This window comes from Sphingomonas sp. (assembly GCF_964263785.1).
In the GTDB taxonomy this organism is placed as follows: Bacteria; Pseudomonadota; Alphaproteobacteria; order Sphingomonadales; family Sphingomonadaceae; genus Sphingomonas.
Genome location: NZ_CAXVWL010000026.1, coordinates 57,672 through 99,960, shown reverse-complemented (window position 1 = coordinate 99,960; position 42,289 = coordinate 57,672). Strand labels below are relative to the sequence as shown.

Annotated in this window: 42 protein-coding genes and 2 tRNA genes (1 of these 44 running past the window's edge); 13 read left to right on the top strand and 31 right to left on the bottom strand. The window is 69.0% G+C overall.

What is annotated here, in order from left to right:
* From ACE5C1_RS04350 to ACE5C1_RS04335, 4 genes are all read left to right on the top strand, one after another.
* Window positions 1–936 (top strand): type III PLP-dependent enzyme (locus tag ACE5C1_RS04350; protein ID WP_374942831.1); only part of this gene is annotated, 936 nt, incomplete at its 5' end.
* Window positions 937–1,060: 124 nt separating this feature from the next.
* Window positions 1,061–2,116, top strand: a complete 1,056-nt coding sequence (locus ACE5C1_RS04345) for a deoxyhypusine synthase (RefSeq protein ID WP_374942830.1) — start codon at window positions 1,061–1,063, stop codon at window positions 2,114–2,116.
* A 60-nt stretch (window positions 2,117–2,176) separates the two neighbouring features.
* Window positions 2,177–2,602 (top strand): MAPEG family protein, encoded by a 426-nt coding sequence (locus tag ACE5C1_RS04340; RefSeq protein WP_374942829.1) that lies wholly within the window; start codon window positions 2,177–2,179, stop codon window positions 2,600–2,602.
* Window positions 2,602–2,784, top strand: coding sequence for a hypothetical protein (locus ACE5C1_RS04335; protein ID WP_374942828.1), 183 nt, complete (start codon window positions 2,602–2,604; stop codon window positions 2,782–2,784). The genes ACE5C1_RS04340 and ACE5C1_RS04335 overlap by 1 nt, the downstream gene beginning before the upstream one ends.
* Here ACE5C1_RS04335 and xrtA read toward each other — a convergent pair.
* The 11 genes from xrtA to ACE5C1_RS04280 all read right to left on the bottom strand — a co-directional run bounded on the left by xrtA (window position 2,781) and on the right by ACE5C1_RS04280 (window position 16,157).
* Window positions 2,781–4,283, bottom strand: a complete 1,503-nt coding sequence (xrtA, locus tag ACE5C1_RS04330) for an exosortase A (protein ID WP_374942827.1) — start codon at window positions 4,281–4,283, stop codon at window positions 2,781–2,783. The genes ACE5C1_RS04335 and xrtA overlap by 4 nt on opposite strands.
* Window positions 4,280–5,434 (bottom strand): TIGR03087 family PEP-CTERM/XrtA system glycosyltransferase, encoded by a 1,155-nt coding sequence (locus tag ACE5C1_RS04325; protein WP_374942840.1) that lies wholly within the window; start codon window positions 5,432–5,434, stop codon window positions 4,280–4,282. The genes xrtA and ACE5C1_RS04325 overlap by 4 nt, the downstream gene beginning before the upstream one ends.
* The gene (locus tag ACE5C1_RS04320) at window positions 5,434–6,483 is read right to left on the bottom strand and encodes a FemAB family XrtA/PEP-CTERM system-associated protein (protein ID WP_374942826.1); all 1,050 of its coding nucleotides are present in this window, start codon (window positions 6,481–6,483) and stop codon (window positions 5,434–5,436) included. Before ACE5C1_RS04320 ends, ACE5C1_RS04325 begins: the two co-directional genes overlap by 1 nt.
* On the bottom strand, window positions 6,480–7,334 hold the full coding sequence (locus ACE5C1_RS04315) for an XrtA system polysaccharide deacetylase (protein ID WP_374942825.1): 855 nt from the start codon (window positions 7,332–7,334) through the stop codon (window positions 6,480–6,482). Before ACE5C1_RS04315 ends, ACE5C1_RS04320 begins: the two co-directional genes overlap by 4 nt.
* Window positions 7,334–8,380, bottom strand: a complete 1,047-nt coding sequence (locus ACE5C1_RS04310) for an ExeA family protein (protein WP_374942824.1) — start codon at window positions 8,378–8,380, stop codon at window positions 7,334–7,336. The genes ACE5C1_RS04315 and ACE5C1_RS04310 overlap by 1 nt, the downstream gene beginning before the upstream one ends.
* Before the next feature lie 13 nt (window positions 8,381–8,393).
* Window positions 8,394–10,010: a hypothetical protein gene (locus ACE5C1_RS04305; RefSeq protein ID WP_374942823.1), complete on the bottom strand. Its 1,617-nt coding sequence runs from the start codon at window positions 10,008–10,010 to the stop codon at window positions 8,394–8,396.
* Window positions 10,007–11,062: an AAA family ATPase gene (locus ACE5C1_RS04300; protein WP_374942822.1), complete on the bottom strand. Its 1,056-nt coding sequence runs from the start codon at window positions 11,060–11,062 to the stop codon at window positions 10,007–10,009. The genes ACE5C1_RS04305 and ACE5C1_RS04300 overlap by 4 nt, the downstream gene beginning before the upstream one ends.
* Before the next feature lie 8 nt (window positions 11,063–11,070).
* On the bottom strand, window positions 11,071–12,591 hold the full coding sequence (locus tag ACE5C1_RS04295; protein WP_374942821.1) for an XrtA system polysaccharide chain length determinant: 1,521 nt from the start codon (window positions 12,589–12,591) through the stop codon (window positions 11,071–11,073).
* Between the two features lie 140 nt (window positions 12,592–12,731).
* Entirely contained in the window at window positions 12,732–13,370 is a 639-nt protein-coding gene (locus ACE5C1_RS04290; protein WP_374942820.1) for an XrtA/PEP-CTERM system exopolysaccharide export protein, read from the bottom strand.
* A gap of 73 nt (window positions 13,371–13,443) precedes the next feature.
* The gene (locus tag ACE5C1_RS04285) at window positions 13,444–14,667 is read right to left on the bottom strand and encodes a pyridoxal-dependent decarboxylase, exosortase A system-associated (RefSeq protein WP_374942819.1); all 1,224 of its coding nucleotides are present in this window, start codon (window positions 14,665–14,667) and stop codon (window positions 13,444–13,446) included.
* Window positions 14,664–16,157, bottom strand: coding sequence for an acyl-CoA ligase (AMP-forming), exosortase A system-associated (locus tag ACE5C1_RS04280; protein ID WP_374942818.1), 1,494 nt, complete (start codon window positions 16,155–16,157; stop codon window positions 14,664–14,666). The genes ACE5C1_RS04285 and ACE5C1_RS04280 overlap by 4 nt, the downstream gene beginning before the upstream one ends.
* 84 nt (window positions 16,158–16,241) lie before the next feature.
* Between ACE5C1_RS04280 and ACE5C1_RS04275 the strand changes: the two genes are divergently transcribed.
* Genes ACE5C1_RS04275 through ACE5C1_RS04265 form a run of 3 tightly spaced genes read left to right on the top strand, consistent with a single transcriptional unit; the run spans window position 16,242 to window position 17,943 of the window.
* Window positions 16,242–16,514 carry an acyl carrier protein gene (locus tag ACE5C1_RS04275; RefSeq protein ID WP_374942817.1) on the top strand — a complete coding sequence of 91 codons (273 nt, stop codon included), beginning with the start codon at window positions 16,242–16,244 and terminating at the stop codon, window positions 16,512–16,514.
* A complete protein-coding gene (locus ACE5C1_RS04270; protein ID WP_374942816.1) occupies window positions 16,511–17,221 on the top strand; it encodes a hypothetical protein in 711 nt (236 codons plus the stop codon). The genes ACE5C1_RS04275 and ACE5C1_RS04270 overlap by 4 nt, the downstream gene beginning before the upstream one ends.
* Complete coding sequence (locus ACE5C1_RS04265) at window positions 17,197–17,943, top strand: hydrolase 1, exosortase A system-associated (RefSeq protein ID WP_374942815.1); 747 nt, start codon at window positions 17,197–17,199, stop codon at window positions 17,941–17,943. The genes ACE5C1_RS04270 and ACE5C1_RS04265 overlap by 25 nt, the downstream gene beginning before the upstream one ends.
* On the opposite strand, the gene trxB is transcribed toward ACE5C1_RS04265, so the two are convergent.
* On the bottom strand, window positions 17,944–18,912 hold the full coding sequence (trxB, locus tag ACE5C1_RS04260) for a thioredoxin-disulfide reductase (protein ID WP_374942814.1): 969 nt from the start codon (window positions 18,910–18,912) through the stop codon (window positions 17,944–17,946).
* A 105-nt stretch (window positions 18,913–19,017) separates the two neighbouring features.
* Between trxB and ACE5C1_RS04255 the strand changes: the two genes are divergently transcribed.
* From ACE5C1_RS04255 to fdhD, 3 genes are read left to right on the top strand one after another with little or no spacing between them, the layout of a single operon-like run.
* Complete coding sequence (locus tag ACE5C1_RS04255) at window positions 19,018–21,303, top strand: FdhF/YdeP family oxidoreductase (protein ID WP_374942813.1); 2,286 nt, start codon at window positions 19,018–19,020, stop codon at window positions 21,301–21,303.
* Window positions 21,303–21,806: a molybdenum cofactor guanylyltransferase gene (locus tag ACE5C1_RS04250; RefSeq protein WP_374942812.1), complete on the top strand. Its 504-nt coding sequence runs from the start codon at window positions 21,303–21,305 to the stop codon at window positions 21,804–21,806. The genes ACE5C1_RS04255 and ACE5C1_RS04250 overlap by 1 nt, the downstream gene beginning before the upstream one ends.
* Window positions 21,803–22,627, top strand: coding sequence for a formate dehydrogenase accessory sulfurtransferase FdhD (gene fdhD / locus ACE5C1_RS04245; RefSeq protein ID WP_374942839.1), 825 nt, complete (start codon window positions 21,803–21,805; stop codon window positions 22,625–22,627). Before ACE5C1_RS04250 ends, fdhD begins: the two co-directional genes overlap by 4 nt.
* Here the strand turns inward: fdhD and ACE5C1_RS04240 are convergent.
* The 3 genes from ACE5C1_RS04240 to ACE5C1_RS04230 all read right to left on the bottom strand — a co-directional run bounded on the left by ACE5C1_RS04240 (window position 22,587) and on the right by ACE5C1_RS04230 (window position 25,204).
* Window positions 22,587–22,660: transfer RNA gene (locus ACE5C1_RS04240), tRNA-Met, on the bottom strand. The genes fdhD and ACE5C1_RS04240 overlap by 41 nt on opposite strands.
* A 46-nt stretch (window positions 22,661–22,706) precedes the next feature.
* Entirely contained in the window at window positions 22,707–23,225 is a 519-nt protein-coding gene (locus ACE5C1_RS04235; protein WP_374942811.1) for a 2'-5' RNA ligase family protein, read from the bottom strand.
* Entirely contained in the window at window positions 23,222–25,204 is a 1,983-nt protein-coding gene (locus tag ACE5C1_RS04230; protein ID WP_374942810.1) for a potassium transporter Kup, read from the bottom strand. Before ACE5C1_RS04230 ends, ACE5C1_RS04235 begins: the two co-directional genes overlap by 4 nt.
* Window positions 25,205–25,277: 73 nt before the next feature.
* Between ACE5C1_RS04230 and ald the strand changes: the two genes are divergently transcribed.
* Both ald and ACE5C1_RS04220 read left to right on the top strand, forming a co-directional pair.
* Window positions 25,278–26,384 carry an alanine dehydrogenase gene (gene ald, locus ACE5C1_RS04225; protein ID WP_374942809.1) on the top strand — a complete coding sequence of 369 codons (1,107 nt, stop codon included), beginning with the start codon at window positions 25,278–25,280 and terminating at the stop codon, window positions 26,382–26,384.
* A 37-nt stretch (window positions 26,385–26,421) separates the two neighbouring features.
* Window positions 26,422–26,634: a DUF3072 domain-containing protein gene (locus tag ACE5C1_RS04220; RefSeq protein WP_374942808.1), complete on the top strand. Its 213-nt coding sequence runs from the start codon at window positions 26,422–26,424 to the stop codon at window positions 26,632–26,634.
* Here the strand turns inward: ACE5C1_RS04220 and ACE5C1_RS04215 are convergent, their stop codons facing one another.
* The 15 genes from ACE5C1_RS04215 to ACE5C1_RS04145 all read right to left on the bottom strand — a co-directional run bounded on the left by ACE5C1_RS04215 (window position 26,635) and on the right by ACE5C1_RS04145 (window position 39,714).
* The gene (locus ACE5C1_RS04215) at window positions 26,635–27,276 is read right to left on the bottom strand and encodes a hypothetical protein (RefSeq protein WP_374942807.1); all 642 of its coding nucleotides are present in this window, start codon (window positions 27,274–27,276) and stop codon (window positions 26,635–26,637) included.
* Between the two features lie 53 nt (window positions 27,277–27,329).
* A complete protein-coding gene (locus tag ACE5C1_RS04210; protein ID WP_374942838.1) occupies window positions 27,330–28,379 on the bottom strand; it encodes a Glu/Leu/Phe/Val dehydrogenase in 1,050 nt (349 codons plus the stop codon).
* A gap of 21 nt (window positions 28,380–28,400) precedes the next feature.
* Window positions 28,401–28,477, bottom strand: a tRNA-His gene (locus tag ACE5C1_RS04205).
* A 48-nt stretch (window positions 28,478–28,525) separates the two neighbouring features.
* Entirely contained in the window at window positions 28,526–29,251 is a 726-nt protein-coding gene (gene gspN, locus ACE5C1_RS04200; protein WP_374942806.1) for a type II secretion system protein N, read from the bottom strand.
* Window positions 29,248–29,718, bottom strand: coding sequence for a type II secretion system protein GspM (gene gspM / locus ACE5C1_RS04195; protein WP_374942805.1), 471 nt, complete (start codon window positions 29,716–29,718; stop codon window positions 29,248–29,250). Before gspM ends, gspN begins: the two co-directional genes overlap by 4 nt.
* Complete coding sequence (gene gspL / locus ACE5C1_RS04190; protein WP_374942804.1) at window positions 29,715–30,848, bottom strand: type II secretion system protein GspL; 1,134 nt, start codon at window positions 30,846–30,848, stop codon at window positions 29,715–29,717. Before gspL ends, gspM begins: the two co-directional genes overlap by 4 nt.
* A complete protein-coding gene (gene gspK / locus ACE5C1_RS04185; RefSeq protein WP_374942803.1) occupies window positions 30,845–31,828 on the bottom strand; it encodes a type II secretion system minor pseudopilin GspK in 984 nt (327 codons plus the stop codon). The genes gspL and gspK overlap by 4 nt, the downstream gene beginning before the upstream one ends.
* Window positions 31,821–32,426 (bottom strand): type II secretion system minor pseudopilin GspJ, encoded by a 606-nt coding sequence (gene gspJ, locus ACE5C1_RS04180; protein WP_374942802.1) that lies wholly within the window; start codon window positions 32,424–32,426, stop codon window positions 31,821–31,823. Before gspJ ends, gspK begins: the two co-directional genes overlap by 8 nt.
* Window positions 32,423–32,791, bottom strand: coding sequence for a type II secretion system minor pseudopilin GspI (gene gspI, locus ACE5C1_RS04175; protein WP_374942801.1), 369 nt, complete (start codon window positions 32,789–32,791; stop codon window positions 32,423–32,425). The genes gspJ and gspI overlap by 4 nt, the downstream gene beginning before the upstream one ends.
* On the bottom strand, window positions 32,784–33,230 hold the full coding sequence (locus ACE5C1_RS04170) for a type IV pilin protein (protein WP_374942800.1): 447 nt from the start codon (window positions 33,228–33,230) through the stop codon (window positions 32,784–32,786). Before ACE5C1_RS04170 ends, gspI begins: the two co-directional genes overlap by 8 nt.
* A 19-nt stretch (window positions 33,231–33,249) precedes the next feature.
* Window positions 33,250–33,690 carry a type II secretion system major pseudopilin GspG gene (gene gspG, locus ACE5C1_RS04165; RefSeq protein WP_374942799.1) on the bottom strand — a complete coding sequence of 147 codons (441 nt, stop codon included), beginning with the start codon at window positions 33,688–33,690 and terminating at the stop codon, window positions 33,250–33,252.
* 9 nt (window positions 33,691–33,699) lie between these two features.
* Window positions 33,700–34,923, bottom strand: a complete 1,224-nt coding sequence (gene gspF / locus ACE5C1_RS04160; protein WP_374942798.1) for a type II secretion system inner membrane protein GspF — start codon at window positions 34,921–34,923, stop codon at window positions 33,700–33,702.
* Between the two features lie 146 nt (window positions 34,924–35,069).
* A complete protein-coding gene (locus ACE5C1_RS04155; protein WP_374942837.1) occupies window positions 35,070–36,518 on the bottom strand; it encodes a GspE/PulE family protein in 1,449 nt (482 codons plus the stop codon).
* Window positions 36,519–36,679: 161 nt separating this feature from the next.
* Window positions 36,680–38,881, bottom strand: coding sequence for a type II secretion system secretin GspD (gene gspD, locus ACE5C1_RS04150; protein ID WP_374942836.1), 2,202 nt, complete (start codon window positions 38,879–38,881; stop codon window positions 36,680–36,682).
* Between the two features lie 20 nt (window positions 38,882–38,901).
* The gene (locus ACE5C1_RS04145) at window positions 38,902–39,714 is read right to left on the bottom strand and encodes a type II secretion system protein N (RefSeq protein WP_374942797.1); all 813 of its coding nucleotides are present in this window, start codon (window positions 39,712–39,714) and stop codon (window positions 38,902–38,904) included.
* Window positions 39,715–39,820: 106 nt separating this feature from the next.
* Between ACE5C1_RS04145 and ACE5C1_RS04140 the strand changes: the two genes are divergently transcribed.
* On the top strand, window positions 39,821–40,474 hold the full coding sequence (locus ACE5C1_RS04140) for a prolyl hydroxylase family protein (RefSeq protein ID WP_374942796.1): 654 nt from the start codon (window positions 39,821–39,823) through the stop codon (window positions 40,472–40,474).
* A 133-nt stretch (window positions 40,475–40,607) separates the two neighbouring features.
* Here the strand turns inward: ACE5C1_RS04140 and ACE5C1_RS04135 are convergent, their stop codons facing one another.
* Window positions 40,608–42,289: the 3' portion of a TonB-dependent receptor domain-containing protein gene (locus ACE5C1_RS04135; protein WP_374942795.1), read on the bottom strand. 1,138 nt of this gene lie beyond the right edge of the window; only the last 1,682 of its 2,820 coding nucleotides appear in the window; its start codon lies off the right edge, out of view — the gene reads right to left on this strand; the stop codon is at window positions 40,608–40,610.

The following is a 42,289-nucleotide window of genomic DNA, read 5'->3' as shown; positions in this document are numbered from 1 at the left end:
GGGGCGACCCTGTGCTTCATGCACCCGGTCAAGGCCGAGGAAGCGATCCGCGAGGCGTACGCCACCCACGGCGTCCGCGTGTTCAGCCTCGACAGCCTGGAAGAGCTGGCGAAGATCACGCGTGCCACCGGCCACGCCGAGGATTTGACGCTATGCGTTCGGCTTCGTGTGTCATCCGAGCATAGCAAGCTGAGCCTCGCGTCAAAGTTCGGCGCGGCGCCTGGCGAGACGAAGGACCTGCTGTTCGCGGCGCGTCAGGCTGCCGATGCGCTCGGCATCTGCTTCCACGTCGGGTCGCAGGCGATGACCCCGGAGGCCTACGCCCAGGCGATGGAGCGCGTCCGCGCGGCGATCGTCGAGGCGGCGGTGACGGTCGACGTGATCGACGTCGGCGGCGGCTTTCCGTCGAGCTATCCGGGCATGGAGCCGCCGCCGCTCGAGCGGTTCTTCGAGACGATCCACCGGTCGTTCGAGAGCCTGCCGGTCAGCTATTCGTCCGAATTGTGGTGCGAGCCGGGGCGTGCGCTGTGCGCGGAATACAGCTCGCTCGTCGTGCGCGTCGAGAAGCGCCGCGGGGACGAGCTGTTCATCAACGACGGCGCGTACGGCGCGCTGTTCGATGCCGCGCATATCGGCTGGCGCTTCCCGGTGCGGCTGCTCCGCGAGCCGGACAGCCGCGCGCGGCCACTCGCGTTCAGCTTCTACGGCCCGACGTGCGACGACATGGACCATATGGCGGGCCCGTTCCTGCTCCCCGCCGACACCCAGGCCGGCGATTACATCGAGATCGGCATGCTCGGCGCCTACGGCTGCGCGATGCGGACCGCGTTCAACGGCTTCGGTGCCAACGAAGCGGTTATCGTTGCGGATGAGCCGATGACGTCGCTGTACGTGCCTGTGGAACGCGAACGCACGACGAACGTCGTCACGCTGTAAGAAACAACGTCCACCTTCCCCGTCACCCCGGCCTTGAGCCGGGGTCCCGCTTCTTCTGGCGTTCGAAGGGAGAAGCGGGACCCCGGGTCGAGCCCGGGGTGACGATGTGCTTTGGAATTGACCAATGACCGACACGAAGATCAACGACACCCGCAAGGCGGAGCTGCTATCGACAAAGGTCGCGCATATCGACATCCGCACCTTCGACGCGCGCCCGATCGTCGATGCGATGAAGAAGATGTCGTTCACCAGCCGCGACCTCGGCCGCGCGACCGACATCTACAACCAGATGCTCGGCGACAAGGATTGCACCGTCGTCCTCGTCATCGCGGGCTCGACCAGCGCGGGCGGGTGCATGGACCTCTATGCGGAGCTGGTCCGCTCGAACATGGTCGACTGCATCGTCGCCACCGGCGCAACCATCGTCGACATGGATTTCTTCGAGGGCCTCGGCCACCAGCATTATCAGGCGCTGGAGGTGCCCGACGACGACACGCTGCGCTCGCTCTATATCGACCGCATCTACGACACCTATATCGACGAGGAGCAGCTCCAGCACGTCGACCACACGATCTTCGAGATCGCGGAGTCGCTGGAGCCGAAGGCGTACAGCAGCCGCGCGTTCATCCGCGAGATGGGCAAGTACCTCGTCGAGCACGGCAAGAAGGACAACAGCCTCGTCAAGCTCGCCTATGAGCACGACGTGCCGATCTTCTGCCCGGCCTTCGTCGACTCGTCGGCCGGGTTCGGGCTGGTCAAGCACCAGGTCGACCGCGCCAAGGCGGGCAAGCCCTATCTGCTGCTCGACGCGATCGCCGACTTCCGCGAACTGACCCAGATCAAGATCGAGGCGGGCACGACGGGCCTGCTGATGATCGGCGGCGGGGTGCCGAAGAACTTCGTCCAGGACACCGTCGTCTGCGCCGAGATCCTCGGCCACGAGGACGTCGCGGTGCACAAATATGCGGTCCAGATCACCGTGGCCGACGTCCGCGACGGCGCCTGCTCGTCTTCGACCCTGCAGGAAGCGGCGAGCTGGGGCAAGGTCAACACCGCGATCGAGCAGATGGTGTTCGCCGAGGCCGGCTCGGTGATGCCGCTGCTGGCGTCCGACGCCTGGCACCGCGGGCTGTGGAAGGACCGGGCCAAGCGCAAATGGGCGACGATCTTCGCCGACTGACGTTGCAGGCCTTCGCGAACTGATGCAGGCCTCTCCCGCAAAATCGGGGGAGGCCAATCCATGCACGCAGACCTACTCAGACCCGTCGTTGCGCTGATCGCGTGGACGCTGGTCATGCTCGCCTGGGCGCTCGCGACCCGGCTGCCCGCGATGCGCGCGGCGGGTATCGATCTGGGCACGCTGGTCGGCACGAAGCCGGCCGATGGCGACCGGGCTCTGCCCGCCGAAGCCCAGTGGAAGGTGCACAATTACAACCATCTGGCCGAGCAGCCCACGCTGTTCTACGCGGTGTGCCTGGTGCTCGCGCTGATCGGGCCGGTGCATCCGTTCAACGTGGCGCTCGCCTGGGCCTATGTCGGCTTGCGGGTCGCGCACAGCCTGGTGCAGGCGACGATCAACCGGGTCGCGTTCCGGTTCGTGCTGTTCCTCCTCTCCAGCCTGGTCCTCGTCGCGTTGACGCTCCACGCTGCGATGGCGGTGTTCTGATGGCCAAGGAAGGGTTCGAGCGGCACCGCCAGCCGTGGACGCAGGACGAGATCCAGAAGCTGCACACGCTGGCCAAGAAGGGCATGGCCCTGAAGGCGATATCCAAGGCGATGACGCGGTCGGAGGAGTCGATCAAGGACCGCGCCAAGGCCGATGGGCTGGCAATCGCGAAGCTGCGTTAGCGGAGGCCCGCAAGCCGCTCGACCGGCCCCGCCGTGTCCAGGAAACGGCGGATCGTCGCTTCGGCGTCGATCCCCGGCGCGAGCACGACCGACAGGTGGATCGCGGCCGCAGTCTGGTCGAGCCCGAGCAGACGCGCGCGCGCCGTCTCGATCTTGACGCGGCGCTCGTCGGCGGTGGTGATCCCGCCGATCCGGTACCAGGTGACAACGACCCGCTCGACCGGACCCGGCACGGTGATCCGCATCGCCGAGCCGCCGGCGAGCGGAGCCAGGTCGGCGACGCGGACCCAGCGGTCCTCCTCGCGCAGCACCCCGGTGCCGAAGGCCGCGAGTTCCCGCGCCTCGCCCTGATGGCCGTAGACCGCTACGGCGAGATCGACGGCACCTTGGCCATCGGCGTAGCGCGCGATACCGACGTGATCGGCACCGGGATGATAGGGTTGCCATGCGGCACGCCTATCGAGCGACACGCGTCGCCAGCCGGGCACCTCGCGAAGGACGATGTGCGCGGGCACGGTAGTCGCGCGCGCATCGACGGCAGCGCTCCACGCGGGGAACAGTCCGGCAATCGCGACCACCAGCATGGTGGCGAGTGGCAAGCCGGTCGCGCGAAACCGCATGCCCAGCGCCGCCGGATCGAACGCGGGTGCATCCGGCGCGCGGTCGAACCAGCGCCAGGCGAGCGCGAGCACCGCGGCGATGACGGCGGCGAAGAATACCCAGCCATAGACGATATGGTCGAACCCGGTCGCCGCCTCGACCGAGGTCAGGTCCGCCGCCCAGATTGTCGCGAACGCGCGCACGCCGTTGGCGAGGACCGGCACGACCAGCGCCATGGCCATGAACGCCGTACGCCTGCGCCACGACGTAAAGCCGACGTTCGCAACCAGCGTCCCGAACGCGAGCATCGCGATGACGAACTTCGCCCCCGAACACGCTTCGGCAACCTCGAAATAATAGCGGCCCGCGTGGATCAGCACGCCGTTCGACGCCGCAGGCATGCCGACCAGGTGAAGTAGCGGCATAACGATCGCGACGGTGACCGCTTGGAGCGGCACCTCGAGCCATTCGCCGAATGGGACTAGGAACAGCGTATAAGCGAGCGGAAACAGCAGCCCACGCGCGACATTGGGCCCCAGCAACGTCACGACCGCGCCTTGCAGCATGAGGACGAGGCCGAACTGGCGCGCGAAGGTGACCGAGCCTGCTTCCCCGAGCAGCCAGCCGAACCCTCCCGCTGCGACCAACGCCAGGCCGGAAGCCCAGGCAGCGGGGGTAAGGCGCGCAAGCTCGGCGCGGCGCTGCCAGACGAGCCAGGCGACGACCGGGCCGACGAAGAGGCAGTGCCCGAAGGTGGTGCTGGTCCACCACGTCCCGGTGAGCCGAGTGACGTCACCGTAAAAGAGCAGGAGGATGGCTGCCGACGCAAGCGCCAGCGCGCCGAGGTGCTTCCGCCAGACGCCCGAGCCGAAGGCAGATACGGGGACGGCGATCGTCATGCGGCGCGCGCCTGGTCGAGGTCGAGCAGGGCGTCGAGCGGCGCCAGGCGTGCGTCCCAGGCGTAGCGATGCATGACCTGCGCGCGGGCCCCCTTCCCCAGCGCCGTGGCCGCCAGCGGATCGGCGAGCACCGCGCAGACCGCGTCGGCGGCATCGTCGGCGACATGGATCGAAGCGCCGTGATCGATGCCCTCCGCGGCCGCGGCGGAGGCGACGACCGGGCGCGCCATCGCCATCGCCTCCAGCACCTTGTTCTGGACGCCGCGTGCGAGGAGCAATGGCGCGACGCAGACGTCGGCGGCGGCGAGCCACGGGCGCACGTCGTCGACTCCGCCGGTGACGAGGACGCCATCCTCGCGAGCGAGCGCGCTGACCGTCGCTGTGGGCGCGCGACCGACGATCGCGAAGCGCGCGGCCGGGTAACGGCGGCGAATCGCGGGAAGCGCCTGCGTCGCGAAGGCGGCGACCGCGTCGATGTTGGGGCGATAGTCCATCTGGCCGGTGAAGACGATCAGCGGCGAGTCGTCGGCGGGAAAGCGCACGAACGAAGCCTGTGGATCGAAGTACGCGGTGTCGATGCCGTTCTCGATCGCCACGGTGCGCGGGCCGCCGAACAGCGCGGCTTCGGCGGCGCTGACAAAGGCGGTTGCACTCGCACGAGCGGCGACGTCGCGCTCGAACGTGGACAACAGCCGCGCCTCGCGACGCATCAGCCAGCGCATCGGGCCGCGCGCCGCATCGGCGAAAGCGGCGAACTTGGCCGAATCGACGTCGACGAAGTCCATGATGTGCGGCGCCGCGATATATTGCGCCATCTGCCCGGAGAAGACGTAGGTCGCGGCGTGCGGGTGCTCGGCAACCGCCGCGGCGATCGCCGGGTGCGCGAAGGCGGTCAACGACACCGGACGTCCGCTCGCCATCGCTTCGGCAAGCGCCCGGGCGCGCGACTTGGTGCGCGGCACGATCGTGCAGCTCGCCAGCAGGCGGCGGAACGCGGGCGGCGGGTCGCGGTCGGCCGCCTCGTCGGCGAACGCTACGAGGTGGACGCGGGCGCGCGCCGCGAGGTGTTTCAGGATGTGGAAGCTCCTGATCTTGTCTCCGCGATCGGGCGGGAATGGCACCCGGTGCGCCAGGAACAGGATGTCGCGCATCACCCCAGCCCGCGCGACAGCCATGGGCCTACCAGATTGGCGATGGGCAGCGGCAGCCGCTTCCACGTCGCGATCACAGCCGCATATTTCGGGTTCAGCGGGTTTACGGTGCGCCCCGGTCCCTCGCTGCGCTTGGCATAGCGGCGAACCTCGGGCGTGAAACCCCAGTTCTTCTTGAACGCCGCCGCGCCGGTGCCCGCCTTCGACCGCCCGAAGTCGAACCGCGTGCAGCCGCGCGCGCGCGCGTGGCGCATCAGCTCGAAATACATCCGGTCGTTGGCGCGCAACGCCCGCCCCGCCGCCGTGCCGCCGCCCCAATAGGGGTAGGCCGTGCCTGCGAAATACAGGCTGAGGACGCTGGCGACCGCCCTGCCCGCGTGCCGGATCGTCAGCACATCGGCATCCATCGTCTCGACGACAGCGCGGAACAGCGCCGCGGGGAAGACCGGCGTGCCGAGATTGCGGACCGACTCGGCATAGACGCGGTAATGCTCCGCCAGCATCGCGGGCGACGTGCCGACCGACACGTCGAGATCGAAGCCGAGCGAGCGGCGCACCTCGGCGCGCTGCTTGCGGGGAATCGCGAGCAGTTCGGCTTCGTCGTCGACCGCCAGTGCGCGTGCGAAGCCCAGGTAGCTGGTGTCGTCGACCGTCCAGCCATCGGGCGCAACGCCGCCGCGCAGTTCGACGCTGGGGCAACCGAGCCGCTGCGCCAGGTCCCACGCGCCCGACGCGAGTGGTTCGACCGCGTCGCCCAAAATGCCGCCGTCCACCGCAAAGCCGGCAGAAGCCAGCGCGCGACCGAACAGCGCCGAGCGCATCTCGGTCAACGGCAGCACCCCCGCGAGTCCCCCATCCGCGCGCTCGGCGACGAGGTAACGCGCGCGCTGGCCGCAGCCGCGAGCGACCGCACGGCTCCATGCCGGAAGGTGGAACGGGGTCGCGCCGGACGTCGCCGCAACGAAGGCGTCGATCGCCGCGACCTCGCGCGGGTCGGTCAGGTCGGCCTCGCGGATGCCGACGGGCGCGATGACGAGCGGCATCGTCATGCGGCGGCGATCACCGCGTCGATGCGGCCCCATGCGTGGCGGGCGAGCAAGCCGTTCATCTTGCCTCTCATCGCGCCGAGACGCGAATAATGGCGCAACCGGGAGCGCAGCGGCGCACCCATCACGCGGGGCTGGCCAGGGTCGACTTCCCAGGGGTGAAAGTAGAAGATGGCGGGCTGCCCCTGCCCGTTGACCTGTCGCACCGCGAAGTCGGTGATCGCGGCGGGGAGCAGGCGGAAGAAGCCGCCCCCGGTCGCGAGCCTGCGCCCGGCGAACTCGGCGACGGTGACGGGCAGCTCGATCAGCGGCGCATCGGCGAGCGGCCGGAAGGCGTAGCGGCGCGCCTCGCGCCAACCGTAATGGTCGTGGCGGACGGGGGCGACGCTGGAGGAATAGCGATAGCCCTCTTCGGCGAGCACCGCGTGTGCCCACGGCGTGCGCGCGTCGATCGAGAAGCTGGGCGCGCGGTAACCGGTAACCGCGACACCGGCGGCATCCTCGAGTGCCGCGCGGGTGCGGGCGAGGTCGGCGCGAAACGCTGCGGGGTCCATTGTGAAGACGCGTTGGTGGTCCCAGCCGTGGCTGGCGATCTCATGCCCCTCGCCGACGATGCGGCGGATCAGCGCAGGGTGGCGCTCCGCGACCCATCCCAGCGTGAAGAAGGTCGCGTGGGTGCCGGTCTCGGCGAACAGGTCGAGGACGGTCGCGGTGTTGTCGGCAACCCGCGAGTCGAGGCCGTTCCAGTCGCGCTTGTCGATGACGCGCTCAAAGGCGCCGACCTGAAACCATTCCTCGATATCGACCGACATGCCGTTGAGTATACGGCTCTTCTGGACGGGCGCCTGAAACATCAGGCGGCGGCTTCCCAGGCGGCGGGCTCGGCGGCGAGGGCGGCACGCGACTGGTCGGCATCCACCCAGTCGACGAGCAGGGTCAGCACCCGGCGCAAGGCCGCATCCTGTTGCTCGATCCGCGATTCGAGCGCGGCGACGCGCGCGGCAAGCGCGGCGTCCGCAGGCGCCGGTCCGGCGTCCGGCACGACGGTTTCCACCGGCTCCACGACCGTCGGTGCATTCGGCATCGGCAGATCAGCCTGAAGGTCGCCGAGCACCGAGCGGACGAGATCGGCGTCGATCAATTCATAGCCCTCGACCGCCGCAGCCAGCATCGTCCGGCCCGCGAGATGGTTCAGCCGACGGGGCACGCCGCCCGACCCCTGGTGCAGCGCGGCAAAGGCATCGTCGGCGAAGTCGGGGCGGCCCTGCCACCCGGCGACGCTCAGCCGGTGCGCGATATAGTCGGCGACCTCGTCCTCGCCCATCGGATCGAGATGGTGGATCGCGATCACCCGCTGGCGCAATTGCTCCAGCGCGTCGGAGCCGTGCAGCCGGTCGCGGAACTCGGGCTGGCCGAGCAGCAGGATCTGCAGCAGCGCATGCCCGCTCCCCTGGAAGTTGGAGAGCATCCGCAGCTCTTCGAGGCTGTCGACGGGCAGCGCCTGCACCTCGTCGACGACGAGCAGCGTTCGCCGCCCGGTGCGCGCGACCGCGTGCAAGCTCCGTTCGATCGCGGTCAGCAGCTGCGCCTTGGCGAGCCCGTGCGGATCGACCCCGAGCGCGGTCGCGACGGTGCGCAGCAGGTCGTCGGCGTGAATCGCGGTCGACACCAGCCGGACGACGCTCAACCGCTGCGGATCGACCGTTTCGACCAGATGCCCCGCCAGCGTCGTCTTGCCCGCGCCGATCTCGCCGGTGATGACGATGAAGCCCTCACCTTGTGCCAGGCCGTAGCCGAGATAGGCCATCGCCTTGCGGTGGGTGGCGGTGCTGAACCAGAAGCGCGGGTCCGGGGTCAGCTGGAACGGGCGCGTGGTCAGCCCGAAATGTTCGTCGTACATGACTGCCCCCGTGTCAGAAGGTGTAGCGCGCGGAGATCAGCGCCTGCGCCGACAGCGCGCTCCCCAGCGCACCGCCGGTATCGAAATGGTAGAGCCCCAGCGTTCCCGTCGTCTGCAACCGCCCGAAACTGCGGTAATAGCTGCCCGTCGCGCCGATCGACAGGATGTCGTCGGAACCGGCGAAGTCGCTGTCGTAGTAATTGACGAAGGCGTTGGCATCGAGACCCGAGTCCGACGTCAGGTTGCGCGAATAGAAGAGCTGTCCGTACCAGCTCTGGTCATTGAGGCCGTAGGTGACGATGCCCGATCCGCGATTGGGCGCGAACAGCTTGCGGTTCGAATAGCCTGCGCCCGCGCCGAAGGTGTTGCGCCCGCGCGCCGCCGACAGCACGCCGTCGAGCCCGCGCGTGCGGTAGCTCGCGGTCGAGATCGACTGGAACACGTCGTTCAGGCACCCGCCCGGCGCGTCGCCGCTGGTGCCGAAGACGCAACCGTTGAACTGCTGGCTGTACGCATCGCGCGCGTTGACGAAGCCGGTCGGCAAGGTCGCCAGCCCCTGGCGCAGCTGCCGCCCGAAGGTCTGGACCGCGTCGTAGACCTGCACCTGCAAGCCGACGCTCCTGGACGCCTGATAGCTCAGTGCGCCGGTGTAGCTTTCGGTGCCGTAGCGTTTGCCCGCATGCGCCTCCACCGAGGTGCGGCGGTTGGGGCGCCAGACGACGCCGGCGTCGTAGTACACCCCGTCGGTGCGATAGGCGACGCGGCGTGGCGAGGCGGGGTCGGTGACGAAGCGGCCGTTGCCGTCGGTCGCCGGTACGCCGGCCGCGGTGAGCAAGGGGTCGCGCTGCGTGCTGGTGATCCGCTCGTAGCCGACGCCCGCGGTCAGCGCGACGGTGGCTGAGACCGGTGCGAGCACGTCCCCGCGCGCGTACCAGCCGGTGTAGCGCTGGTCGAGCTGGCCCGCATCCTCGCGCTCCCACGCGCCGCTTGCGGTCAGGCCGACCGGCAGCACGGTGTTGGGCGCGAGCGAGGCGCGCGCGGTCGCCAGCTGACTGAGCGAATCGTCATAGTAATCGAGCCGGGGCGTCCCCACCGCAAGCGTGCCGAAAGTGGGCGTCTCGACCTTGGTATAGCCGATGCGGTAATCCGCGCCGACGGTCAGCGCACCCTTCTGCCGGACGATGCTGGGTCCGGCGTAGAGCGAATAGAGCTGGCTGATGTTGCCCGAATCGCCGGTCAGCAATCCCGGCGCCGCGCCGCGGATGTCCGAGCGGGTGCGCGTGGCGAGCCCGCCCGCCTCGACGCTGATTCCTGGCGCGAGCCGCACCGTCGCGCGCGCGAGCCCGCTGTGGATGTCGTCGTCGCCGATGTCGTCGTTCCAAGCGATCCGGCGCTCGTAGCGATAGCTGATCTGCGCCTCGGCGCGCGGGCCCGCGATCGACGCGTCGACGCCCGCGGCGAGCGAAGTGTAGGTCAGCGTGTTGTCGTTGGTCAGATCGGCATCGAGCACCTGCCCGATCTCGATGTAAGGCGCGACGACGACGCGCCTGCCGTCCTGCGCCTGCACGGGTGAGACCGCGATAACGATGGAAACGAACGCGGCGCTCGCCAGAAGTGCGTAGCGGTTCACGACCTGTCCTCCTGACCGTAATAGCTGCCGAAGCGCGCGCCGCCGGGGACGAACGACACGGCGTTGAGGACGAGCGCGATATGTTCGCACCCGTCGAGCAACGACACCGCCTCGCGCACTTCGTTCTCGGGCGTCCGGTCGGCGCGGACGACCAGCATGACCTGCCCGACCAGCATCGCCAGCACCGCGGCGGGCGAGGCGGCGAGCGCGGGGGGCGAATCGAAGATCAGCAGGCGGCGCGGATTGGCGGCGAGCAGCCGCGCGATCACCGCACGGGTGCGGGCGCTGGCGAGCAGCTCGGTGTCGATCGCCATCCGCGATCCGGCGGGCAGGATCGACAGGTGCGGCACGTCGGTCCCGACCACCAGCGCCTCGGGGTCGAGCGACGGATCGGCGAGCGCGTCGAGCAGGCCGGGCGAGTCGGCCAATCCGAGCTGTGCCATCACGTCGGGCTTGGCGAAATCGGCGTCGATCAGCAGCACTTCGGTGTCGCGCTCGGCGGCGACCGAGAGCGCGAGGTTGAGCGAGCAGAAGGTCTTGCCCTCGCCCGGCTTGGCCGAGCAGACGAGGACGCTACGCGCCTTGTCGGGCGTATCGCTGTCCGCAATTCGCCCGGCGGTGATGAGCAGCTGGCGCTTGACCAGCCGGAACTCCTCGGCGAGCGGGCCGACCGGCGCGCCGGGAACGATCATCCCGCGCTCGGCGAGCATCAACCGGTCGATCGCGACGGGGCCGTCGAGGGGGGGCAGATACGGTTCGTCCTCGCTCGCGCCTTCGCGGAGTTCGGGCGGGATGTGGGAGAGATCGAACTCGTCCGGGGAATTAGGAGAGAGCGCAGCCTCAACCCCTCCGTCACCCCGGCCTTGAGCCGGGGTCCCGCTACCTTCCGGCGGCAAGAAGAAGCGGGACCCCGGGTCAAGCCCCGGGTGACGAGAGGTTGTATCGTTGACTGGAACGCGATTTGCGAGCTCCACGGGCACCGGCGCGCGCGCAGGTGCGCCGAAGTCGTACTTCGCCGCCGCACGTTCCAGCAAAGAGAGCGTCTTGGTCATGGGTTCCCTCACGCCGCCAGGCCGCGCTGAAGCATTTCGACACCGAGCAGCAGCACGTACGCCGCGATCAGCCCCGCGCCGCCGCCCGCGAACAGCTTCAGGCGGCGCATGCGCTCCTCGGACTGGATGCGGGTGACGACCTCACCGATTGCGCCGATCACCGGCATGCCCGCGGCCTTTTCGAGCCGGCCCGAGGTCGCAAAGGTCGAGCGCAGCTGCCCGAGCGCGAACGCCGCGCCGATGCCGCCTGCGACGCCTGCGATCAGCACGCCGGTGAGCAGCAGGAAGCGGTTGGGCGCGGTCGGCGCGCGCGCCAGCGTCGGCGGGTCGATCACCTTGAACTGGCTGCCGTCGGTCTGGGTCTGCGCCTGGCCGCGGATCGCGATCTGTTCGCGTTGCGCCAGCAGCTGGTCGTAGGCGGTCTTTAGCACCGCATAGTCGCGGTCGATCTGCCCCTGCTGCGCGGCGACCTGCGGGTCGCCCGCCAGCTTGCTGTCGAGCTGGTCGAGGTCGCCCTGCAGCTGGTTCCTGCGCATGCGAAGCGATGCGACCTGCGCCTGCTTGTCGGCCTGCATCGCCTGGAGCGACAGATACAGCGGGTTGGGCGATCCCCCCGCCCCTGCGCCCGTGGTCGGCTCGCCGCGCGCGGCCGCCGTCGCCGCCGCCAGCTGACCCTTGAGCGCGACCACGTCGGGATGTGCCTCGGTATAGCCGCGGGCACGCGCGTCGGCGAGCTGTCCCTGGATCGCCATCAGCCGCGCGCGTGCAGGGCCTGCGCCGGGGATGCCGCCTGCGCCCGCCACCGACTGCGCGGTGCCCGCCATCTGGCCGGATACCGCCGCCAGGCTCGACTGCGCCGCGGCGAGGTCGCCGTCGACCTGCGCCATCTGGGTGCGCGCGGCGGAGATGCGATCGCTGACCGTGCCGGTGCCCGGCAGGCTGCCGAGGTAGCGGTTCTGGAAGTCGGCGCGCTTCGCCTCGGCATCCTGCAACTGACGCTGGCGTGCGCTGAGCTGCGTGTCGAGGAAGCGCAGCGACTGGGTGCTCTGGGTACGGTCGCCCGCCAGATTCTGCTCGACGAAGATGTCGATCAATTTCTGGGTGATGTCGCGCGCCAGCTTGGGGCTGCCCGCGCTGGTCGTGATCTGGAAGAGGTTGTCCTGCTGGCTCTCGACCTTGATCGCCTGCGCCAGCCCCGAAACCCGGTCGGCGACGTCGCGGTCGCTCGATACGGTGTTGGCGAGGTCGGTGCCGCGCACGACCTTCTCCAGATTGACCGCGGAGACGAGCGTCTGGCGGATCGTGTCGACGCTCTTCTGGTCCTGTGCCTGCCCCGGTGTGCCGAGCGCATCGGGGAGGATCGAGCGGAGCTGGACGAACACGCGCGCCCGCGATTCGTAGCGGCTGGGCATCTGCGACACGACCAGCCAGCCGAGCACGCACACGCCCCAGGCGACGCCGAGCGCCAGCCAGCGCCGCGTCCAGATGGCGTGAAGCGCCAGCCGCACTTCGTCGTAAAGTCCGTTCACGACTTTTGCTCCAGCGATGCTGGAGGGCCGGCACCAGCCCGCTCCCCCACCCGGCCACCCAACGAGGATACCGTGTGGGAGGCCGGGTGGGGGAGCGGGCTGGTGCCGCCCTGAGGCGAGAGCCGAATTAACATCACTCCTCAGAACATCGATTCGGGGATGATGATGACGTCGCCCGGCTCCAACCGGACGTTGGCGCGCGAATCGCCCTTCTTGAGCAGGCTGGAGATCTGGAGCGCGAACTCCTTCTGCTTGCCGGTTTCGCGGTCGTAGCGGACGAGCCGTGCCTTGTTGCCCGCGGCATATTGGTTGAGCCCGCCGACCGCGATCATCGCGTCGAGCAGCGTCATGTTGGCCCGGTACGGGATCGACGCGGGCTTCTCGGTCGCGCCGACGACGCGGACCTGCTGGCTGTAGGTGCCCGAAAAGTTCTCGACGATGACCGAGACGATCGGGTCCTTGATATATTGGGCGAGCGCCTTCTTCATGTCGTCGGCGAGCATCGCGGGGGTCTTGCCGACCGCGGGCATGTCGCTGACCAGCGGCGTGGTGATACGGCCGTCGGGGCGGACCTGGACCTTTGCCGATAGCTCCTGGTTGCGCCACACGAAGATGTTGAGCTGGTCGAGCGGGCCGATGACATACTCCTCGCCCGGCAGCTCGCGATTGGCGACGTAGGATGCGGGCGGCAGCTCGGGGCGGCCGCCGGTGCCGCCGGCGCACGCCGACAGCGTGGTCGCGGCGAGCGCGATGCCGAGGATTGGGCGGGCGGAACGCATGACTTCGGTCTCCTCGCGCTGCCGAAGCAGCCTTCTCGGAACCGGCGATACGTGGGGAGTGGTGAAGATAGGGTTAGGAAGGCCCTAACGGTGCCACCCGCTCGGCGGCGGGAGGGTGGCCGAGGAAAGCGGTAGGGCTGGCGGTCGCGCCGTAGGCGCCGGCGAGGAAGACCGCGATCAGGTCGCCGGGTTCGACATGCGGAAGCCCGACGCGGTCGCCGAGCCGGTCGAGCGGGGTGCACAATGGGCCGACGACCGAGGCGGTCATGGCGGCGGGCACACCCATCGCATGCGCGACCGCGAGGGGGTAATTGCGGCGGACCACCGTACCGAAATTGCCCGACGCGGCGAGCTGATGGTTGAGCCCGCCGTCGACCACGACGAAGGTCTCGCCCATGCTCTGCTTCACGTCGATGACGCGGGTCAGGTAGACGCCTGCTTCGGCGACGAGCCAGCGGCCGAGCTCGATCGCGAAGCGGCTGTTCGCGAGGATCGCCGGCCGGGGCGCTTCGGCGAGCGCGCCGCCGACCGCCTCGACGTCTAGCGGGGTATCGCCCGCGAAATAGGGCACGCCGAAGCCACCACCCAGGTTGACCAGAGGCGGCGCGGCACCCGCCTCGTCCGACAGGCGGGCGGCAAGCGCGATCGTCGCCGCCTGCGTGTCGACGATCGCCTGCGCATCGAGCGCTTGGCTGCCCGCATAGACATGCCAGCCGCGCCAGTCCGCCCCCGCATCGATCACTTCGCGCGCCAGCGCCCCGGCACGCGCCGCATCCACCCCGAACGGCGAGGGCCTTCCGCCCATCCGCAGCCCCGATCCGCGCAGCTCCACGTCCGGGTTCACCCGCACCGCCAGCCGCGGCGTCATCCCTAAGTGCTCGGCGATCCTCAGCGCGCGCCTGGCTTCCCCTTGCGACTCCAGATTGATCGTCGCGCCTGCGCCGATCGCCGCCTGCAATTCCTCGTCCCGCTTGCCCGGTCCGGCGAAGCTGATCGCCGCAGCCGGCTTGTTCTCCAGCGCGCGGACCAACTCTCCGCGCGAGGCGACATCCAGTCCGTCGACCAGCGGAGCGACCGCGGTCAGCAGCGACCAGAGGGGATTGGCCTTGATCGCATAATGCAGGTCGACGCCCACGAACGCCGCACGGAACCGCGCCACCCGCGTGGCGACGATGGCGGCATCGTACACGAACACGGGTGTGCTCGCCGCGCTCCAGTCTTCCGCGGAGCGCCCGGCGATGGTCAGCATGCCCGATTGCGAGGCGAACTCGGGCGGCAGTGGCCCCATCGGCTTCATGACGCCAATTCCGCGCGGAGCCGCGCGCGGTCTAGCTTGCCGTTGGCGTTGCGCGGCAGCGCATTGCGCCAGACGTAGCGCAAAGGCTGCATGAACGCGGGCAACTCGGTGCGCAACCGCGCCCGCAGGTCTGCCTCGCGCGCCGGGTCGCCAGCGACCACCGCGACGATCGCTTGCCCCAGCCGGTCGTCGGGCACGCCGATCGCGACCGCCTCGCGCGCTTCGCCCCCGCCCGCGATCGCCTCCTCGACCTCGCCCGGGCTGACGCGGTTGCCCGACGTCTTGATCATCTCGTCGTCGCGCGCGACGAAGCGGAACAGCCCGTCCTCGCCCTCCACGACCGTGTCGCCCGACCACACCGCCATGCCGCCATGCTCGGCGAAGGATGGCGCAGGTCGGAAGCGCTTCGCGGTACGTTCGGGGTCGCGCCAATAGCCTTGCGCGACCAGCGGCCCGGCATGGACCATCTCGCCCGGCTCCCCGCGCTCGGCCCGCGTGCCGTCGGCGCGCACCGCCATCACGTCGGCGAACGGAATCGCGCGTCCGATCGCGTCCGGGTGGGCGTCGATCAGCGTCGGGTCGAGATAGGTCGACCGGAACGCCTCGGTCAGCCCGTACATCGCGAACACGTCGGCCGCCGCGAACCGCTCGCGCAACCCGCGCACCAGCCGCGGCGTGAGCGCCCCGCCCGAATTGGTCAGCCGCGCCAGCTTCGCCGCGGTCTCCGCCGGCCACTCGGCTTCGAGCAATTGCACCCACAGCGGCGGCACCCCGGCGAGCGTCGTCGCACCGACCCGTTCGACCGCCTTCACCACGTCGCGTGGGCTCAGGTAATCGAGCGGCGCCACGCACGCACCCGCGAGCCAGGTCGAGAACAATTGGTTCTGCCCATAATCGAACGCCAGCGGCAGCACCGCCAGCACCCGGTCGGCGGGCGTGAGCTTCAGATAGGAAGCGACCGACACCGCGCCGAGCCAGAGGTTGGCGTGGCTGAGCATCACCCCCTTCGCGCGGCCCGTCGACCCGGAGGTGTAGAGGATCGCCGCCAGCACGTCGGGCTCGGCTGTTGATGGACCGAGCGCCGCGCCTTCGCCCACCCCCGCCTCCAACGACGTCACGACCCGGCAATGCGCGCCGACATCGCCGATATCCAGCGTCGCCGCCCGCGCCTCCTGCGTCACCAGCAACGCCGCGCCGCTGTCGGCAAGGATGTGCGCCACCTGCGCGCGGCGCAGCGCCGGGTTGACCGGTACGTGCACCAGCCCCGCGCGCGGCGCGGCGAGCGGCATCAGGCACGCGACCCGGGTCTTGGGCAGCCACGTCGCCACCCGAGCGCCCGGCTCCAGCCGCTGCTCCGCCAGCCACCCCGCCAGCCGCGCGACCGCCGCCTCGGCCTGCGCGAAGGTCATGACGCCCTCGCGATCCACCAGCGCGGGCGCGTCGGGCTTGCCTCGCAGGACGTGGTCGATCGGGCGCGGAACTGGCGTCATGGCGCCCGCATAGCGCGGAGCCGTTGCCGAATGCACCCCCGCGCTCTAACGCAGGCGCCAACGACTACCTGCGAAAGGGCGCGCGTGATCCCCGAAGGCACTTCCGAAGTCGAACACACCGTCCGCGCCGTGCTGGTCGACGTGCTGGGCGTCTCACCCGAGCGCGCCGCCGCCTTCCGCGCCGAGACGCCGCTGTTCGGCACGCTGCCCGAGCTCGATTCGATGGCGGTCGCCGGCGTGCTGACCGAGATCGAGGACCGGCTCGGCATCCTGATCGAGGACGACGAGGTCGACGGCGAGATGCTGGAGACCTTCGGCGCGCTGGTCACCTTCGCGGCGGGGAAAGTGCTGGGGTGATCGACCACTACGATTGGGCCGGCGGGCGCGAGGCGATGCTGCGCTTCGGCCCGGATACCGGCCCGGTCGTGGTCGCGGCAATGCCGCTGCTGGAGGAATGGAACCGCACGCGGACCTTCGCCGTCACGCTGCTGCGCGCGCTCGCAGAGTGCGGCGTGGCGAGCGTGCTCCCCGATGTGCCGGGACACGGCGAAAGCCTGCTTGCCATCGCGGACCAGACGGTTCCCCGGCTTGCCGAGGCGCTGGGCGACGCGAGCGATAGTCTGAACGCGCAAGGTCGCCCGACCTATGCACTGGGCATCCGGAGCGGCGCGTTGCTGGATCGCTGCGGGCCTTATCGCGGGCGGTGGCATTTCAGTCCGGTCGCTGGCGTCGACATGTTGCGTGATCTCCATCGCGTGTGGCTGACGAGCGAGCGCTTCGCCGCAGACCGTTCGCTCGACGCGATGATGTCGGGCGACAAGCGGGTCGCGATAGCGGGCACCGACCTCTCGGCCGACTTCCTGTCCTCGCTCACTGTTGCCGAGCCGTTCGACGAGCCTGGTGTCGCACGCCGCATCGTTCGGCTGACAAGCGACCCGCGGCCTGCCGATCGGCGAGTGGAGGGCGTACCCCTCTGGCGGCGCGCCGAACCGGGCAACGATCCGGCGCTGGCGGCGGTGCTGGCGGACGATATTGCCGCATGGATAAAGACTTGCGCCGGATAGTTTTGTTTGACTGCGAGGGCCATCGCCTCGTCGGCACGCTCAACGAGGCGCCGGGGACGACCGGCGTGCTGATCGTATCGGGGGGTAACGAGATCCGCTGCGGCGCGCATCGCGGCATGGCGTTGCTGGCGCAAAGGCTGGCGATGGCGGACGTACCGGTGTTCCGATTCGACCGCCGCGGCATCGGTGATTCGGAAGGAACGAATGGCGGCTATGCGACGTCGGCGCCGGACATCGCGTCGGCGTTGGCGGCATTCCGGCGTGAGCAGCCGCACATTGCGCGGGCGATCGGCTTCGGCAATTGCGATGCGGCCACCGCATTGGCGCTGGGGGGGGATGAACTCGACTCGCTGGTGCTCGCCAACCCGTGGCTCGGCGACGAGGACGCGACCCCACCACCTGTCGCTATGCGGGCCTATTATGCCAGACGCCTGCTCGATCCCTCCGCTTGGAGAACGATTTTCAGCCGCGGCCTATCGTTCAAGGTCAGCGACTTGCGCAACATGCTTGGACGGCCGCGAGAACAACCGCTGGCGCGGCAGATTACCGATGCACTCCGCCAGCGGCCCGTCACGATCGTGCTTGCCAGCGGCGACCGCACCGCGCAGGTCTTTGCCGCCGCGGTTCCGGTGCCCGGCGCCATCCGGATCGACACCGCGTCCCACAGCTTCGCCGGGCATCTCGGCGATCTGGAGCGTGTGCTGCTCGCGGCGACGCGGTGACTATTCCGCCGCTTGCGCCAGTTCGGCAAACTCCGCTTCCGCAAGGAAGCGCTCCGCGTCGAGCGCAGCCATGCAGCCCGTCCCCGCCGCGGTCACCGCCTGGCGATAGACCTTGTCCGCAACATCGCCGCACGCGAACACGCCGGACACGCTGGTCAGCGTCGATCCGGTCTCGACCGCGATATAACCGTCGGCATCGAGCGCGAGATGGCCGCGGAAGAGTTCGGTCGCGGGATGATGGCCGATCGCGACAAAGCCGCCGTCGACGTCGAGCCGCGAGCGTTCGCCGGTGACGGTATCCTCCAGCGTCAGCGCGACGAGGCCCGCGTTGCCGCCACCGTCGACGAACTCTCGGACTTCCTTGTTCCAGAGCACCGTAATGCCGGGATGCGCGTGCAGCCGCTCCTGGAGAATGCGTTCGGCGCGCAGGCTGTCGCGGCGATGGATCAGCGTGACGTCGGGCGAATGGTTGGTGAGGTACAAGGCCTCTTCCACCGCGGTGTTGCCGCCGCCGATCACCGCCACCTTCTTGCCGCGATAGAAGAATCCGTCGCAAGTGGCGCAGGCGCTGACACCTTTTCCCTTCATCGCCTCCTCGCTGTCGAGCCCCAGCCACTTCGCCTGGGCACCGGTGGCGATCACCAGCACCTCGCCCTCGTACACGTCGCCGCTGTCGCCGGTCAGCCGGAAGGGGCGGCGCGACAGGTCGACCTGGGTGATCGTGTCCCACATCATCGTCGTGCCGACATGCTCGGCCTGTTTCTGCATCTGTTCCATCAGCCAAGGGCCCTGGATCACGTCGACGAAGCCCGGATAATTCTCGACGTCGGTGGTGGTGGTCAGCTGCCCGCCGGGCTGGATGCCTTGAACGACGATCGGTGCCATGCCCGCGCGCGCGCCATAGATTGCGGCGGACAGTCCCGCGGGTCCCGAGCCCAGGATCAGCATGCGGGTCTTGTGGATGGTCATGGTTCGGGAAATCCTTGTATCGCGGCTATCTAGTCATCTGGATTGCGAAATTGAACCGCATCCATTGGCGACCGGATACGTTGGGCGTGTGCGGAGGGCGATGGCATGAGCGACGAGCTGAAGATCGAGGATTACCGGAACGCGGCGGGCGGCTGGGGATCGATGGCGGGCATGGCCAAGGTCGTGCCCAAGGAGGGCGTCAGCCCCGACCTGCTCGACGCGCTGCGCCGCCAGAACAAGCCCGAGGGCGTGATGTGCGTCAGCTGCTCGTGGGGCAAGCCTGCCAAGCCGCACCTGGCCGAATTCTGCGAGAACGGCGCCAAGGCGACCGCGTGGGAACTGACCCGCGAGCGCGTGACGCCCGCATTCTTCCAACGGCACAGTGTGCGCGAGCTCGACGGCTGGCAGGATTACGACCTGGAACAGGCCGGACGTCTGACCCATCCGATGCGCTACGACCGCGCGACCGATCGCTATGTCGCGGCGTCGTGGGACGAGGCGTTCGCGGTGATCGGAGCGAAGCTGAAGACGCTCGATCCGACCAAGGTGGTGCTGTATTCCTCCGGGCGTGCGAGCCTGGAAACCTCGTTCATGTTTTCGTTGTTCGCGCGGATGTGGGGGCAGCAGAATTTGCCCGACAGCTCCAACATGTGCCACGAGACGACCTCGGTCGGTCTCAAGAACGCGATCGGATCGCCGGTCGCGACGATCCAGCTCGAGGATTACGATCACTGCGACGCGATCTTCGTGTTCGGGCAGAACGTCGGCACCAATTCGCCGCGGATGCTCCACACGCTCAAGGATTGCGCGAAACGCGGGGTGGAGATCGTCACCTTCAATCCGCTTCGCGAGCGCGGCTGGGAGAAGTTCGTCGATCCTCAGAACCCGATCGAGATGACGGTGGGCGCGCCCACGCGCATCTCGACCCAATACCATCAGGTGCGCGCCGGCGGCGACATCTCGGCAATCCTGGGCATCTGCAAGATCGCGATCGAGGCGGACGACAAGGCTGTGGCCGAGGGTGGCGAGCGGGTGCTCGATCACCATTTCATCGCGCAGCATACCGTCCGCTTCGAGGAATTCGCCGCATTCGCGCGGGCGGCGAATTGGGACGAGATCGTCCGTGAAAGCGGCCTCACCCGCACCGCGATCGAGGATGCCGCGCGCGTCTATATGCGCGCCAAGCGGGTGATTGCGGTATACGGCATGGGCATCACCCAGCACCGCTACGGCATCGACAGCCTCTACATGCTCGTCGACATGCTGCTGCTGCGCGGCAACGTCGGGCGCGAGGGTGCGGGGCCGGGGCCGGTGCGCGGCCACTCCAACGTCCAGGGGCAGCGCACCGTCGGCATCACCGAGAAGACCGAACTGGCGCCCGTGGAGCGGCTGAAGGCACTGTTCCAGTTCGATCCGCCCACCGAGGATGGCTGGGACACGGTGGAGAGCTGCCGCCAGATCATCGCCGGCACCGCGCAGGGCTTCGTCCAGCTCGGCGGCAATTTCCTGCGCGCGACGCCCGAGCATGCGAAGATGAAGGAAGGCTGGGCGAAGCTGCCGATCGCGGTCCACATCGCGACCAAGCTCAACAAATCGCACCTGACGCCTGCGCAGGACGAGACATGGTTGCTGCCCTGCCTCGGCCGGATGGAGCACGACATGCAGGCGACCGGGCGCCAGGCGGTGTCGATGGAGGACACGTTCAGCCACATCCATGGATCGGTCGGCAAGGCGAAACCGGCGAGCGATACGTTGCTGTCCGAGCCCGCGATCGTGGCCGGCATCGCCAAGGCGGTGCTCGATGCGAACCCCAACGTCCCCTGGGATGCCTGGGTCGGCGATTACGGGCAGGTCCGCACCGCCATCGAGAACACCTATCCCGACAAATTCGGCAACTTCAACGACCGGCTGTTCACGCCAGGTGGGTTCTGGAAGGGCAATCCGGCCGCGCACCGCAAATGGGAGACCAAGAGCGGCAAGGCCGAGTTCAACGTGCCACGCGCGATGAACGCCAGCGGCTTTGCGGAAGCGGAGGGGCGGTTCAGGCTGGTCACATTGCGCTCGAACGACCAGTTCAACACCACGATCTACGGTTACGACGACCGCTTCCGCGGGATTTCGGGCACCCGGATGATCGTGATGATGAACCGCAGCGACATGCTGGCGCATGGCTTGTCGGAGCGCGACACGATCGCGCTGGAGAGCGACGCGGAAGACGGGGTCGAGCGGGTGGTCGATGGGCTGCAGGTGGTCGAATACAACATCCCGGCGGGCTGCATCGGCGGCTATTATCCCGAGCTCAATTGCCTGATACCGGTCGAGCATCACGCACTCGAAAGCCACGTGCCCGCGGGCAAATCGGTGCCGGTGCGCATTCGCAAGGGTCGCTGATGCGCGTGCTCGGTGCGGTGCTGGCCGGCGGACGATCGTCGCGGTTCGGGTCGGACAAGGCGGCGGCGGACTGGGGCGGGCGGACGCTTGCCGATCATGCCGCGGCGGCGATTGCGGCGCGGGTCGACACGACGGTCCTGGTCGGTCCGGGCGGCATCGACGACCTGCCGCGTGCTGGGCTCGGGCCGCTCGGCGGGATCGCTGCCGCACTCGATCATGCGGCGCGCAACGACTATGATTCGGTGCTGACGATCGCGTGCGACATGCCACGTCTGCCCGACGGGCTGATCGACGCGCTGCTGCGTCGCGTCCCGGCCTATTGCGTCGAAGCGCCGGTCCTGGGGCATTGGTCCGCAGCGCTCTGCGCACCGTTGCTGGCGCACCTCGACGACGCTGCGGATCGCTCGGTGCTGCGCTGGGCAAGGGCGGTGGGCGCGTTGCCGATCGTCGCCGGGGTGCGGATCGCCAACGTCAACACGCGCGAAGACCTGATGGCATTGTGACCGCGCGGGTCGAGCCGACGCGTGTTCTCACTCCCGTTGGCGTGCGTCGCGGCGAGCGCGCGGTTGCGGTCGAGGCGGCGGTGGCGATCGAGGTCGACGGCATCGGCTATGCGGTGATGATGATGACGCCGGCCGATCTGGAGGCGTTTGCCATCGGCTTCATGCTCACCGAACGTCTGGCAGACACCGCGGCCGACGTGATCGCGGTCGAGCCGTTCGAAGCGGATGTCGGGTGGATCGTCCGCGTCGCCCTGGCAGAGCGGTGCCGCGGACGCATTCAAGACCGGGTCCGCCATCGTACCAGCGACACCGGCTGCGGGCTGTGCGGGATCGCGAGCCTGGAGCAACTCCGGCGCCCGGTCGCCGGCCGGCCGGTCCGGCCTGTCGCGGATACGGCGGCACTGTTTCGTGCGGTGGCATCGCTGCGCGATCACCAGCCGCTGAACGCCGCGACCGGCGCTGCCCATGCCGCCGCGGCGTGCACTGCCGAGGGCACGATCGCCGCCGCTTACGAGGATGTCGGGCGCCACAATGCGCTCGACAAGCTGATCGGCGCGACCGCCGCTACCGGCATCTCCGGGTTCATCCTCGTCACCTCGCGGATCAGCTTCGAGATGGTCGACAAGGCGCTCGTCGCGGCGGTGCCGATGCTGGTTGGGATATCCGCGCCGACGACACTGGCGATCGACCATGCCCGCGAACACGGGCTGACCTTCGTCGCACTGGCGCGGGCCGATGCGATGCTGGTGCTGAACGATCCGTGGAAATGCTTCGACGCGGTAGCGGGAGAGGGACTTGAACCCCCGACCCCAGGATTATGATTCCCGTGCTCTAACCAGCTGAGCTACCCCGCCCAACCGCATCGAAGAGCGGCGCCTATAGGAAGGGGCCGGTGAGCGGTCAAGCGAACATGTGGCGCGACAGCGCTTCCCACGGGCCGCCGCGATACCACCAGGTCGCCAGCCCTACGACCTCGATGTCGCGCGGGCGGAAATCGCGTTCGAGCGCAGTCAGCAACAGCTTGGCGGTCGTGGGCTGGACCTTGTTCTGGATGGTGACATGCGGGCGCCAGCCGCCTGCGTCTTGCGGCGTCAGCAGGCCGGAGAAGGCCTCGGCCAACCGGGCGCGTACGCCAAGCAATTCGGGCGCGACGATGCGGTAGGCGACGCCGCGACCTAGCGACATCAGCCCCGCGACCTTGGCTTGCGGCGCGCGGATGCCGCGGGTCTCCTCGGCCAGCCGGTGCTTCAGCTCGGCCTCGATCGACGGCGGCAGATGGTGGAACATCGTGCAATGCGCCGCCAACTGGTTGCGTTCGGGCGGGAAATGCGCCTGCCGCATCGCCTCCAGCCACGCCTGGTCCGCACGCCCGAACAGCGCGGTGACGATGATCGGGGCTGGGCTCGGCGCTGGGATCAAATCTCGACTTGGCTGCCGAGCTCCACGACCCGGTTGGTCGGCAGGCGGAAGAATTCCATTGCGGACTCCGCGTTGCGCAGCATCCATGCGAACAGTTTCTCGCGCCAGATCATCATCCCCGGACGGTCGGACGCCAGCAGCGTCTGGCGCGAGAGGAAGAAGCTGGTGTCCATCATCTTGAAGTTGGTGCCGCATTCATGAACCATCTTGAGCGCCGCGGGCACGTCGGCCTCCTCCATGAAGCCGTAGCGCAGGACGAGGCGGTGGAACCCCTCTCCCAGCGTCTCGCGGTGCGCGCGGTCGTCCTCGGGCCAATATGGCTGGCCGACGATCTTGACCGTCAGCAGGATGATGCGCTCGTGCAGCACCTTGTTGTGCTTGAGGTTGTGGAGCAGCGCGTGGGGCACGCCCTCGGCGGTCGAAGTCATGAACACCGCGGTGCCGGGCACGCGCGACGCCGAGCTTGCGGCCGAGTCGATAAAGATCTTCATCGGCATCGCCGCCTCGCGCAGCCGGTCGATCATCAACTGACGCCCTTTCGACCAGGTCGTCAGGAGCGTGAAGATGATGAGCCCGACGAGTAACGGAAACCAGCCCCCCGCAACAACCTTCGTCAGATTGGCGGCGAAATAGGCGCCGTCGACGACGAAGAACAATGCGAGGAGCGGCGCGGCGGCATAGATCGGCCAGTTCCAAAGCCGCGTCAGTGCAACCCCAAGCAGGCAGGTATCGATCAGCATCGCCCCCGTCACCGCGATCCCGTAGGCGCTGGTCAGGTTGGACGAGGTGCGGAAGAACAGGACCAGGATGATGACCATCACCATCAGCGCCCAGTTCACGAGCGGGATGTAGATTTGCCCCTCGGTCGTGGCGCTGGTGTGCTCGATGCGCAGCCGCGGCATGAAGCCGAGCTGGATCGCCTGCTGCGTGACGGAGAAGGCCCCGGTGATCACCGCCTGGCTGGCGATCACCGCGGCGGCGGTCGCCAGCAGGACGAGCGGCAGCTGCAGGTTCTCGGGCGCCAGCATGTAGAACGGGCTCTTCAGCGCCGCTGCGCCCTCTCGGAACAGCAGCGCACCCTGCCCCATGTAGTTCAGGATCAGCGCAGGCAACACGAACACCAGCCACGACACGCCGATCGGCCGACGTCCGAAATGCCCCATGTCGGCGTACAATGCCTCGGCGCCGGTGACCGCCAGCACGACCGATCCGAGCGCGAGGAAAGCGCGCAGCGGATCGATCAGGAAGAACTCGACCGCGTAGTGCGGCGACAAGGCCCAGAGGACTTCGGGGGTCTGGATGAAGCTCAGCGTGCCGAGCACCGCGATCACCGAGAAATACACCAGCATGACGGGTGCGAAGAAGAAGCCGACCTTCTCGGTGCCCGATCGCTGGATGGAGAACAGGCCGATCAGGATCGCGATCGCGATCGGCAGCACCCACGCGCCGAACGCGGGCGCGGCGACCGCGAGCCCCTCGACCGCGGACAGCACCGTGACGGCGGGGGTGATCATGCTGTCGCCGTAGAACAAGGCCGTGGCGAAAACGCCGAGCAGGATGATGCCGGTCGTCCACCGCTTGGTCTTGGTCTTGCCGGACACCAAGGCCAGCAGCGCCAGGCTGCCCCCCTCCCCCTTGTTGTCGGCGCGCATGATGATCGCGACATATTTGATCGAGACGACGATCATCATCGACCAGAAGATGAGGCTGATGACCCCCATGATGTGCGCAGGGTCGAGCGCCAGCGGATGATGCCCCGCGAAGGTCTCGCGAAAGGCGTAGAGCGGGCTGGTGCCGATGTCGCCGAAGACGACGCCGATCGCGCCGACCGCCAGCTTGACGCCGCCGTTCTTGCCGTGACCACCGGCATGGCCCCCGGCGGACGCCTCGGTAGCAGGCACGGCATTGGTGATGGAGATAACGGCCTCGCACGGAACGGCCGGTCGGCAGAATTCCGCCCGGGGCCGTGCGTTTAGCATGCGGGGGAAGGGCCGTGCAACGGCGCGTGGGCACCGCTATAGGCTGCGCCATAACCACGACAGCGAGGATGCCATGAAGGTCGGAGTTCCCCGGGAAATCAAGAATCACGAATACCGCGTCGGGCTGACACCGCCGTCGGTCGCCGAACTGGTTGCGGCGGGGCACGCGGTCGTCGTCGAGACCGGCGCGGGGCTCGGCATCGATTTCGAGGATGCCGCCTATGCCGAAGCTGGCGCGACCATCCTGCCCGATGCCAGATCGGTGTTCGCCGCGGCCGAGATGATCGTGAAGGTCAAGGAGCCGCAGGCGTCCGAGGTCGCGATGCTGGAGCCACGTCACCTGCTGTTCACGTATCTCCATCTCGCCGCCGACAAGCCGCAGGCGGAAGGGCTGATGAAGTCGGGCGCGACCTGCATTGCTTACGAGACCGTCACCGCGCCGCGTGGCGGCTTGCCGCTGCTCAAGCCGATGAGCGAGGTCGCGGGACGGATGTCGGTGCAGGTCGGCGCGCATTATCTGGAGAAGGAACAGGGCGGTCGCGGGGTGCTGCTCGGCGGCGTGCCCGGCGTCGCGCCTGCCAAGGTGGCGATCCTGGGCGGCGGCGTCAGCGGCATCAACGCCGCGCAGATGGCGGTCGGCATGCGCGCGGACGTGACGATCTACGACATCAACAACGATCGGCTGGCCGAGCTCGACATGGTCGTCTCCAGCCAGATCAAGACCGCTGATGCGTCCAAGGCGGCGATCGCGGCCGCGGTGAAGAACGCCCACCTGGTCATCGGCGCGGTGCTGGTGCCAGGGGCGGCGGCGCCCAAGCTGGTAACGCGCGACATGCTCAAGACGATGAAGCGCGGGAGCGTAATGGTCGACATCGCGATCGACCAGGGCGGCTGTTTCGAGACGTCGCACGCGACGACGCACGAGGACCCGGTGTTCGAGGTCGACGGGGTGATCCATTATTGCGTGGCCAACATGCCCGGAGCGGTTGCGCGCACATCGGCGTTCGCGCTCAACAATGCGACGCTGACCTTTGCGCTGAAGCTGGCCGATCTGGGGGCCGAAGCGGCGATGAAGGCCGATCCGCATCTCGCGAACGGCCTCAACGTCTCGGGCGGCAAGATCCGCCATGCGGCGGTCGCCGAAGCGCTCGATCTGCCCTATAAGGCGTGGAACGGATAAGGAACACCGGCGTTGGTCACAGCGAAGGAGACTTGCCGTGACCAACAACCCCAAGACCGAACCGTTCTCGAATGCCGAGAAGGACCCCGACGACTGGACGACCGGCGACGAAAAGATGACCGGCGCGCAGGCGAGCTACCTCAAGACGCTGTCCGAGGAAGCGCACGAGGCGTTCGACGACACGCTGACCAAGGCCGACGCGTCGAAGGCGATCGACGCGCTGCAGGAGAAGACCGGGCGCGGGAAATGATCAGCGGGCGTCCGCGCCCGCTTGCTGCGTCGCGATCAGCCGATCGAGGATAGCCAGACGAATAGCTATTTCGCGGCGATAGGAGATGCGTGGCGGCGCGATGGCCAGCGCGCGCGCCCACCAGGGGCGCGCCGCTGCGTAATCGCCCGCCCGCACATAGGCCAGCCCCAGGAAGAATGGCGGCGCGACGGAGTCAGGGGCAAGCCGGTGGGCGTGTTCGAAAGCGAAACGCGCCGCGGGCGAGACCTGACCGCCGTCGTGACGCGCATAGGCTGTTCCGAGCGCGGTCCACAGCGCATAGCTGGCGGGGATCTTGCCGATTCCGCCCAGCAGCACCTGCACCCCCGCCCGATCGTCGCCGCGCGCGATCATCGCGTCCGATGCTATCAGATAGGCGCCGTCGAGGGTGAAGCGGCCGAGCATGTCGTCGCGCAACGCGGTGATCGTCTGGTCGTCCGGGGGTGTGGAGTCGCGGGCAATCGCGGGCGTGCCGGGAAGCGTCGGGCTACCCTGCCACGCATAGCCGGCCGCGCCGAGCATCAACGCCGCACCCGCGAACGACCACAATGCGCGGTTCACACCGAGCAGCGCCAGCAGCGCCATGGCGCTCGCCCCAAACACCGCGAGCCAAAGCCAACCCATCAGCCGCGGCTTGCTAGACGCGCATTACAAGCGGGCCGCGCTGCCATCCGCCGCTATCGCCCGATCAACCGCTTGGCGATCCGGTCGGCGACGTCGGACGCAGGGTCACCGGTACGCTCGCTCTCGTCCCAGACCTCGTCGAGCCGCGCCGGGATGCGGTCGATCCGCGCATTCACCTCGGCCTCGTCGCCAAGCCCAAGATATTCGAGCCCGACATTGATGATGCCGCCTGCGTTGATGACGTAATCGGGGGCATAGACAATGCCGCGCTCGTGGATGCGGCGGCCGTCCTCGCGGGTGGCCAGCTGGTTGTTGGCGCCGCCTGCAACCACCGGCGTGCGGAGAGCAGCGATCGATTCCGCGGTCAGGATCGCGCCGAGCGCATTGGGGCTGACGACGTCGGCCTCGACCCCGAGGATCATGTCCGCCGCCACCGCCGTACCGCCCAGCTCCGCGGCGAGCGCCTCGGCACGGCGTGCGTCGACGTCGGCGAGCGTCAGCACCGCGCCATCGGCCGCGAGCAGCCGCGCGAGCCCACCGCCGACCGAGCCGACTCCCTGGATCGCGACTCGCACGCCGCGCATCTCGTCGACGCCGAGCGCACGCTTCGCGGCTGCCTTGACGCCGAGGTACACGCCGCGCGCGGTGTACGGCCCCGGATCCCCACCGGCGCTGCCCGCCGCCACCGGCAAGCCGGAGACGTGCCGGGTCTGGCCGGCGATCACCTTCATGCTCGCCTCCGACATGCCGACGTCCTCGGCGGTGACGTAGCGACCGCCAAGCGATTCGACCGCGCGGCCGAACGCCTCGAGCTGAAGCGGAGTGATCGCATCACCGGGGCGCGCCGCCAGCACGACGCCCTTGCCGCCGCCCATCGGCAGCCCGGCCATCGCGTTCTTGAAGCTCATGCCGCGCGACAGCCTGAGCGCGTCGGTGATCGCGCCGTCGCTGCCGGCATAATGCCAGAAGCGCACGCCGCCCGCCGCCGGGCCCAGATGCGTCGAATGGATGGCGATCACCGCCTGCAAGCCCGATGCCGGGTCGGTGAACAAATGGACGCCCTCATGGTCGTCGAAGTCGGGGAAACCCCATCCGATCGTCATCATCGCTCTCGGGAAAAGAAGTGGGGCGACCGACGGGACTTGAACCCGCAACATCCGGCATCACAAGCCGACGCTCTAACCAATTGAACTACGATCGCCGCGAGACCCGCGCCCCTAGCGGTCGGGGTCGGGCGGCGTCAAGGCCATCAGAAGCGTCCCTCGACCGAAAGCGTGTAGCCGCCTGCCCCCTCGACGAAGCCGAGAGCCGCCAATCGCGAGAGCGCGGCGGGATCGGCGGGCTGGAGGGTGACGGTCGCGCGGTAGTTACTGTCACCCTCGATACGCAGGTCGACGTGCTCGGCGCCCGCCTGGCTGGCGAGCGGGATGAGCAGCGCTTTGCCCTCGCACCGGATCGCGCCGCTCAGCGACTGCGGCAGCGCAACGCCCGCAAAGTCGCCGGCCAGAGTCGCGCGGATGCGACCCTCGGCAGCAGTGCACGTGCCGTCGTCGAAACGGACGCTGACCGCATCGAGCGCGAGCGCGGTCACCGGCAGTGGCGCAAACAGCCGTCCCGGGGCAATCGTCGCGGTGAGGTCGTCGGCGCGTACCCCGCTGCGGCTGACCCCGACCGCGCCGTGGAGCGCGAGGGCCGGCGTATCGGCATGCGAATCGAGTTCGATGCGGGCACGGCCCAGCACCAGCGGCCACGGAGATAGATGCGCATCGAGATCGCCGAGCGCCACGTCGCCGAAGCGTGCGTCGCGCAGTTGCCCCGCCCAGACGCTGCCCACCGCCGCGCGCGCGGTCAACCCTGCGTCGCCGACCCCTGCGAGGCCCAGTATCAGGCGGAGCGGCACGAACAGGAGCAGCGCCAGGGCGAGCATGGCACCGAACAACGCAGGCCGCGCGGTCGCGAGCCGGATACGCCTCATGCGCCACGCGCCTTGAGCAGCAGCACGGCGCCGACGGTACGGTCGCCGTGATCGGTCAGCGTCGCCGCATCGACCAGCACCCCGCGTGATTCGAGCCGCGCCAGCCAGCCTGCGAGCGCGCCCGGCCGGGCCGACTGGATCGTCGCGCGGACCCGCCCGGCGCCATCGGCATCGGCGGTCGCCAGCGCAAAGCCTGCGTCGGCGGCTTCGGCACGGACGATCTCGGTCAGGTCGCCGGTTACCGGCGGACGACGCCGGACCGCGTTCAGGCGATCGACCCGCGCGATCGTCGCGCCCAGGCGGTCGACCGCATCGGCATGGCGTTCGCGCGCACTCGACAGCGCATCACGCACGGGAAGGACGATGCCGCCCCAGAGCAGGGTCAACGCGGCGAGCGCCGCCGCGACCAGCAGCAGGCGCCGTTCGCGGAGCGACCGCGTGGCGAACCAGGCACGCACCCCGCTCATGACGCGCTCACCGTCAGCTCGCCGGTGACACGACCGCCCGCCGCCTGGAACACGCCAGCCCGCGCCACCAGCCCGCGCGCCTCGATCGCGCGCTTGAGGTCGGTCGCCAGCGCCTCGCGCTCGCATGCGATGCCGAGACGCAGGTCGCCATTGGCCTGGAAGTCGAGCGCGGTCAGTTCGGTGCCCGGCGTCGCGCGGATCGCGTCGTATACCGCAGCGACGGTCGCGCTATAGCCCAGCCCCGGCCCACGCACCCGCGACAGTCGTTCATCGAGCTGGCGATCGGCATCGGTCACGGTCTCGCCGCGCGGCAGGCCGGTACGCGCGAGAACTTCGGCACGCGCTTCGAGTGCGTCCGCTGCAAAGGCGTAGCGCGCGATGCGGATGAGGTCGATCGCCAGCGTCACTGCGAGGATCGCGAGTCCCAGCAGCGCAAGGCGTCGCACCAACGCCCAGTCGACCGCGCGGCGGCGGCGCCGCGCGAACGGCCCTTGGCGCAGGTCGAGCGCGGGTGCGGCGATCGCGGCGATCACTGCCGTCTCGAGTGCCGCGCGGTCGAGCATCACGGGCGCCTCTCCCGCAGTCACCAACTCGGTCAGCCGCGCCTCGTCGGCAAAGCCGGTCGCGCGACCGCGCAGGAGCGCGGCCCCCGCGATCTCGCCACGGACGAAGCCGTGATCGGGGCGCGGCAGGAGCATCGGCGCGGGGACGATCGCGACCGGGTCGACGCCGGCCGCCGCCATGTCGGCGAGCCACGCGCGCATCGTGTCCGCGCCGACGACCGCGATCGGGCGCTCGTCCCCAATGCTCCCGCCGCCTTCATCGCCGATAGCAACGTGGAGGTCGGCGGCGGGCGCGGCGCTCGCTTCCGCGGCGAGGATGCGCGCGGCAGCAACGGCCTGGGCCGGCGAGCGCGACGGCAACTCCGCCCAGTGGAGCGTAACCGACTCCGCAGGCGCCACTGCAACCGTCGGTTCGTCGCCATCAGGCACACCATCGCCCTCCCCAGCGACACGCGCATCCGCGATCCGCCACCAGCGATAGCCGGCGTCGCCGGGAAGGCGGTATCCGGCGTCGCCGAGAGGGCGGTATCCGGCGTCGCCGGCGGGAAGGAACAGGACGGTGGTCACGATCGCTCGCCCCATTGCCGCGTTGCGAGCCTTGGCGGAAGCCTCGTCGCGTCGATCAGCGCGTGTTCCTCCAGCGAACCCGTTCCCACCCGAACGTCGATCGCCAGCGCGAACCACCCGCTCTTGACCGCGGTCTGCCCGGCAGCCTCTCCGGTCGACAGCGACGAGAGCGCGGACTGGGTCCAGAAAGCGGCGGTGCTGGCATAGCCCTGTGCCGGTCGCGACAGCAGCGCGCGACGTGCGGTCTCGACAGGAAGCGTGTCGGGCAGGAGCATCGCAAGCAGCGGCGCTTGTTCGGGGAGCAGGGTGTTGACGTTGATCTTGGCTGGCTGCGCGACCGGCAACGCACACACCCACGGACGTAGCGCGGCATAGACTTCGGGCGTCATGCCGTTGAGCGCGCGCAGCTCGCTGGGGTCGGCCATCAGCGTGCCCGCGGTGCGATAGGACGGGTCGCGGCCCTGATATGTGAAATCCTCCGCCCCGCCCGCCTGCACCTCGCCATCGGTGTCGATCCAGTCGGCAGCGGCGCCCGCGACCTGATCGGCGACCTGCGGCGGCGTGCCGGTCAGCCGCATGAGGCGTGCGAAGACCTGGCGCTGCACAGGTGCACTTTGGTAAACTCCAGGCCCGATCTGCACGACCAGGCCGTTGAGGTTGAAACAGTCGCCGCCGTCGCTTACCCGAGCGGTCGCGACGCCGCCACCGGGCAGTGGCAGCGTGAAGGGCTTGCCGCTCCAGCCGCCCACGAGCGTCGTGCGATTGCCCTCTATGAGCGGTCCGATCCGCGCCAGTGCGAGCGCCTCGGCCGCTTGGGCGTAGCTGCGCAGCTGCTCGGTCGTGCCGGCATTCCCGGCGATGCGAGTCGACAGCCGCAGCTTTTCCAGCGCGGTCGCCGCGATCACCGCGACGATCGCAACGAGCAGCAGGACGGTGAGCAGCGCGGCCCCGCGTTCTCCGGGGGTATTGGGCTCAGCCACCGGCGAGTGCCGGGGGTGCATAGCCGGTGCCGACGAGGAACATCTGCCGCCACGTCGTGCCGTCTGTGCGGACGATCGTCAGTTCGGTGGCATCGGGAAGCGGCGCGCCCTGAGCGCCATCCCACCGGTCGCTCCATGCGCCCCGGAAGCGGTAGCGCAGGCGCGCCTGGCGCACGCGGGTCAGCATCGCCGCGGCGGGCAGCGGCTGTGCGCCGTCGACCATGGGATAGGCGACGCGCTCCAGCGTGCCCGACTCTACGCGGTATGCGACCTTTTGCGCGGTCGAGCGCGGCGCGGCGTCGACATTGCTCCAGCCGAGCCGGACAAGCGCCAGCGTTGCGGCGTCCCCCGTGAAGGCGGGGCGGAGCGTGCCGCCCTCGTCGCGGGCCGGACGATTGGTCGCCTGCGCCAGGTCGGCGGACAGGATCGACACCGTCCGCCCCAGCGCCGCCGCATCGTCCAGCTTCGCGCCCGTGGCGGCTTGCGAGCGGACGCTGAACGACAGGATCGCCACACCCGCTGCGGCGATCATGCCGAAGATCATGAGCGAGACCATCACCTCCACGAGGGTGAAACCGTGTTCGCGGGATGGCGTCACGACGTCACGCTCGCCGGGCGCACCATCGTCGTGCGCGCCAGCACCTGGCCAGTGCGATCGGCGACCGAGACGTCGATGCGGACGATGCGCGGGTCGCCGGTGCCCGAGACGACGCGCGTCCAGGCCCAATCGCGTCCGGCGTTCGCGCTTCGTCCGTCGGAGCGGCCGATAATGGGCGCCTGCGCTTCGGTCACGGCCTCGACCGCAACGGTGCGCGCGACCATCTGCGCGGCGATCGTCGTGTCGAGCGTCGCCGCGCCGCGGATCGTCGCGCCCTCCAGCCGCATCAGCGCCATCGCCGCGAGGCTGAACACGACCAGCGCGACCATGACTTCTATGAGCGTGAACCCACGGGGCTTAGCCATCGACGCGCACGCTGCCATCGGCGGCGATCGTGACGGTCGCTGCATCGTCCCCGCGAACCAGGCGAACGTCGGCGCTGCGGTCCGTCATGCCGGTGGTATCGAAGGTGATGCGCACCCGTCCCGTCGCGCCGGTCGAGGCGCGGGTGCGCTCGTCCCAGCGTTCGACGCGCAGCGGCTTGTCGGCGATGGGGATCCAGCCGCCGTCTACCCGCTGGTCGAAGCCGTAACCGCCGCCGCTGATCCACAGCGCGGTCGGACGGCCGCCGACGATGGCGAGGTCGTGCGCGGCACGCGCGCGGACCGCGAAGCGCGCGGCCTCCTCCGCGACACGCCCGCGCGACGGAATCGCCAGCATCGCGATCGCCGACGTCAGCGCGATGACGGTGACGACCACCATCAGCTCCACAAGTGTGAAGCCGTGTTCGGCGGAACGCCTCACGGGGGTGAACTCCCGCTGCTTACTGCCAGCTGCCGATATCGGCATCGATCCCCTCGCCGCCTTCCTTGCCGTCAGCGCCATAGGTCCAGACGTCGGCCTCGCCGTGCTGCCCGGGCGATGCGTAGAGATATGCGCGGCCCCACGGATCGTTGGGCAGGCGCTTGACGTAGCCGCCGCGCTGGTAGCGCGATGCGTCGGCGCCCGCCGGTGCCGCGACCAGCGCCTGGATGCCCTGCGATGTCGTCGGAAAGGTGCTCATCTGGAGGCGGTAGAGCTCCAGGCCGTTCTCGATCGTCGCGATGTCGGCCTTGGCCTTCTGGATGCGCGCGGTGTCGCCCGAGGGCAGGACGTTGAGCGCAACGATGGTCGCGAGCAGGCCGATGATGACGATGACGACCATCAGCTCGACAAGGGTGAAGCCCTCCTCTTGCTTCCGCCGTTTCCTTTGTTGGGTACGCATGTCTGACCTCTACTGGCCTGCCAGCGTGTTGAGCTGGAGGATGGGAAGCAGGATGGATAGCACGATCGTCGCGACGATGCCGCCCATGATGACGATGATCGCGGGTTCGAGCAGCGACAGCGCGGTGGCGGTGAAGCGGTCGAACTCGCGCTCCAGGTAATCGGCGGCGCGCTCCAGCATCTCGTCGAGACGGCCAGCGGCTTCTCCGCTCGCGGCCAGGTAGGTCAGCAGCGGCGGGAAGACCCCTGCGCGGCGCATTGCGGCCGACAGGCTGCCGCCGCCGCGGATCGCGTCGACCAGGCTGTCCGACGCGACGCGCAGGCGGCGGTTGTGGATCGTGCCCGCGGTGAGCGTCAGCCCTTCGAGCAGCGGCAGGCGGCTGGCGACCATCGTGCCGAGGGTGCGCGCCATGCGGGCGGCGTGGAGGTCGCGCAGCAGACGGCCCAGGAGCGGTACGCGGAGCAGCCAGGTGTCGAAGGCCAAGCGGATCGCCGGGTCCTTCAACGCGCGCCATGCCGAAAGTGAGCCTAAGGTGAGGCCAATGAGCCCGACCCACCACCAGCCGACGAGGACGTCCGACACCCATATGATAATGCGAGTGAGTAGCGGCAGCTGCTGCCCGACAGTGTCGAACTGCTCGACGACTTGCGGCACGACGAACATCATCAACGCGGTGACCACGCCCAAGGCGACCAGCGCGAGGATGGCGGGATAGGCAAGTGCGGTGATGAGCTTGCCGCGGATTTCGGCCTGGCGTTCGAGCAGCGCCGCCAAGCGGTCGAGGATCGTCGGGAGCGTTCCCGAGCTTTCGCCCGCGGCGACCATGGCGCGGTAGAGCGGCGGGAAGCTCTTGGGCGCGCGCGCCAGTGAATCGGCTAGGCGGCGGCCTTCGACGACGCCGGCGTGGACCTGCGCAACGATGCTGCGGACGCTCTCCTGTTCGGTCTGCTTGGTGATCGTGCGGAGTGATTCCTCCAGCGGCGAGACGCGGTTGAGGGTGGCGAGCTGGCGGGTGAAGAGCGTCAGGTTCTTGCCCGACATCTTGGGAGCACCGAGGGTGAGACCGAACAGCGGGCGCGCCTTGGGCGTGGGCGGCGCGCCGGGTTCCAGGCGGACGACGTAGAGCTTACGCGAGTCGAGAACGCCACGTGCGGCGTCGGGCGTGTCCGCGGCGACGTGGCCGCGGCGCTCCTGGCCGCGGGTGTCGATGGCGAGATAGTCGTAGTCAGCCAACGCGCATTCCTCCCCGGAACGGGGAGGGGAACCAGCCGAAGGCTGATGGAGGGGCAGCCCCACAGGCGGCGGTGCATGGAGCTGCCCCTCCACCACTCGCTTCGCGAGCGGCCCCCCTCCCCGTTCCGGGGAGGAACAGGGTTGCCCTATGCATCCACCGCATCCGTCGCATCGCGCCGGGACACCCGCACCGCTTCCTCAGCCGTCGTGACCCCCTGTTCCACCATCTCCCGCGCCGCCACCGCAAGGCTGGGCCCACGCGCGAAGGCGTGGGCAGCGATCGTGTCTTCGTCCGCGCCTTCGTTGATCCCGCGGCGCACGAAGTCGTCGACGCGGACCGCCTCGAACACGCCGACCCGGCCCTTGAAGCCCGAGCCGTTGCATGCCGGGCAGCCCACCGCTTCGTAGACGATCGTGTCGGGGGCGATGCCGAGGAGGGTCGCGACGGTACCCTCCGCACGCACCGGGTTGCGGCATGCCGGGCACAAGCGGCGCACCAGCCGCTGCGCGATCACCGCACGCAGCGTCGAGGCGAGCAGGAACGGCTCGACCTTCATATCGCGCATCCGGGTGATCGCGCCGATCGCGTCGTTGGTGTGGACCGTCGACAGAACCAGATGCCCGGTCAGCGAGGCCTGCACCGCGATCTCGGCGGTTTCGCGGTCGCGGATTTCGCCGACCATGACGACATCGGGATCCTGGCGCAGGATCGCGCGCAAGCCCGCCGCGAAGGTCAGGCCGACCTTGGGGTTGACCTGGGTCTGCCCTACCCCGTCGACGGCGTACTCGACCGGGTCCTCGACGGTCAGGATGTTGCGAGTGCCGTCGTTCAGGCCGCGCAGCGCCGCGTAGAGCGTCGTCGTCTTGCCCGAACCGGTCGGCCCCGTGACCAGGATGATACCGTTGGGCTCGGCGAGCGCGTCGGTGAGCAGCGCGTGGAGCGACGGGGTGAGACCGAGCGCGGCCAGGTCGATGCCCGCGTTTTCCTTGTCGAGGATACGCAGCACGACGCGCTCCCCGGCGCGCGCGGGGAGCGTCGAGACGCGGACGTCGAGCAGCTTGCCACCAAGCGTCAGCCCCATGCGGCCGTCCTGCGGCACGCGCCTTTCCGCGATGTCGAGGCGGGCCATGACCTTGATTCGGCTGACCACCACCGGCGCGACGTGCGCGGGCATCCGCATCGTCTCGCGCAGCACGCCGTCGATGCGCATGCGCACGACAAGGCCGCTTTCGTACGGCTCGATGTGGATGTCGGACACGCCGTTGCGGGTCGCGTCGGCGATGATGCCGTTGATGAGCCGGATCGCGGGGGCGTCGTCGGCGGTGTCGAGCAGATCCTCCGCGGTCGGCAGGTCGCCCGCCAGCAAGTCGAGCTCGCCCATTCCGCCCATCGCAAGAGCGGACGCTTGGCCGTCCATGGCGTAGGCGGTCGCGAGGAGGCGGTCGAAGGCGGGGGCCTCGACGAAGGCGATGTCGAACGGACGCGCCAGGTGACGGCGGAGTTCGAGGAGGGCGCGCGGATCTGCGCCTTCGCGCATCGCGATGCCGTCGCCGTCTAGGACGACGCCGAACTTGCGGGCGAAGTGGTAGGGGATCGTCTTTTCTCCCCTCCCGCTCGCGGGAGGGGTCGGGGGTGGGAACGACGTAGCCTCAAGTGTCGCGCTCGCGGCTCCGTCGGGCCCACCCCGGCGTTCCGCGCCTGCCCCTCCCGCGAGCGGGAGGGGGGAGGCTTCGATTTCCTCACCCGTGCGGATGATCACCGCTTCGGCTCCGCCGCGCCGCGCACCACCGGCACGGCGATGTTCGGGTCTTCGATATTCCCACGCATCGGCGCGCTCGGGATCGGCGGGGCGGCGTTCATGTATTCGCGCACCAGCTGGTCGATCGACGGCTCCACGCCGGGGTCGGCATAGCCCTGGAGCGCGCGGAGGTAGCCGTAGCGTTGTTCAGTAATCCGGCGCGAATCCTCGGGGGTGCGCAGGATCGTCGGGCGGATGAAGACCATCAGGTTGGTCTTGGTCCGCGAGCGCGCCTTCGAGCGGAACAGGACGCCCAGGCCCGGAATGTCGCCGAGCAGCGGGATCTTCTCGATCGTCCGCCGCTCGTTGTCGTCGAGCAGACCGCCGATGACGACGATGTTGCCGTCGTCGACGGTGAAGGTGTTCTCAATCCCGCGCTTGTTGAAGATCAGTTCGCTGTTGTCGCTCGACACCGGCCCCGCGACCGAGCTGACCTCGAGCCGCAGGTACATTTTCAGCGAGCCAGAGGAATTGATCTGCGGCTTCACATCCAGCTGGATGCCGACGTTCTGGCGCTGGACGGTGCGGAAGGCGTTGTCGAAATTGGTGCTGAGCGCCTGCCCCGTCGTCACCGGCACCTCCTGCCCGACCAGGATATGCGCCTGCTGGTTGTCCAGCGTCGTCAGGTGCGGAACCTGGAGCAGATTGGAGCTGGTGTCGCTCTTCACCGCGTTGATGATCGCGCCGAAGATCGTGTCGCCGCTGCGCCCGCCGATACCGCCGAAGCCGCCGCTCGCACCCAGGATCGAGGCGATCGCGGATTGCGCCAGCGTGTTGCTGATCGTCGTGTCGGTGCCGGTGACGACGTTCTGGCCGTTGATCGTCGTCGTGGTCGTCGCCAGCGAGCGCGCGCCGATGGCGCCGGCGATGCTGAGCAGATTGGGCGCGGTGTTGCTGAAGCTCGATGCGGCGAACGCCCCGCCCGAGATGTTGCCGAGCAGGAATTGCGCGCCCAGGCGCTTGGCGGTCGCGTCGGAGACTTCGGCGACGATCGCCTCGACCTGCACCTGCTCGCGGCGGACGTCGAGCTGGCGGATGACGTCGCCGAGCTGACGCTGGACGTCGGCCGGGGCGGCGATGACGATCGCGTTGGCGCCGGCAAAGCGCGTGACGACTGCGGCGGTACGGCCCCCTTGCGTGCTGATCGCGGCGCGCTGGCCATCGGTCGCGTTGGCCGAACCGCCGCCGCCGGTCTGGATCGGCTGGGTGCTGACCGGCGCGCTGACCGTCGTGGAGGGCGATCCGCTGTTGTTGCTCTGCTGGAAACTGCCGCGGGTCAGCGTAGTTTCCTGGATCGCATCGGGCTGCTGACCGACGAGCTGCTGGAGGACCGGGAGAAGCTGTTCGGCGTCGGCATTCTCCAGCGCGATGACGCGGATTTCGGTGCCGCTGCGCGCCTTCTGGTCGAGGTCGGTGGCGACCTGCGCGAGGCGGGCGACGGTGGAAGGATCGCCGCGCAGGACAATCGAGTTCGAGCTCTCGATCGCGGCGACCGACGTGCCGGTGGCGCTGGTGGCGGCAGCGCCCGGCGCGCCTCCTCCGGCCGCCCCGGTGCCGAGCAGGCCCGACAGCGCGGCGGCAATCTCCTTCGCCCCCGCGTTGCGCAGCGTCACCACGCGGGTGGAGGCGGTGTCGGTGTCGATCCGGCGCAGCACTTCGCGCACCCGGCGGATGTTGTCGGCGAAATCGACGACGACGATGCTGTTGCCCGCACGGTTGGCGGTGACCGACCCCTGCGCGCTGACCAGCGGACGAACGGTCTCCACCGCGCTGGTCGAATCGATCGAGCGCAGCCGGACGACTTCGGTGACGTAGGCGTTGCGGTTCGCACCCGCCGATCCGACCCGGCTGGGTTGGGCGGCGGCATTGTCGAGCGGCTGGACGCGGAACGCACCGCCGGTGGTGGGCACCGCGACCAGGCCGTTGGCGCGCAGCGTCGAGAGGAATATCTCGAAATATTCGGACCGGCTCAAGGGGTGATCGGTGACGACGGTCACCTTGCCCTGCACCCGGCTGTCGATGATGAAGGTGCGCCCGGTCACCTTGGCGGCATCGGCGATGAACGCGCGGATGTCGGCATCGCGGACGTTGAGCGTCTGCTGTGCGTGCGCCTGGCCAACGGGCGCAAGAGCGCACACCGGTGCGAGAGTGACCGCCACTGCGACGGCAAGGATACGCTTCACTTGGGCTGCCCCGCGATGGTGATGGCGAGCGACAGCGTCTCCTGGCCGCGCTCGACGGTGATCGGCACGTTGCCGCCGTTCGCGTAGTCGCGGGCGATCCGGTCGAGGTCTTCGGGGCCGCCGACCGGGCGTCCGCCGAGCGAGGTGACCACGTCGCCGTCGCGCAGGCCCGCTGCACGGAACGCCGTGCCCGAGCCTTGCGACCGGACGACAAGTCCGCTCACGCGCCCGCGGTCGATGCGGGGAATGAAGCCTACGTCCTGCTTCAACTGCGCAAGCGTGACCCCGACGCCTGGCTGTGCGGGCAATGCCCCGCCGGGCTGGGCCGGAGCGACGCCGCCTGACTGATCGAGGAACAGGTCTTCGGCCGCGCCGCCGCGGTCGATCGTGACGTGATCGAAGGCGACCGCCTTGAGCGTGACGCCGGGCTGGATCTCTTCGCCCACCGCGATGCTGCGCTGGATGCCGTCGGCGCCAGCGAGGATGGCCGAGCCGCGCCCCGATGCCTCGTCGACGCGAGTGCCGAACAGCGTCAGCTGGAGCGAGGTGACCGTAGCCGGCGCGCCGGTGTTGCCCAGCCGGAAGAACGGATCGAAGCCGGTCAGCGTCGCGACCGGCGATGCGACCTCCGCCACCGGTGCCGGGCGCCAGTCGCCGAGTGGCGAGACGGGGGTGAGGATCGTCCAGACCAGCCGCGCCGCCTGCACCGCCAGCCCCGCGAGCAGCACCAGCTCGGCCGCCGAATAGACGTTCACGCGCGGCAGCCGCCGCAGGATCGCACGCCCGCGCGCGTCGAGTTTCAATCGCATTCGTTCATCCGTCCCACCCGCGCACGCATGCCACGTTACCGCGGCGCGTCAATCTCTTGCAACCGGCGCGTCTTGCAAAGCGCGGGCGACGCGGCAGGATGGCGCGATGACCGACACCACTTCCGGCAATGGCCTGCCCGGTGCTCCCGTCGTCGCGCGGCTGATGGCGGCCGGCGGCGTGCAGCGGGTGCCCGGCCCCAAGCTCGACCTGTTTATCGCACGCGGTGTGCTCGACGCGGGGCTGTGCGCGGCGCTGGTCGCGCGGATCGACGCGGTGCGGCGCCCCTCCACCATCGCCGACGCCAACGGCGACGCGGGCTATCGCACCAGCGAAACCGGCGACCTCGACCCCGCCGACCCGCACGTGATCGAGGTCGAACGGCGGATCGCGGCGCTCACCGGAATCGCGGCGAGGCATGGCGAGCCGCTCCAGGGACAGCGCTATGCGGTGGGACAGGAGTTCAAGGGGCATACCGATTATTTCGAGCCGACCGGGCTGGACTATCAGCGCTATTGCGGAGTGGCGGGTAACCGGACGTGGACGGTCATGATCTACCTCAACGTTCCCGACGCAGGCGGCGCGACCCGGTTCAAGGCGGTGGACAAGATCGTCCAGCCCGAGACCGGCAAGCTGGTCGCCTGGAACAACCGCCGCGCCGACGGCACGCCAAACCCGGCGACGCTGCATCAGGGGATGAAGGTGCGGGCAGGCGTGAAGTATGTGATCACCAAATGGTTTCGCGAGGGGGTGTGGGGGTAGTTTTCACCTCTCCCTCCGGGAGAGGGAGAGAGCGGCGTAGCCGTGAAAAGGGGAGGGCGAGCAGTCCGGGTCACCCGCATCCTTCCCACTGCCAGCGGCAGCGGCCCCTTTCCCCCTCCCGGAGAGAGCGGGATCAGAAGGTGGTCGACACCCCCAAGGAAAACACCCGGCCCAGATTGTAGCGATTGATGAACACCTCGTTGCCGTTCGCGAAGGTCTGGCTCTCGCGGTACTTCGTGTGGGTCAGGTTGCGCGCCTCGAACTTCACCTCGACCTTGCTGCCTGCGACCTCGACGCCCTGGCGCGCGACCAGGTCGACGCGGATGCCGGGATGTTCGACGATGTCGGGCTGGAACGCATCGCCGCCGAGCAGCGACGGCCCGCGGTTGGTCACGCGGTTGCTGGCATAGTTGAACAGCAAAGTCGCCTGCGACAGCGATGCGGTGTCCTCGACCCCGATCTGCAGATTGACGAGATGGTCCGACTGGCCGGTCAGCGGCGCACCGTCGCGGAACAGCTTGTTCGCGGGGCCGAACCCCGACGGGCAGCCGAGCAGCCCCGGCGCGCCGGGCGTCGCGGACGACGACGGATTGGGCACGCACGTGCCATCCGCGACGATCGACGACTTGGTGTAGGTGTAATTGGCGACCAGCACGCCGCGCACCGTTCCGAACGCCTCGCCCAGCGCGGCGAGCGGCACGTATTTCTGCACCTCGACCTCGCCGCCGTACAGCGACGCGCGCGGCAGATAGGTGAAGCCGGTCTGCAAGCGGTCGTCCGCGCCGGTGTAGAAGCCGACCTGCTCGATCGGATTGTCGATCCGCTTGTAGAAGCCCGCCAGCGTGAAGCGCTGGTCGCGCGCGAAGAACCATTCGTAGCGCGCCTCCAGATTGTAGAGCTTGGAATCGCGCAGATTGGGGTTGCCGAAGAACAGCCGGTCCGAATCGGGATCGCGGAACTGCTGCGGCGCCAGCTCGCGGAACTGCGGCCGCGACAGCGTCTTGGAGGCGCTGGCGCGAAGCTGCATGTCCGGCGCGAAATTCCACGTCAGCGTGGAGGCGGGCAGGAAATAGTCGTTCTTGAGCCGCGTGCCCGTCGTGCCGATCGGCGTCACGCGCTCGTTCGCGGTTTCGTGGCGCAAGCCGATCACCGCGCGCAGCCCGTCCGCGGCTTCCGCCTCGGCCTGGACGTAGCCCGCGTGGATGCGCAGCGCCGCATCGTAACGATAAGCGCCCAGCGGGGTATTGAACTGGAGCTGGAGCGAGCAGAAATTCGCCTGGATCTGCGGGCACGCGTTGTTGAGGACGTCCGGCCCGATCAGGTAATCGGGACGGAGCAGATTGGCCGGATAGCCGGGCACGGTGCCGCCGCCCAGACTCGTCTGGTAGTTGAACTGAAGCCGGCTCGAGGTGCGCTGCGTGTCCGAATAGAAATAGCCCGCCGACAGCGTCGCCGGGCGATCGAGGTCGAGCTTGTACGCGGCGTCCGCCTGGCCGGTGTACAGATCCTCGTTCAGCTCGGAAAATACGATTGACGCGAACGGCGTGAAGCGGCCGGTCACCTGGTACGCGCCGTTGCACTGGAACCCGCCGGTGACCGGGGCGCCGGTGGTGGTGATCGGCAAGCCATTGGTGGTCGTCGACGAGCACAGGTAATCGAATTGCCGTTCGTAGGGCGCGTTGCGTTTCGAATTGGCATAGGCGCCGCGTGCATCGATACTCAGATTGTCGGTCGGCTTGAACTCGCCGACCAGCTGGCTTTCGAACAGCTGGCGCTCGAACCAATTGGTGTTCTGCTGGAAGCGCAGGCCGCTGG

What these genes read in the sequence shown, in the direction of transcription:
- ACE5C1_RS04345 (WP_374942830.1), top strand. Translation starts at nt 1,061, where the DNA reads ATGACCGACACGAAGATCAACGACACCCGCAAGGCGGAGCTGCTATCG.
- ACE5C1_RS04340 (WP_374942829.1), top strand. Translation starts at nt 2,177, where the DNA reads ATGCACGCAGACCTACTCAGACCCGTCGTTGCGCTGATCGCGTGGACG.
- ACE5C1_RS04335 (WP_374942828.1), top strand. Translation starts at nt 2,602, where the DNA reads ATGGCCAAGGAAGGGTTCGAGCGGCACCGCCAGCCGTGGACGCAGGAC.
- xrtA (WP_374942827.1), bottom strand. Translation starts at nt 4,283, where the DNA reads ATGACGATCGCCGTCCCCGTATCTGCCTTCGGCTCGGGCGTCTGGCGG.
- ACE5C1_RS04325 (WP_374942840.1), bottom strand. Translation starts at nt 5,434, where the DNA reads ATGCGCGACATCCTGTTCCTGGCGCACCGGGTGCCATTCCCGCCCGAT.
- ACE5C1_RS04320 (WP_374942826.1), bottom strand. Translation starts at nt 6,483, where the DNA reads ATGACGATGCCGCTCGTCATCGCGCCCGTCGGCATCCGCGAGGCCGAC.
- ACE5C1_RS04315 (WP_374942825.1), bottom strand. Translation starts at nt 7,334, where the DNA reads ATGTTTCAGGCGCCCGTCCAGAAGAGCCGTATACTCAACGGCATGTCG.
- ACE5C1_RS04310 (WP_374942824.1), bottom strand. Translation starts at nt 8,380, where the DNA reads ATGTACGACGAACATTTCGGGCTGACCACGCGCCCGTTCCAGCTGACC.
- ACE5C1_RS04300 (WP_374942822.1), bottom strand. Translation starts at nt 11,062, where the DNA reads ATGACCAAGACGCTCTCTTTGCTGGAACGTGCGGCGGCGAAGTACGAC.
- ACE5C1_RS04290 (WP_374942820.1), bottom strand. Translation starts at nt 13,370, where the DNA reads ATGCGTTCCGCCCGCCCAATCCTCGGCATCGCGCTCGCCGCGACCACG.
- ACE5C1_RS04285 (WP_374942819.1), bottom strand. Translation starts at nt 14,667, where the DNA reads ATGAAGCCGATGGGGCCACTGCCGCCCGAGTTCGCCTCGCAATCGGGC.
- ACE5C1_RS04280 (WP_374942818.1), bottom strand. Translation starts at nt 16,157, where the DNA reads ATGACGCCAGTTCCGCGCCCGATCGACCACGTCCTGCGAGGCAAGCCC.
- ACE5C1_RS04265 (WP_374942815.1), top strand. Translation starts at nt 17,197, where the DNA reads ATGGATAAAGACTTGCGCCGGATAGTTTTGTTTGACTGCGAGGGCCAT.
- trxB (WP_374942814.1), bottom strand. Translation starts at nt 18,912, where the DNA reads ATGACCATCCACAAGACCCGCATGCTGATCCTGGGCTCGGGACCCGCG.
- ACE5C1_RS04255 (WP_374942813.1), top strand. Translation starts at nt 19,018, where the DNA reads ATGAGCGACGAGCTGAAGATCGAGGATTACCGGAACGCGGCGGGCGGC.
- ACE5C1_RS04250 (WP_374942812.1), top strand. Translation starts at nt 21,303, where the DNA reads ATGCGCGTGCTCGGTGCGGTGCTGGCCGGCGGACGATCGTCGCGGTTC.
- ACE5C1_RS04230 (WP_374942810.1), bottom strand. Translation starts at nt 25,204, where the DNA reads ATGCTAAACGCACGGCCCCGGGCGGAATTCTGCCGACCGGCCGTTCCG.
- ald (WP_374942809.1), top strand. Translation starts at nt 25,278, where the DNA reads ATGAAGGTCGGAGTTCCCCGGGAAATCAAGAATCACGAATACCGCGTC.
- ACE5C1_RS04215 (WP_374942807.1), bottom strand. Translation starts at nt 27,276, where the DNA reads ATGGGTTGGCTTTGGCTCGCGGTGTTTGGGGCGAGCGCCATGGCGCTG.
- ACE5C1_RS04210 (WP_374942838.1), bottom strand. Translation starts at nt 28,379, where the DNA reads ATGACGATCGGATGGGGTTTCCCCGACTTCGACGACCATGAGGGCGTC.
- gspN (WP_374942806.1), bottom strand. Translation starts at nt 29,251, where the DNA reads ATGAGGCGTATCCGGCTCGCGACCGCGCGGCCTGCGTTGTTCGGTGCC.
- gspM (WP_374942805.1), bottom strand. Translation starts at nt 29,718, where the DNA reads ATGAGCGGGGTGCGTGCCTGGTTCGCCACGCGGTCGCTCCGCGAACGG.
- gspI (WP_374942801.1), bottom strand. Translation starts at nt 32,791, where the DNA reads ATGGCTAAGCCCCGTGGGTTCACGCTCATAGAAGTCATGGTCGCGCTG.
- gspG (WP_374942799.1), bottom strand. Translation starts at nt 33,690, where the DNA reads ATGCGTACCCAACAAAGGAAACGGCGGAAGCAAGAGGAGGGCTTCACC.
- ACE5C1_RS04145 (WP_374942797.1), bottom strand. Translation starts at nt 39,714, where the DNA reads ATGCGATTGAAACTCGACGCGCGCGGGCGTGCGATCCTGCGGCGGCTG.
- ACE5C1_RS04140 (WP_374942796.1), top strand. Translation starts at nt 39,821, where the DNA reads ATGACCGACACCACTTCCGGCAATGGCCTGCCCGGTGCTCCCGTCGTC.